The 57671-nt window shown below is 60.9% G+C and carries 46 protein-coding genes (2 of these 46 cut by a window edge); 16 read left to right on the top strand and 30 right to left on the bottom strand.

What is annotated here, in order from left to right; translation table 11 throughout:
- The 4 genes from CPA59_RS18990 to yacL form a co-directional block, all read left to right on the top strand.
- On the top strand, positions 1-1084 hold the final stretch of the coding sequence (locus CPA59_RS18990) for a TonB-dependent siderophore receptor (protein ID WP_159077960.1). It extends 1304 nt beyond the left edge of the window; 1084 of the gene's 2388 nt are visible here — the last part of the coding sequence; the start codon falls outside the window, past its left edge; it ends in the stop codon at positions 1082-1084.
- 69 nt (positions 1085-1153) lie between these two features.
- A complete protein-coding gene (locus CPA59_RS18985) occupies positions 1154-2020 on the top strand; it encodes an alpha/beta hydrolase (RefSeq protein WP_038920205.1) in 867 nt (288 codons plus the stop codon).
- A gap of 359 nt (positions 2021-2379) precedes the next feature.
- Positions 2380-4977 (top strand): bifunctional aconitate hydratase 2/2-methylisocitrate dehydratase, encoded by a 2598-nt coding sequence (gene acnB, locus CPA59_RS18980; RefSeq protein WP_107760433.1) that lies wholly within the window; start codon positions 2380-2382, stop codon positions 4975-4977.
- Positions 4978-5077: 100 nt separating this feature from the next.
- Positions 5078-5440, top strand: coding sequence for a protein YacL (gene yacL / locus CPA59_RS18975; RefSeq protein WP_038920204.1), 363 nt, complete (start codon positions 5078-5080; stop codon positions 5438-5440).
- Positions 5441-5485: 45 nt separating this feature from the next.
- Here the strand turns inward: yacL and CPA59_RS18970 are convergent, their stop codons facing one another.
- The 7 genes from CPA59_RS18970 to CPA59_RS18940 form a co-directional block, all read right to left on the bottom strand.
- Positions 5486-6226 (bottom strand): TerC family protein, encoded by a 741-nt coding sequence (locus CPA59_RS18970; protein WP_049842478.1) that lies wholly within the window; start codon positions 6224-6226, stop codon positions 5486-5488.
- A 142-nt stretch (positions 6227-6368) separates the two neighbouring features.
- Positions 6369-7052, bottom strand: a complete 684-nt coding sequence (locus tag CPA59_RS18965; RefSeq protein WP_107760431.1) for an SDR family NAD(P)-dependent oxidoreductase — start codon at positions 7050-7052, stop codon at positions 6369-6371.
- A 6-nt stretch (positions 7053-7058) separates the two neighbouring features.
- The gene (locus tag CPA59_RS18960; RefSeq protein WP_049855505.1) at positions 7059-7532 is read right to left on the bottom strand and encodes a YhcH/YjgK/YiaL family protein; all 474 of its coding nucleotides are present in this window, start codon (positions 7530-7532) and stop codon (positions 7059-7061) included.
- A 140-nt stretch (positions 7533-7672) separates the two neighbouring features.
- The gene (locus tag CPA59_RS18955; RefSeq protein WP_107760429.1) at positions 7673-8848 is read right to left on the bottom strand and encodes an exo-alpha-sialidase; all 1176 of its coding nucleotides are present in this window, start codon (positions 8846-8848) and stop codon (positions 7673-7675) included.
- Between the two features lie 6 nt (positions 8849-8854).
- The gene (locus tag CPA59_RS18950) at positions 8855-10276 is read right to left on the bottom strand and encodes a sodium:solute symporter family protein (RefSeq protein WP_038920201.1); all 1422 of its coding nucleotides are present in this window, start codon (positions 10274-10276) and stop codon (positions 8855-8857) included.
- Between the two features lie 37 nt (positions 10277-10313).
- A complete protein-coding gene (locus CPA59_RS18945; RefSeq protein WP_107760427.1) occupies positions 10314-11198 on the bottom strand; it encodes a dihydrodipicolinate synthase family protein in 885 nt (294 codons plus the stop codon).
- Positions 11199-11305: 107 nt separating this feature from the next.
- On the bottom strand, positions 11306-12442 hold the full coding sequence (locus CPA59_RS18940) for an iron-containing alcohol dehydrogenase (RefSeq protein ID WP_038920200.1): 1137 nt from the start codon (positions 12440-12442) through the stop codon (positions 11306-11308).
- Between the two features lie 214 nt (positions 12443-12656).
- Between CPA59_RS18940 and CPA59_RS18935 the strand changes: the two genes are divergently transcribed.
- From CPA59_RS18935 to CPA59_RS18920, 4 genes are all read left to right on the top strand, one after another.
- Positions 12657-13943, top strand: coding sequence for a four-carbon acid sugar kinase family protein (locus CPA59_RS18935; RefSeq protein ID WP_107760425.1), 1287 nt, complete (start codon positions 12657-12659; stop codon positions 13941-13943).
- The gene (locus CPA59_RS18930) at positions 13936-14916 is read left to right on the top strand and encodes a D-threonate 4-phosphate dehydrogenase (protein WP_038665817.1); all 981 of its coding nucleotides are present in this window, start codon (positions 13936-13938) and stop codon (positions 14914-14916) included. Before CPA59_RS18935 ends, CPA59_RS18930 begins: the two co-directional genes overlap by 8 nt.
- Positions 14917-15143: 227 nt before the next feature.
- Entirely contained in the window at positions 15144-15971 is an 828-nt protein-coding gene (locus CPA59_RS18925; protein WP_049842472.1) for a DeoR/GlpR family DNA-binding transcription regulator, read from the top strand.
- Between the two features lie 269 nt (positions 15972-16240).
- Positions 16241-16738, top strand: coding sequence for a VOC family protein (locus tag CPA59_RS18920; RefSeq protein WP_038920197.1), 498 nt, complete (start codon positions 16241-16243; stop codon positions 16736-16738).
- Between the two features lie 71 nt (positions 16739-16809).
- Here the strand turns inward: CPA59_RS18920 and CPA59_RS18915 are convergent, their stop codons facing one another.
- The 10 genes from CPA59_RS18915 to CPA59_RS18870 all read right to left on the bottom strand — a co-directional run bounded on the left by CPA59_RS18915 (position 16810) and on the right by CPA59_RS18870 (position 26537).
- Positions 16810-17376 (bottom strand): TIGR00730 family Rossman fold protein, encoded by a 567-nt coding sequence (locus CPA59_RS18915; RefSeq protein WP_038920196.1) that lies wholly within the window; start codon positions 17374-17376, stop codon positions 16810-16812.
- Positions 17377-17749: 373 nt separating this feature from the next.
- Positions 17750-18391 (bottom strand): orotate phosphoribosyltransferase, encoded by a 642-nt coding sequence (gene pyrE, locus CPA59_RS18910; RefSeq protein WP_107760422.1) that lies wholly within the window; start codon positions 18389-18391, stop codon positions 17750-17752.
- Entirely contained in the window at positions 18384-19448 is a 1065-nt protein-coding gene (locus CPA59_RS18905; protein ID WP_049855508.1) for a quinone-dependent dihydroorotate dehydrogenase, read from the bottom strand. Before CPA59_RS18905 ends, pyrE begins: the two co-directional genes overlap by 8 nt.
- The gene (locus CPA59_RS18900) at positions 19441-20493 is read right to left on the bottom strand and encodes a cysteine synthase family protein (protein WP_107760420.1); all 1053 of its coding nucleotides are present in this window, start codon (positions 20491-20493) and stop codon (positions 19441-19443) included. The genes CPA59_RS18905 and CPA59_RS18900 overlap by 8 nt, the downstream gene beginning before the upstream one ends.
- A complete protein-coding gene (locus CPA59_RS18895; protein WP_049842469.1) occupies positions 20490-21707 on the bottom strand; it encodes a Xaa-Pro peptidase family protein in 1218 nt (405 codons plus the stop codon). The genes CPA59_RS18900 and CPA59_RS18895 overlap by 4 nt, the downstream gene beginning before the upstream one ends.
- A gap of 4 nt (positions 21708-21711) precedes the next feature.
- The gene (locus CPA59_RS18890) at positions 21712-22068 is read right to left on the bottom strand and encodes an NUDIX domain-containing protein (protein WP_049842468.1); all 357 of its coding nucleotides are present in this window, start codon (positions 22066-22068) and stop codon (positions 21712-21714) included.
- Positions 22061-23473, bottom strand: coding sequence for a 4-hydroxyphenylacetate 3-hydroxylase N-terminal domain-containing protein (locus tag CPA59_RS18885; protein ID WP_107760416.1), 1413 nt, complete (start codon positions 23471-23473; stop codon positions 22061-22063). Before CPA59_RS18885 ends, CPA59_RS18890 begins: the two co-directional genes overlap by 8 nt.
- A gap of 506 nt (positions 23474-23979) precedes the next feature.
- Complete coding sequence (locus CPA59_RS18880) at positions 23980-24858, bottom strand: metal ABC transporter substrate-binding protein (protein ID WP_038665845.1); 879 nt, start codon at positions 24856-24858, stop codon at positions 23980-23982.
- Positions 24859-24933: 75 nt separating this feature from the next.
- Positions 24934-25788 carry a metal ABC transporter permease gene (locus CPA59_RS18875; RefSeq protein WP_038665848.1) on the bottom strand — a complete coding sequence of 285 codons (855 nt, stop codon included), beginning with the start codon at positions 25786-25788 and terminating at the stop codon, positions 24934-24936.
- Positions 25785-26537: a metal ABC transporter ATP-binding protein gene (locus tag CPA59_RS18870; protein ID WP_107760414.1), complete on the bottom strand. Its 753-nt coding sequence runs from the start codon at positions 26535-26537 to the stop codon at positions 25785-25787. The genes CPA59_RS18875 and CPA59_RS18870 overlap by 4 nt, the downstream gene beginning before the upstream one ends.
- A 384-nt stretch (positions 26538-26921) precedes the next feature.
- Here CPA59_RS18870 and CPA59_RS18865 point away from each other — a divergent pair, with 384 nt between their 5' ends.
- Positions 26922-27857: an extracellular solute-binding protein gene (locus tag CPA59_RS18865; RefSeq protein ID WP_038920188.1), complete on the top strand. Its 936-nt coding sequence runs from the start codon at positions 26922-26924 to the stop codon at positions 27855-27857.
- 8 nt (positions 27858-27865) lie between these two features.
- Positions 27866-28618 (top strand): molybdenum ABC transporter permease, encoded by a 753-nt coding sequence (locus CPA59_RS18860; protein ID WP_038920187.1) that lies wholly within the window; start codon positions 27866-27868, stop codon positions 28616-28618.
- A gap of 19 nt (positions 28619-28637) precedes the next feature.
- On the opposite strand, the gene CPA59_RS18855 is transcribed toward CPA59_RS18860, so the two are convergent.
- Genes CPA59_RS18855 through CPA59_RS18845 form a run of 3 tightly spaced genes read right to left on the bottom strand, consistent with a single transcriptional unit; the run spans position 28638 to position 31411 of the window.
- A complete protein-coding gene (locus CPA59_RS18855) occupies positions 28638-29549 on the bottom strand; it encodes a BadF/BadG/BcrA/BcrD ATPase family protein (protein ID WP_107760412.1) in 912 nt (303 codons plus the stop codon).
- Positions 29546-30094, bottom strand: a complete 549-nt coding sequence (locus CPA59_RS18850) for a glucosamine kinase (RefSeq protein ID WP_039692499.1) — start codon at positions 30092-30094, stop codon at positions 29546-29548. The genes CPA59_RS18855 and CPA59_RS18850 overlap by 4 nt, the downstream gene beginning before the upstream one ends.
- A gap of 9 nt (positions 30095-30103) precedes the next feature.
- The gene (locus tag CPA59_RS18845) at positions 30104-31411 is read right to left on the bottom strand and encodes an ABC transporter substrate-binding protein (protein ID WP_107760889.1); all 1308 of its coding nucleotides are present in this window, start codon (positions 31409-31411) and stop codon (positions 30104-30106) included.
- Positions 31412-32053: 642 nt separating this feature from the next.
- Between CPA59_RS18845 and CPA59_RS18840 the strand changes: the two genes are divergently transcribed.
- The 6 genes from CPA59_RS18840 (at position 32054) to CPA59_RS18815 (ending at position 39969) form a co-directional block, all read left to right on the top strand.
- Positions 32054-34519, top strand: a complete 2466-nt coding sequence (locus CPA59_RS18840) for a hypothetical protein (protein ID WP_107760410.1) — start codon at positions 32054-32056, stop codon at positions 34517-34519.
- A 1-nt stretch (position 34520) separates the two neighbouring features.
- Positions 34521-35642: a glycoside hydrolase family 105 protein gene (locus CPA59_RS18835; protein ID WP_107760408.1), complete on the top strand. Its 1122-nt coding sequence runs from the start codon at positions 34521-34523 to the stop codon at positions 35640-35642.
- A gap of 67 nt (positions 35643-35709) precedes the next feature.
- Entirely contained in the window at positions 35710-36810 is a 1101-nt protein-coding gene (locus CPA59_RS18830) for an ABC transporter ATP-binding protein (RefSeq protein ID WP_107760406.1), read from the top strand.
- 15 nt (positions 36811-36825) lie between these two features.
- On the top strand, positions 36826-37827 hold the full coding sequence (locus CPA59_RS18825; RefSeq protein WP_038920182.1) for a carbohydrate ABC transporter permease: 1002 nt from the start codon (positions 36826-36828) through the stop codon (positions 37825-37827).
- A 12-nt stretch (positions 37828-37839) separates the two neighbouring features.
- Complete coding sequence (locus tag CPA59_RS18820) at positions 37840-38892, top strand: carbohydrate ABC transporter permease (protein ID WP_038920181.1); 1053 nt, start codon at positions 37840-37842, stop codon at positions 38890-38892.
- Entirely contained in the window at positions 38893-39969 is a 1077-nt protein-coding gene (locus tag CPA59_RS18815) for a LacI family DNA-binding transcriptional regulator (RefSeq protein WP_107760404.1), read from the top strand.
- 21 nt (positions 39970-39990) lie between these two features.
- On the opposite strand, the gene CPA59_RS18810 is transcribed toward CPA59_RS18815, so the two are convergent.
- From CPA59_RS18810 to vgrG, 10 genes are all read right to left on the bottom strand, one after another.
- The gene (locus CPA59_RS18810; protein ID WP_100850123.1) at positions 39991-40671 is read right to left on the bottom strand and encodes a DUF4276 family protein; all 681 of its coding nucleotides are present in this window, start codon (positions 40669-40671) and stop codon (positions 39991-39993) included.
- Entirely contained in the window at positions 40664-41773 is a 1110-nt protein-coding gene (locus tag CPA59_RS18805; RefSeq protein ID WP_208622081.1) for an AAA family ATPase, read from the bottom strand. Before CPA59_RS18805 ends, CPA59_RS18810 begins: the two co-directional genes overlap by 8 nt.
- A gap of 133 nt (positions 41774-41906) precedes the next feature.
- Entirely contained in the window at positions 41907-44420 is a 2514-nt protein-coding gene (locus CPA59_RS18800) for a hypothetical protein (protein ID WP_255412245.1), read from the bottom strand.
- A 59-nt stretch (positions 44421-44479) separates the two neighbouring features.
- Complete coding sequence (locus tag CPA59_RS18795) at positions 44480-48244, bottom strand: contractile injection system tape measure protein (RefSeq protein WP_107760402.1); 3765 nt, start codon at positions 48242-48244, stop codon at positions 44480-44482.
- Positions 48241-50778 (bottom strand): hypothetical protein, encoded by a 2538-nt coding sequence (locus tag CPA59_RS18790; protein WP_107760400.1) that lies wholly within the window; start codon positions 50776-50778, stop codon positions 48241-48243. Before CPA59_RS18790 ends, CPA59_RS18795 begins: the two co-directional genes overlap by 4 nt.
- Before the next feature lie 3 nt (positions 50779-50781).
- Positions 50782-51609, bottom strand: a complete 828-nt coding sequence (locus CPA59_RS18785) for a hypothetical protein (protein ID WP_107760398.1) — start codon at positions 51607-51609, stop codon at positions 50782-50784.
- 97 nt (positions 51610-51706) lie between these two features.
- Entirely contained in the window at positions 51707-55792 is a 4086-nt protein-coding gene (locus tag CPA59_RS18780; protein WP_107760396.1) for a baseplate J/gp47 family protein, read from the bottom strand.
- 70 nt (positions 55793-55862) lie between these two features.
- Positions 55863-56282, bottom strand: coding sequence for a GPW/gp25 family protein (locus CPA59_RS18775; protein ID WP_107760394.1), 420 nt, complete (start codon positions 56280-56282; stop codon positions 55863-55865).
- Position 56283: 1 nt separating this feature from the next.
- A complete protein-coding gene (locus tag CPA59_RS18770; RefSeq protein WP_107760392.1) occupies positions 56284-56583 on the bottom strand; it encodes a PAAR domain-containing protein in 300 nt (99 codons plus the stop codon).
- A gap of 370 nt (positions 56584-56953) precedes the next feature.
- Positions 56954-57671 carry the final stretch of a type VI secretion system tip protein VgrG gene (gene vgrG / locus CPA59_RS18760; RefSeq protein ID WP_107760388.1) on the bottom strand. Its footprint extends 1073 nt past the window's final position, so 718 of the gene's 1791 nt are visible here — the last part of the coding sequence; its start codon lies off the right edge, out of view; its stop codon occupies positions 56954-56956.

The raw sequence follows: 57671 nt of genomic DNA, 5'->3' as shown, positions 1-57671 counted from the left end.
GGATCAACGAATGACGGACCCCGGCTCCACCTCGTATGACATGTCGTCCACCGGCACGATTGCGGGTTATGGCAGCAGTAACCGCAGCGGCGATATCAAGGCCCATACTTTCTCGCTGTTCGCCGAAGATAACGTCGAACTGACCCAAAGCACCATGCTGACTCCGGCGCTGCGTTTTGATTACCACTCGCTGGCGGGCAGCAAGGTCAGCCCCGGTCTGAACCTGTCGCAGGGGCTGGGCGATGATTTCACCCTGAAAATGGGCATCGCCCAGGCTTACAAAGCGCCCAACCTGTATCAGGTCAACCCTAACTATCTGCTCTACAGCCGCGGGCAGGGCTGCTATCTGATCAACGGCGCCAGCAATAACTGCTATCTGATTGGTAACGAGGAACTGAAGGCGGAAACCAGCGTCAACAAAGAGATCGGTATCGAGTTCAAACGCGACGGCTATCAGGCCGGGGTGACGTATTTCCGCAACGATTACCGTAATAAGATTGAATCCGGGCTGACGCCGGTGGGGACCACCACCAACGGCAAAACCAATGTTTACCGCTGGGAGAACATTCCCCGCGCGGTGGTCGAGGGGCTGGAAGGCACCCTGAACGTGCCGGTATCGGAAAACATCAAGTGGAATAACAACATCACCTGGATGCTGCGTTCGAAGAACAAGAGCACCGGCGATATTCTGTCGGTGACGCCGGAGTTCACGCTGAACTCCACGCTAAGCTGGCAGGCGACCGACGATCTGTCGTTGCAGTCGACGTTGACCTGGTACGGCCGTCAGAAACCGAAGAAATACAACTATCGCGGCCTTGCCGCCTCGGGTGACGAACTGAACGAACTCAGTCCGTACGCGGTAGTGGGAACCAGCGCGACTTACGCCATCACCAAGAACGTCAGCGTGACCGGCGGGGTGAGCAACCTGTTCGACAAACGCCAGTTCCGCCGCGGTAACGCCTCTGCCGGTTGTACCGTGGCGTCCGACGGCAGTTGCAGCGTGATTAACATCGCCGGCGCCGGGGCGGCGACCTACAATGAGTCTGGCAGAACTTTCTACATGAGCATCAACACCCACTTCTGACAATAAGCGGTGACACGGCCGGCGCGTTGACGCCGGCCGATGCCGTAACTAATCAGTGAGAATGTCGATATGTACCAGTTGTCCAACACCCGGGTCGAGACGTTTGCGTCGGCGGCGTGCGGGCACTACCGCCTGTTGATCGCCTGGCCGGACGGCCCGGCGCCCAAACGGGGCTGGCCGGTGATGTACCTGCTGGACGGCGAGCGCTACTTTGCCACGGCGGTATCGCTGTTGACGGCGATGCGCGAGCCGCGTTGCGGCATGACGCCGGGCGTTATTGTGGCGGTGGATTACGACGGCCCGACCCGACGCGACCGGGACTACCGTCCGGCGGTGGAACGGCTGATTCCGGAACCTGACCCGGCGGGCGGGCTCCGTCCCCCCGGTGAACAAGGGGATGCCGCCGGCTTTCGCCGTTTTTTACTGGAGGAACTCAAACCGTTCATCCATCAACGCTACGACATCGACAGCCAGCGCCAGGCGCTGTTCGGCCACTCCTACGGCGGGTTATTCACGGTGGATACGCTGCTTGAGCAGCCGGACAGTTTTCAGCATTTTTATGCCTCCAGCCCGTCGGTGTGGTGGAACGGCGGCTATCTGTCCCGGCAGGCCGAAGCGTTTGTCGAGCACGTGTTTGTCGAGCACGTAGATGCGCAGCCGTTGAATACGCCGGTGAGCCTGGCGCTGTCGGTGGGGGAACACGAGCAATCGCTGGAAGCGTGGGAGCAGCGGCTGCCTGACGAGCGGCAACGCTGGCTGCGCCAGCACCGCGGCCAGCGGCGTATGGTGGATGGCATTCGGGAACTGGCGACGCAACTGCGCCTGACGACGCCGCTGCTGACGGTTTCGCTGCATGTTTACGCCGAACAGTCCCATATGTCGGCGTCGTTTCCCGCCCTGTTGCACGCTTTGCGCCATCACTTCCAGCCGTCGTAACGACGTCAAACGCCGGACGTGCGCTAACGCGTCCGGCACCAGCGACGCACGCGCGTTTTTCTTTATTCTCCTTGTCGTTTCTGCGGGGTAACCGGTGGTTGATTTTGCCGCTAACTGCTATGCTGGCCTGAAGTCAGGACGTCCGGATTCATGCTTCTGAACGCAGTAATACCTCTGAAAGGGCACCGTATTTATAAAATGTTGCCTTTATGTAAACGAATTAACAATCGATTCAAACTCTGATATGCTCAACGGGCTGGACCGGGCACTCTGACCTTACTTATCCACACGCTGATAATCAGCCTAAACCTGGAACTGAGCGCCGGGCATAATTAGACAATGAGAGCGAGGAGAACGTCGTGCTAGAAGATTATCGCAAGCACGTAGCCGAGCGGGCTGCACAAGGGATCGTACCCAAACCGCTAGAGGCTTCGCAAATGGCGGCACTGGTGGAATTGTTGAAAACTCCCCCCGCCGGAGAAGAAGAGTTTTTAGTCGATCTGTTAGTCAATCGTGTGCCGCCGGGTGTTGATGAAGCGGCCTACGTCAAAGCCGGTTTCCTGGCTGCCATCACCAAAGGCGAGACCGTTTCTCCGCTCATTACCCCGGAAAAAGCCACCGAGCTGCTGGGCACCATGCAAGGCGGCTACAACATTCAGCCGCTGATTGAAGCGCTGGATAATCCCGCCCTGGCCCCGGTCGCCGCCAACGCGCTATCTCACACCCTGCTGATGTTCGACAATTTCTACGATGTGGAAGAAAAAGCCAAAGCCGGCAATACCCACGCGCAGCAGGTGGTCAAATCCTGGGCCGACGCCGAGTGGTTCCTGTCCCGCCCGAAACTGGCGGACAGGATTACCGTCACCGTGTTCAAGGTGACCGGCGAAACCAACACCGATGACCTGTCCCCGGCGCAGGACGCCTGGTCGCGTCCGGACATTCCGCTGCACGCGCTGGCGATGCTGAAAAACGCCCGCGAAGGCATCGAGCCGGATCAGCCCGGCGTGGTCGGTCCGATCAAACAAATCGAGGCGCTGAACCAGAAAGGGTTCCCGCTGGCCTACGTCGGCGACGTGGTCGGCACCGGCTCGTCCCGTAAATCCGCCACCAACTCGGTGCTGTGGTTCATGGGCGACGATATCCCGAACGTGCCGAACAAACGCGCGGGCGGCGTGGTGCTGGGCGGCAAGATCGCGCCGATTTTCTTCAACACCATGGAAGACGCCGGCGCGCTGCCGATCGAGGTGGATGTCGCCGGACTGAACATGGGCGACGTGATTGATATCTACCCGTACCAGGGTGAAGTGCGTCACCACGACAGCAACGCATTGCTGGCCAGCTTCGAACTGAAAACCGACGTGCTGCTGGATGAAGTGCGCGCGGGCGGCCGTATTCCGCTGATTATCGGCCGCGGCCTGACGTCCAAGGCGCGTGAATCGCTGGGCCTGCCGCACAGCGACGTGTTCCGTCACGCCAAAGACGTGGCGCCGAGCAGCCGCGGCTTCTCGCTGGCGCAGAAGATGGTCGGCCGCGCCTGCGGCGTCGCCGGCATTCGCCCCGGCGCTTATTGCGAACCGCGGATGACCTCGGTCGGCTCGCAGGACACCACCGGCCCGATGACCCGCGACGAGCTGAAAGACCTGGCCTGTCTGGGCTTCTCCGCCGATCTGGTGATGCAGTCCTTCTGCCATACCGCCGCCTATCCGAAGCCGGTGGACGTCAACACCCACCACACCCTGCCGGATTTCATCATGAACCGCGGCGGCGTGTCGCTGCGTCCGGGCGACGGCGTGATCCACTCCTGGCTGAACCGCATGCTGCTGCCGGATACGGTGGGCACCGGCGGCGACTCCCACACCCGTTTCCCGATCGGGATTTCCTTCCCGGCCGGCTCCGGTCTGGTGGCGTTTGCCGCCGCCACCGGCGTGATGCCGCTGGACATGCCGGAATCGGTGCTGGTGCGTTTCAAAGGCCAGATGCAGCCGGGCATCACGCTGCGCGATCTGGTGCACGCGATCCCGTACTACGCGATCAAGCAGGGCCTGCTGACCGTGGAGAAGAAGGGCAAGAAAAACATCTTCTCCGGCCGCATTCTGGAAATCGAAGGGTTGCCGGACCTGAAGGTGGAGCAGGCGTTCGAACTGACCGACGCCTCGGCGGAGCGCTCGGCAGCGGGCTGTACCATCAAGCTCAACCAGGCGCCGATCGTCGAGTACCTGAACTCCAACATCATTCTGCTCAAGTGGATGATTGCCGAAGGCTACGGCGATCGCCGTACGCTGGAGCGTCGTGTGCAGGGCATGGAAAAATGGCTGGCGGACCCGCAGCTGCTGGAAGCCGACGCCGATGCGGAATATGCCGCGGTGATCGACATCGATCTGGCGGATATCAAGGAGCCGATCCTGTGTGCGCCGAACGATCCGGACGACGCGCGCCTGTTGTCCGATGTGCAGGGCGACAAGATTGATGAAGTGTTCATCGGCTCGTGCATGACCAACATCGGTCACTTCCGTGCCGCCGGCAAACTGCTGGATCAGCACAAAGGGCAGTTGCCGACGCGGCTGTGGGTGGCGCCGCCGACCCGTATGGACGCGGCGCAACTGACCGAAGAAGGCTACTACAGCGTATTCGGCAAGAGCGGCGCGCGGGTCGAAATCCCCGGCTGTTCGCTGTGCATGGGCAACCAGGCGCGGGTGGCGGATGGCGCGACGGTGGTGTCGACGTCGACCCGTAACTTCCCGAACCGTCTGGGAGCGGGCGCCAATGTGTATCTGGCGTCAGCCGAACTGGCGGCGGTCGCGTCGCTGCTGGGACGTCTGCCGACGCCGGACGAATACCAGCAGTATATGGTGCAGGTGGACAAGACCGCGGACGACACTTACCGCTATCTGAACTTTGACCAGTTGCAGCAGTACACGAACAAAGCGGACAAGGTGATCTTCCAGACCGCCGTGTAAACCGCTATAGTTCGCAGCAATTAACAGGAAGGGAGGCCGAGAGGTCTCCCTTTTTTACTGTGGTGGCGCGCGGTGGCGAATCAGGCAGAGGAGAACGATCATGGACTATGAGTTTTTGCGTGATGTGACCGGGCAGGTAGTGGTCCGGATGTCGATGGGCCATGAAGTGGTAGGGCACTGGCTGAATGAAGAAGTTAAAGGCCAGCAGGCGGTGCTGGATGAAGTGGAAGCCGCGGTTCGTGAGCTGGCCGGCAGCGAACGTCAGTGGGAGCGCCCCGGCCATGAATACACGCTGTTGCTGGACAGCGAGGAAGTGATGGTGCGTGCCAATCAGCTGGCGTTTGAAACCGACGAGCTGGAAGAAGGCATGAGTTATTACGATGAAGAAAGCCTGTCGTTGTGCGGGCTGGAAGACTTTCTTGAGCTGCTGGAGAAATACCGGGCGTTTGTGGATAAGTCCTGACCTGGATGCAACCGGGTCAGATAAACGAAACCGCAGGAATACGGATTACTGTTCGCTGAGGCGTGTTTCCATCGCCGGGTGATGCTTGTGCTGGCGCGCCAGATTGAGTATCTCCACGCCGATGGTAAAGAACATGGCGAAGTAGACATAGCCTTTTGGCACATGGATTTGCAGGCTGTCCAGCATCAGGGTGCCGCCTACCAGAATCAGAAACGCCAGCGCCAGCATTTTGACTGACGGGTGCGCATCGATGAATTCGCCGATGGTTCGCGCCGCCAGCATCATGATCACTACGCCCAGCACCACCGCCAGCATCATGATCAGCAGGTGCTGCGACAGCCCGACCGCGGTGATCACCGAATCCAGACTAAAGATGATATCCAGCAGCATGATCTGCACGATCGCGCCCCAGAACGCGGTGGTGCGGCTGCGGCGCTGTGCCTCTTCTTCCCCCGCCAGCGTGGCGCGAATCTCGCCGCCGGATTTAACGATCAGGAACAAACCGCCAGCCAGCAGGATCAGGTCGCGGGCGGAAAATGCGCGATCGGCGATGCTAAACAGTGGGTCGGTGAGGTGCATCAGCCAGGCTATCGAGGCCAGCAGCGACAGGCGCATCAGCATTGCGCCAGCCAGTCCGGTAAAACGGGCGCGGGATTGCTGAGCGTGCGGCAGTCGGGCGACGACCAGGGACAGAAAAATAATGTTGTCGATACCAAGGATGATTTCCAGCAGCGTCAGGGTGAACAAGGTCAACCAGGCGTTGGGATCGGCCAGCCACATCAACATGGGGTACTCCTTTTTCCGGGCGGCGCGGTGGCGGCGTCGAGGTCCGGTTGATTATACCCCTGTCTAACGTATGGGTTAACTGTGGCTGACCGTGACTATCATGGTGTGGCTATTTCGCGGCGTCGCTATTAGTGCGGCATGGTTATAACGAGGCGCCGCCGCAAATCACCAACTGCTGCCCGGTGATGGCCGCCGCTGAAGGCGACAGCAGGTACGCCACCAGATCCGCCACCTCCTGCGGTTGGATAAACCGGCCGATTGGCGGCAGCTTTGGCGGCGAGCTTTGCCGTCCCGGCTGATTCAGCATCGGCGTTTCGGTGGCGCCCGGCGCGACGATATTGACGGTGATGCCGCGCGGCGCCAGTTCCGCCGCCCAGCTTCTCACCATGCCGATCATCGCCGACTTGGTGGCGACATACTGGCTGCGCCCGGCGGCGCCGCTGGATGTACGGCTGCCCAGCAGTACGATACGGCCGCCCTGCGGCAGTTTGTCCACCAGCCGGTCGGCCAGCACTTCAGCCACCTGAATATGCAGCTTCCACAGTTGCTCGCTGTCGGCATACGACAGGGTGCCCAGCGTGGCGGCTTTCATCACCCCGGCGGCGTGGATCACCGCATCGACGGCGGGCAGGCTGTCCAGCAACGCGATAAGCGCCGGCGTATCGGTGATATCCAGCGGGTGATGCGTGAAGTTCGGGTGCTGATGCGCGCCCGGCTGACGCGATAGCCCGACAACCTTCCAGCCCGCCGCCAGCAGGGTCACGGTAATGGCGGCGCCGATACCGGAACTGCTGCCGGTGATCACCACCTGTTTTGGTCCTGACATACGGCGTTACCCCTGTGCGTTCAGTAATTCGACCGGCACCTTGAACACCGCTTTTTTCACCGGAGCCGGCTGATCGTCAATGGCGCACAGCGCCTGATGTGGTTCACCCGGATAGAAGGTGACGAAATCCCCGGCGGCCAGCCGGATGGCGTGCGGCACCTGCGGCTGTTCCAGAATGAACAAGTCCGGTTTACGTTCGGTCGCGGCGCGATCGCCGGCGTCATTCAGGTCGTAGCCGATGATCTCTTCGCCGGCGAGAATCAGCTGAATATCGAGAAAACGGCGGTGGAATTCGGTATGGCGTTCGGCTTTCGGGGCGGTGGAGACGGTACCGATGGAGTAGAACCAGTCGACATTGTCCGGCTGGTACTTGCCTTCCGGCAGGGCGTTCAACTGGTCGAGCGTGAAACCGGAAAGGATGCGCCACAGCGGCTCGGGTAACGTCGCCAGCGGCAGATGATTCAGATTGCCTGCGATCATGGATGGCTCCTTAACTGAAGGAGGCGGAGATAGCCTCCCTGAAGGCAATGGATATGACGGCCCACCGGGCGGCGCCGTGCGTCGGCGAGTGGGAAACCGGTGTTGTCCCTCCCCCTGGGCGGGGGAGGGCGAGCGAGGTATTAACCCTTGACCCACTCTTCGCTAACGCAGACGTACTTGATGGCCTGCCGGAAGTAGGTAAAGGCGATGTGCAGCTTGCCGTCCGGCCCTTGCTTGATGCTGGGATAGGAGAACTCGCGGTTAAGTTTCTCGGTCGAGTTGTTGGTCATGCAGTAACCGTCGCCCACTTCCAGATTACGCTGCCACGGCCAGGTTTTGCCGCCGTCTTCGGAGATAGCCAGCGTCATCGGCGCGCGCGGCGCACCCCAGAAGGCGCTGCGTCCGGATGAGATCTCCGGCATTTTGGCGTCGTTTTCTTCTTCGTCCTCGATTTCGTCATACAGCGACAGGCGACGCTCGGTGGCGCCTTCGGCGCTCATGGCGTTGAACACCAGCGCCAGATGGCCGTTGTCCAGCGTGGTCACCTGAATGGACGAGTTGTTGTTGGGCAGAACGGTCGGCACCGGTTCGGACCAGGTGGCGCCGCCGTCGGTGGAGTGGCTACGGTAGATGAAATCGGCCCAGCGGCTGCGGAACAGCGCCAGCAGAGAACCATCCTTGAGCGGCGTAATGTTCATGTGCACGCAGCCGGTGCTGTTCGGCACCACCGATTCACGCCAGGTTTTACCCTGATCGCTGGAGATTTTCACCGCGCTGATGTCGTCGTTGCCGACCCATTTTTCACCCGGCTGGGTGCGGCAGTAGAACACCGGCAGCAGCCAGTCGCCGTTGGGCAGCACGGTAATCGGCTGGCGGATGAAGGTACCGGGCTGTTCCAGCAGTGTGCCGATTTCGCCCCAGGTGTAGCCCTGATCCAGCGACTGACGGTAACGCACGATGGCGGTGTCCTGATTACCGGATTTCTGCGCGGTATACAGCAACCACAGCACGCCGTCCGGCGCCAGGAACAGCACCGGGTTTTGTTCGGAACGGGTCGGGTCGTCGGACAGCTTGACCGCGGGCGTCCATTCCCCGCTGTCTTTTACCAGCCTTGACTGGTAAATCGAAATGTCGGACACCCCTTCCTGGGTGCCGCCGAACCAGACGCACAGCACATCGCCGTTAGGCAGGTGCAGCAGGTTGGCGGCGTGATTCTGCGGGCGTTCCGACGGGATATAGGCGTCGATGCGCTGGCTGTCGCCGTCTGCCGGATGAACCAGGCCGCTGCGTTCGATGGTAATGGTTTCGGTCGTCATGACTATTTATGCTCCAGAATGAGGTACGGAGGGTTCGCTTTGCTGTTTGGCCTTGGCCGCCTTGTTGGGGATCAGACGGTCGATCGCCATCACCACCGCCGGGGTCAACAGTGCAATGTACATATTGTCGATGCCGAACGGGTTACCCATGATGTACCAGATGGAGGTAACCACGCAGGACAGGATCAGGCCGGTGTTGACGCCGCGGGAGCTGCTAAAGAACGGCAGGTAGAACGCGACCATCGCCACCACGGAAATCGACAGACGAATGGCGCGGGTGAAGAACGACAGCTTCAGCACTTCCGGCACCAGCAGCACGAACACCAGCGGCAGGAAACCGATGATCAGCGAGAACACGCGGGTCATCTTGAACTCTTTTTCCGGCGTCGGTTTGCAGTAAGGCACGTAGAAATCTTTCACGATCAGCGAGGCGATCGCCAGTGCGACGGTACTCACGCTGATGAAGATCGACGCCACCAGTGAGGTGGTCACCACGCCGGCCAGCCACGGGTTCATATCCTGCAGGAAGATCGGCAGGGCGTACAGGCTCTTGATTTCCGGGTGCACGAACTTGGCGGCGACGCCGATAATGGCAATCGCCAGCGCGATCGGCATACAGAACAGGAACGCAATCCAGGTCGCGCGCTTGGCGGATTTCTCATCCTTGGTGGAGGCGATAGCCTGAATCACGAACTGGGTACAGAAAATGGAGCCGATGGTGCCGATGAGCCACGCGCCGATGGTGCTGGCGCCGATGTTGCCGTCCCAGGTCCAGTAGAATTCCGGCATCTTCTCGACCATCGGCGTGATGCCGCCGGTCATTTTCAGCGCCACGTACAGGATGATCATCACCCCGACGTACTTCAGGCCGCTGTGGATCAGCGTCACGTACGCCACGCCTTTGATGCCGCCGAAGTAGAAGTAGAAGGTACTGACGATGGCGGTGATCAGCGCCGCTACCGGCAGGCTCACTTTCAGCACGGTGGAGATGGCGGCGGCGCCGCTGACGTAGTTACCCACGTTTACCAGCAACAGCGCGTAGATCATGATGATGGAGATGATGTTCTTGGTGGTATTGCCGTAACGTTCGGCGATAGCGCCAGAAATAGTGATTTTCCCGGTGTTATAGATCTTTTTCACCAGAATCATCCCGAACAGCAGGAAGCCGATGGCGGCGCCGATCACCGACCACGAAGCGGCGATGCCGCTTTCAAAGGCGGCCTGCGAGGTACCGACCGTGGACTTGGCGCCGATAAACTCGGTCATCAGCAGCACGCCGACGATAAACGCCGGCAGCGCGCGTGAGCCTTCCATGAACTCCGAGTTGGAGTTACTGCGCAGCCGCAGCGTCAGCAAGGATGTAAGGGCGATGTAGACGACAATTATCCCGACGATGATAAGTGTGTCTGTCAGATCAAAATGGTTCATGGTTTTCGATCCTGTAGGAGTAAGGGTAAGTTCTCATTCAGTGCGAGAACGGTTTGATAATGGTGCGAATAACGTCTTCGTCTTGTGCTGAGAACTGAATCGGGTAGCGACTGACGCCCACATCCTGTCCCATCAACGTCAGCGCTTTTTTCACCACGGCCGGTGAGAACGCCACGGCGTACAGCGTCTTACGCAGTTCGCTCACCTGCTCCTGCGCCTGGCGGGAACCTTCGATGTCGCCAGCGTGGAAGCGATGCCAGATCTGGCTGATGGCTTCCGGCGCCACGTTGGCGAGGCCGGAAATACAGGCGGAACAGCCGTCGACAAAGCCCTGATGGATCAGCGAGTCCGGCCCGTTGAGCACGTCGCAGTTCGGCATGTCTTTCACCGCCTGCAGGAAGCCGCTCAGGCTTTCGTAGCTGCCGGCGCTGTCCTTGATGCCGATGATGTTGGGATGTTCGGCCAGAACACGCACCGTTTCCGGTTGTAGGGTGTTGCCGGTGCGAGCCGGAATGTTGTACAGGAATACCGGCACAGGCAGCGCGTCCGCCACTTCACGGTAGTGAGCGATCAGCTCGCTTTGTTTAAGCGGTACGAAGTAAGGGGTGATCACCGACACCGCGTCCACGCCCAGCGCGGCGATGCGTTTGCCGAGCTTGATGGTTTCGCGGGTGGAGATTTCCCCGATGTGCGCCACCACCGGCACCTTGCCGGCGACTTCATCGACGCAGGTTTCGGTGACGGCCACTTTCTCGTCGGTGTGCAACACAAAGAACTCACCGTTGGTGCCGTTACAGAAAATGCCGTTGCCGTAGCGCATCTGGCGTTGAACCTGCTGGCGCATGGCGGCGGGGCTGAATTCCCCCTGATGGTCAAAAGGCGTGACGATCGCCGTCAGTACGCCTGTAATCGGTCTAGTCATCGTTATTGTTCCTCGTTATCTTCATCATCCAGAGCGACGTTGTTAAAACGCTCATTTAAAACAATTAGTTAAAACGATTAGTTAAAACAAATCGTTAAAACTCGCGGTTAAAACAACGTTGAATAAATGGCGTGGACGTCTTGCGCCGTAACGGCGGTCGGGACGTTTTTCATCAGCCGCTGCACCTGCAGTGCGGATTCCACCAGATACGGCAGGTGATCCGGGCTGATCCCCAGTTGTTGCAGCGAAGACGGCAGGTTCAGCCGTTTCACCAGCGCGGTGAAGTAATCCACCAGCGCCTGGGCTTTTTGTTCGGTGGTCAGCGACAGGTCGGCATCCGGCAGCAGGTCGTAGGCCTGTGCGAATTTTTCCGCCGCCGCGTGCTGAACAAAGCGCATGCAAGGCGCCAGCAGGATGGCGTTCGCCACGCCGTGCGGGATGTGGTACTTGCCGCCCAGTGGGTAAGACATGGCGTGCACCAGATGGGTGCCGGAATGCGCGATGGAGGCGCCGCCATAGTAGGAGGCCCACAGCATATTCAGACGGGCTTCCAGATTGTCCGGTTCGTTCACCGCGGTTTCGATATTGGCGAACAGTTTCTTCATGCCGATCAGCGCGTAGTTGTCCGCTACCGGGTTGGCGATGGTGGCGGTGAAGCATTCGATCAGGTGGCACAGCGCATCGATGCCGGTAGACGCGGCGATATGCGCCGGCATGCTGGTAGTCAGTTCCGGCACCAGCGCCACGTAATCCGGCAGCATGACCGGGGTGATGATGCCGACTTTGGTTTCTTTCTCCGGGATCGCCAGAATGGCGTTCGGCGTGGCTTCAGAGCCGGTGCCGGCGGTGGTCGGGATCAACAGGGAAGTGGTGCGGCGGGTCGGCTTGCGGCCTTCCAGCAGGCTGTCGAGCGTGATGCCCTCTTCGCCGGCGCACAGCAGCGACAGCAGTTTCGCCACGTCCAGCACGCTGCCGCCGCCCACGCCGACCACCAGGTCCGGCTGGGTGGCCGGCAACTGTTGCAGCACGGCCGCCACATCATGCTGGCTGGGTTCGGCCGGCACATTATCAATCAGGGAAAGCTGCGGCACGCCCGCTTTCAGCTGCGCGATCAGGGCCTGTACCCCGGCCAGCCCCACGATATTCTTGTCCGTCACCAGCAGTACGTGCTGTCTGCCGCGCAGGAGGTAGCCCAGATCCTGAAGTGCCTGATAACCGCTGATGAGGGTGCTGTTGATATTCATACTGGTACCTTGTCTTTTCGCTGTGACTTCAGCTGGATAAGTCTGATTTTTTTCAATCACATTTCCGTTATATGACAGAAAAAAATCGTTTTGCTCGCATTGTGTGGATAATTTATAGGTTAAATTGGTTTTGAATAATTTGATGTTGCTCACATATAATCAAACGTGATTCAATATAATCATTTTCAGGTAATCGAACTGACGGAGAGCGGTTATGTCGGACGGGCGTGAACTCACCCGGATATTGGTGGTGGCGGATGACTTCACCGGCGCCAACGATGCGGGCGTCGGACTGGCGCTGCAGGGCGCACGGGTGAATGTGATGTTTGACGCCGCGGCGATCCGTGCCGGGCAGCCGGATGACGCGCTGGTGGTCAACACCGACAGCCGTGCGGTCGCGGCTTCGCTGGCGGCGGAACGCACCGCGCAGGCGGTGGGGATGTGGCGTAAAAGCGGCGCGCGCGGCTGGATTGTCAAAAAGGTGGACTCCACGTTGCGCGGCAACCCAGGCGCGGAAATTGAAGCCGCGCTGAACGCCGCCGATCTGTCGCTGGCGTTGATAGCGCCTGCGGCGCCGGCGCTGGGCCGCATCACCCGTGACGGGCAGGTATGGGTGCACGGTAAGTTGCTGACCGACACCGAGTTCGCCAGCGACCCGAAAACGCCGGTGCGTTCGGCGTCCATCGGCGAGCGGCTGGCGGAACAAACCGGCCTGGCGCAGGCGGCGCTGTCTCTGAACGAGATTCGCGGCGGCGATCTGGCGGCGCGCCTGCAACAGTTGCAACACAGCGGGATACGGCTGGTAGTGCTGGATGCCGAACGTCAGCAGGACCTCGACAGTATTGTTGACGCGGCGGCGCAACTGGCGGAAAAACCGCTGCTGGTCGGCTCCGCCGGACTGAGCGAGGCGCTGGCGCAACATCTGGCGTTTCCGGCGCCCTGTCGCGCGTTGCTGGCGGTGATTGGTTCGATGAGTGAAATCGCTCAATTACAGATTAAGGCGGTCAGTCAGCGGCCGGACGTCACGCTGATTGACCTGGATATCGCCGGATTGCTGGCGACCGGCGACGACACGCTGGCGCAAACGTGCCGGCAGGCGGCGGCGGTGTTGGCGGCGGGCCGCCACTGCGTGATTCGTACCTGTCACGACGATAACCAGCGATTTGAAGTGGACCGTCTGTGCCAGCGCTACGGTATGAGCCGTCAGCAACTGGGAGACACGATCAGTCGCCGGCTGGGCGAGCTGACGCGGCAAATTGTGCAGCGTCAGCGGCCGGGCGGGCTCTATTTATCCGGCGGGGATATCGCCATTGCCGCGGCGACCGCATTGCAGGCCAGCGGATTCCGCATCAATGGACAGATTGCATCCTGCGTACCCTGGGGGCGTCTGCTGGACAGTCTGGTAGGCGATATTCCCGTGATGACGAAAGCGGGCGGGTTTGGCGATGAGGCCACCCTGCTAAATGTTTTGCGATTTATTGAGGAGAGCGCGTGTGAGTAAAATTATTGCGGTAACTATGGGCGACCCGGCGGGCATCGGCCCGGAAATCATCATCAAATCGTTGGCCGAAGGTGAACTGTCCGGCGCGCCGGCGGTGGTGGTGGGCTGTGTACAGACGCTGCGCCGCATTCTGGCGTTAGGCGTCGTGCCGCAGGTGGAACTGAACGAGATTACGCGTCCTGCCGAAGCGCGTTTTGCGCCTGGCGTTATCAACGTGATCAACGAACCGCTGGCCGATCCGCAGGGCCTGAAAAAAGGGGTGGTGCAGGCGCAGGCCGGCGATCTGGCGTATCGTTGCGTGAAACGCGCCACCGAACTGGCGATGGCGGGCGAGGTACATGCCATTGCTACCGCGCCGCTGAACAAAGAAGCGCTGCACTCCGCCGGGCATCTCTATCCGGGGCACACCGAACTGCTGGCGAAGCTGACCAACAGCCGCGACTACGCGATGGTGCTGTACACCGACAAACTGAAGGTAATCCACGTTACTACCCATATTGCGCTGCGCAAATTCCTGGATACGCTGAATCGTGAGCGGGTGGAAACCGTGATTGCGATGGCGGACACCTTCCTGAAACGCGTCGGCTACCAGGCGCCGCGCATCGCCGTGGCCGGGGTGAACCCGCACGCGGGCGAAAACGGCCTGTTCGGCGACGAAGAGATCACCATCGTCGGCCCGTCCATCGAGGCGATGAAAGCCAAAGGCATCGACGCCTACGGCCCGTGCCCGCCGGATACCGTCTACCTGCAGGCGTACGAGGGGCAATACGACATGGTGGTGGCGATGTACCACGATCAGGGGCACATTCCGCTCAAGCTGCTGGGCTTTTATGACGGCGTGAATATCACCGCCGGGCTGCCGTTTATCCGCACCTCCGCGGACCACGGCACCGCGTTTGATATCGCCTGGACAGGTAAAGCGAAGTCTGAGAGCATGGCGATCTCTATCAAATTAGCGATGCAACTGGCCTGATAGAATCGCAGAGTATATACCCTAAATAATTCGAGTTGCAGAAAGGCGGCAACCGAGTGAGTCCCCAGGAGCTTACATGAGTAAGTGACTGGGGTGAGTGACAAATCGGCGTAAGCCGATTTGAACGCTGCTAGCAGCGGCCCCGAAGGGGCGAGGCCCATGAAATGGGGCGATTAACGCAGCCAACGCATCTGCAACTTGAAGTATGACGGGTATGATTTTTTTGAATACGTCGTGGGGCACACACATTGACTGATACGTTGCGTGTAAATGGAGAACGAGTGAAAGGACAAAGCCGTCTCGATCAGATTCTGGACTATCTGAAAAGCCATAATCTGGTGACGGTGGATGAACTTGTGACGGTCATTGATGCGTCCCCGGCGACGATTCGCCGCGATTTGATCAAGCTGGACGAGCAGGGCGTCATCAGCCGTAGCCACGGCGGGGTGACGCTCAACCGCTTTATCCCTTCCCAGCCGACCACCAATGAAAAGCTGCAGCGCAATCTGTCGGAAAAACAGGCCATTGCGCGGCAGGCGGCGTCGCTGGTGCAGCCCGGCAACGCGGTAGTGCTGGATGCCGGCACCACCATGCTGGAGCTGGCGCGCAATTTAACGCATCTGCCGCTGCGGGTGATCACCGCCGATTTGCAGATCGCGCTGTTTCTCTCCGAGTTCAAGCAGATCGAAGTGACGATCATCGGCGGGCGCATCGACGACAGCAGTCAGTCCTGCATCGGTGAGCACGGTCGCCGTTTACTGCGCAGCGTCTATCCAGACATCGCCTTTATCAGTTGCAACTCCTGGAGTCTGGAGAAAGGCATCACCACGCCCACCGAGGAAAAAGCCGGCATCAAGCAGGATCTGGGCACGAACGCCAGCCGCCGGGTGTTGCTGGCGGACAGCAGCAAATACGGCGCTTACTCGCTGTTCTGTGTGTCGCCGTTGTCTGAACTGACCGATATCATCACCGACAGCGATTTGCCGCCGGAGGTGGAGCGCCAGCTGCGGGCGCAGCCGTTCAATCTGCAACTGGTGAACGTGGCGGGCCGCTGACCGGCGGCTTTGCCTTTATTCTCTATTTCCCTTTATTCCCCATTTTCCCTTTACTCTCTATTTCTCTTTATTCCCCATTTTCCCTTTACTCTCTATTTCTCTTTACTCTTGCGTTGCTCTTCACTCTCTTTTCCCTTCGTTGTCTTGCCCGTTTTGATTTCCTCCGGCTCATGCGTACGGCGACTTTGGTTGCCGGAAATCGGCATATGTTCCACCGCGATAGTGTGTCAGGATGACTGCTTATACCATCAGGCTACAAGGAGATAAGCATGGGGATTACCCGCCTGAATCACGCGGTGCTGTATGTGTCCGACGTGGAGAAAAGCACCGCATTCTACCGCGATACATTAGGTTTTCGCCCCAAGCCGGGCGGCAGTCAGGCCGTGTTTACCCAGGCGGCGGAATCGGATAACGATCATGATCTGGCGCTGTTCGCCAAGAATCTCGGTCAGCAGCGGGCCGGCGTGTTTCGCGCCCGCGGCGAGCAGCCCGGCGAACATGAGCCGCCGGCGGGGTTGTACCATCTGGCGTGGGAAGTGGATACGCTGCATGAACTGAAGCGGATTCGTGACCGGCTGGCGCAAGACGGGCGGCTGGGGCTGGAGGAAGACCACGGCGTACACAAGAGCGTGTACGGCCACGACCCGGACGGCCTGCTGTTTGAGGTCACCTGGTTTATTCCCGCCGACCAACTGACGGACGCGGACCGCGATCACCAGGGCATTCAGCCGCTGGACTTCGAGCGCGAACTGGCGCGTTTCGGTTGATTGATGACGTTTCGGTTGATTAATGAATAGTTAAAAAGCTGAGGCACGGCTGCCTCAGCGTAGCGCTGCGGTTATTTATCCCACTTGGCTTTGGGCGGAACATAGGACAGTGCGCTATCCAGCACCGCTTCCGGGCGGTCGGAAACAATCAGCATGTCGAGGTACTCTTTTTTCATGAAGCCTTCGGTGACGATCTTGTTCACGAAGGTGATGTATTCGTCGTAATAGCCATTCACGTTGAACAGGATGCAGGGCTTGTGATGAATGCCCAGCTGCGCCCAGGTCCACTGTTCGATGATCTCTTCGAGCGTACCGGCGCCGCCCGGCAGCGCGATGAATACATCCGACAGTTCGGCCATTTTCGCTTTGCGTTCATGCATATCCGCGGTGATGACCAGCTCCGTCAGTTTCGGGTGGGCAATCTCTTTTTCCACCAGATGTACGGGCATGACTCCGGTCACGGAGCCGCCGTGCTGCAACGCGGTATCCGCCACCAGCCCCATCAGGCCCACTTTGCCGCCGCCGTAGACAATACCGGCCTCTTTCCCGACCAGATATTGAATAAGTTTTTCGGTTTCCTGCTGATAAATATTGTTATTGCCAGGCGCGGAACCACAGAATACGCAGAAATTTAACATATATTCCCTTTTAGTCAGGCGGTGCCAGCAATGAAATAAATCCAGAGTCTGGCGCTGCGGGCAAATATACCGGAGAGCAATGAGGGTACTGGAAGTGTCAGGGGCAATCAAGCGATGTTATTCAGCGAGAAATAGCCGGTAATATATTCTTCATGCTTCAGGTTGTCGGTGTGATAAATGATAAGCGAAATAATAATCTACTGGTTTTAAAATAAACTCTAACTGGTTTCGTTAATTATTATTTGGATGGTTTATGAGAGCGATTCACCGCCTGACAGCGGTATCGCGCAAGCATATATCCGTCATCCTGTGCGTTGGTTCCCCAGCCACCTGCTGATGCTGGTGACTGGGGATTCGCTGCGTCGCCGCGGTGTTACTGGCAGTAGCGCGATAGATAGGCTTCCATCCGGCGAACCTGTTCGGCGTGCTGAGGTCGCTGGCGCATCACCTGCAGGATATCCGCGATGGTGGTCAGCGCGGACACGCGGAATGTGTTTTCCTGTCGAACGCTTTCCAGCGCATATCGCCCGCTGTCGTCCGCTTCCTGCCGGTCGATAGCCACAATATAGTCGGTGATGACGCCTTGTTGCTCCGTTACCCGTTCGCGTGTTTCCGCTACGGTTTTGCCGGAGGTCATGACGTCATCCAGCACGATCAGCGGCTGGTTGGCGATATCGGCGCCGATGGTAATGCCGCCGTCGCCGTACTGCTTCGCTTCCTTGCGATTGAAGACGTAGCTGATACCCGGTTTACGTCCGGATAACGCCAGCGCGGTGGCGATCGCCAATGGAATGCCTTTATAGGCCGGGCCATAAATAATATTCGCGGAGATATTTTCCCGCAGAATATATTCAGCGTAGAAGTTTGCCAGCGTATTGAGCTTTTCTGCTGAGGAGAACCGGCTGAAATTGAAAAAATAAGGGCTTTGTCGTTTGGATTTTAGCGTGAAGTCGCCAAAAATAATGATCTCGGCGTCAACAATAAATTTGGCGATGCGCGCTGATAAATCACTCATAGTAACTTCCTTTTATTGAAGATAAATGACGAATGCCTTGCTGGTCCATAATTTCCCGCAGTTGCCGCAGCATGGTGTAAATAATGCCGGGGCCGTGATAGACAAACGACGTTAATATTTGCACCAGATCGGCGCCGCGAATAATGCGGTCGTAAATATCCTGCCCGGTGAACAGGCCGCCGGAGGCGATAATCGCCAGTCTGTTTTTAGCCAGCGGATAGACGCGTTCCAGCATCTGTTCCGACAGCTTTTTCAGCGCCAGGCCGGACAAGCCGCCGCCAAGCGAGCGGGCTTGCGGGTGGTCGATGCTCTCTCTTTGCGTGGTGGTGTTGCTGACGATAATCCCATCCACCTGATGCTCGATGAGCAGTTCAATCAGGTCATGAACGGCGCTGTGTTCCATGTCGGGCGAGAGCTTGAACAAGATTCTGGCCGGTGCCGACGACGCCTGCCGGAGGGACTGGACCGTCGCCAGTACCGGACGCAGGTGCTTTTCGTCGACCAGACTGCGCAGGCCCGGCGTATTGGGCGACGAGAAATTGAGAGTGATGAAATCTACCTGTTCCATCAGCCTCGATGCGCAGGTCGCATAATCTTGCAGCGGATCGTCGCTGTGTTTGTTTTTGCCGATGTTGATCCCCACCGGCGTGTCGCGTCGAACCTGAGCCAGATTGGCGGCAACGTAATCCAGCCCGCGGGAGTTGAAGCCATACTGGTTGATCAGGCTCTGCTGTTTGGGAAACCGGAACAGCCTCGGCTTGGGGTTGCCCGGCTGCGGCAAAGGCGTCACCGCGCCCGCCTCGACGAAGGAAAACCCCAGCGCCGCCAGCGCATTCACGGCTTGTGCATCTTTGTCAAAACCGGCCGCCAGCCCAATCGGGTGCGAAAAATGCCTACCCAGCAACGGTTGCGACATACCGGCCGTCAGCTCGGCCGACAGCGTTCCTGCGCGGATGCGCGGCGCATAGCGCAGTCCGTTGATGGCGCAACGGTGTGCGAATTCCGGCGGCAGACGGCGCAGCACGTGGGTAATCAGGCGATGAAGGTGCTCAGTCATAATCGTACGGATTGAAATGGGTGATGTGATGCTGCAGCGCCGGTCTGTCGAGCAGCGCGACCCCTTTGCGCTGTAGCCAGTCGCGATCGTAAAGGCTATCCAGATAGTTGACGCCGGTGTCCGGCGCGACCACGACCACGCTGTTGATATCGCTGCGTTGCAGCGCAACCAGACCGGCGAAGAGCACCAGACCTGCCGACCCGCCCAACAACAGCCCGCGGCTGGCGGCAATCTCGTGACACATCGAAATCGCCAGTTGGTCCGGCACTTTCATGATGTCGTCGAATTGCTCCAGCGCCGTATTGTCTGACCGCCAGGCCAGCCCGATGCCGTTGAGCAGATAAGGCCGAAACTGGCCGCCCAGCACGGCGGAGCCGACGACATCGCAGGCCAGTACTTTCTTGCCGGGGTGGCGCGCCTTGATGCCTTTGGCGATGCCGGAAAGATGACCGCCGGTGCTGACGCAGCCCACCAGCATGTCGAACGCCAGATCGTCAAATTCACCGGCGGTATTGGCTTCGTGATAGGCGGGATTGTCAGGGTTGTCGTACTGATTCGGCCAATAGGCGTTCGGGAGCCGGTTCAGCAGTTCTTTGACTTTTTCGATGCGCCGGGATTGGTAACCGCCGCTGGCGTCCGGCTCGGTAACGCAAATCACCTCGGCGCCGTAGGCTTTGAACCAGTTGAGCGTGGTTTGCGAAATTTTCGGGTCAACGACCACCATGACCTTGATGCCCAGCGAGGCGCCGATCATCGCCAGCGACTTGCCCAGATTACCCGAGGTGGATTCGACGATGACGCCGTCCCGTTTCAGCCGCCCGTCCGCCAGCGCCTGACTGATAAGTCCCCAGGCGGTGCGATCCTTGATGCTCAGATTAGGATTGAACTGCTCCAGTTTGATGTAGCAGGATTTTCCTGCCGGCACGAAATCATGCTGCAACCGATAGACCGGGGTGTGACCGATCAGTTCGTGAGTATGGTTGACGATCTGAGTGTGGTTGACGGTCTGGGTAGGGTTAACGGTCTGGGTATGGTGTTCGCTCATAGTGACATTCCTTTAATGACAGTCCATTCAGGCGCCCATTCGCGGGTCAGGCAGATATTGTGCTGGCGGGCAACCAGCAGCGGAGATTCAATGTGCAGCGCCCCGGTGCCAAACTGGTAGTAGGGCGTTTCGACGGACAGGACCATGCCTTCTTCAATCGGCGTCGTGTCGTTGGGGCCCAGCAGCGGCAGTTCATACGGCTCCAGCCCGATGCCGTGTCCGACGTGATGGCGGCGGTAGTGAAACAGGCCTCTGCTGTTAATCTTGTCCATCACCATATGAAAGACGTCCCGCCCCGTCATACCGGGTTCAATCTGTTGCAGCGCGAGGTCCATGCCTTGCTTCAGCGCGCCGTACTTTTCCCGGTACTCCTCGTTGTCGTGATCGAAAATCACGGTGCGGGCGATATCGGACCAGAACCCCTGATAACTGGCGTCGGCGTCGAACCAGAGTACGTCGCCGCGTTGCAGACGGTTCTCCACGCGAGGCAGGCGTTGCCCGCCGACGGCATGCCGACCGATTTTCAACATCGTAAGATCGGGAATGCTGCCGTCGCCCGCCAGCGAGGCATTGAATAGCCGGACGATTTCGGTTTCCGGCATGCCGGCGTGTACGTGCTCGCAGACATGGCGCACGGCTTTTTCGTTGTTGATGGCGGAGGCGGACAACTGTTCGATTTCAAACGTAGTTTTGACCTGCCGGGTGCGGCGCAGCATGGCGGAAAACGGCACAAAGCGGATCGCCGGGAATGTGCGTTGCAACGTGAGCAGCGTCATGGCGTGCAGGCCGTCTTCGTCGATGCCGATTCGGCGCATTTCGGGGGAAATCAGCGCGGCGACAGCCTGTATTAACGCGGTTTCCGCATCGGCGAACGCCGTGTTCTGGCAGGAATACAACTGCAGGCGTCGTTCCTCATCGTTGAGCATGACTTCATCGTTCGGCTCACGGAAAAACGTGCCGTAGGTATGCACCAGCCCGATGTCGCTCGGACTATCCAGCACCTGATCGATTTCGCCGATCGCATGCACCAGGTGGATCTGCCCGACGTTGCTGGCGGTAATCATGACGTAGCATTCGCCCTGATAAGGCCGCAGCGTTTTCACTACGGGCATAAAGCCGGAAAAATATTTGATGTTCTGCGCCGTTGCGGCGATAACCATCTCAACATCATGCTCTTGCATGATGCTTTTTAGACGATTTGAATGATAAATCATATTGTCACCTGATAAATGCGGTCACCAGAGGCGCTACCTCAACATCGCCGGAAGTAATATATTTCACCTGTTCAATTTCATTATCCGGCCGAATATTCAGTGACGCCGACGTCGTAAAACAATGCAGCAGCGTGTCGTCGGAATAATCATGTGATGGACCGATAACGCTGCGCAGATACGTCATGTCTTCTTCGCGTAACTGGATATTCAATTCTTCCTGCAATTCCCGAATTAATGCGGTGCGAATATTCTCTCCGTCATTAATTTTGCCGCCCGGCAGATACCAGACATTCTTATTTCGGGGTTTTACGACCAGCAATTGATTATTCAGATAATGAACCAGGCAGGCGCATCTAATCATGGTTTCTCTCCTGGCAGGATGAATGCAGCAGTTGATCGAGCGCCGCGAGGAGATCCCGTTTGTCATATTCCTGATGATGTTTGGCGGCAATACGCAGCGGATCGCCGGCGTGGTAGATTTCATACACCATTTGTCGCTGGCCGAAGCCGTCGCCGGTCAGGTCCCAGCCCAGATTCAGCAGCGCGGTCCGGTATGGATCGAACAGTTCGTCCTGCTGCTGCGGCGGCAGAACGCCCAGCGTGACGGCATCGGGAATCGATAGCATCGAACCCGCGCACAGCGACTGGATGGTTTGCTGCATGTCTTTGTACCATAAAGGGAAATGGTAGCGGATCGCCTGAATGGCGCTGATGTCGGGGTTGCAGACGCCGTGGTCGTCGATGGTCGCCGCGTTTTCGGCAAGCTGGATAGCGCCTTTGAGCAAATCAAGGCTGGTGGTCATACGCCCCAACTTCTCCTGCACGTGCAGGAACCGGTCCAGCCCCAGCGTTTGCGCAATGCGGGTGGCGACGCCGGTCAGCAATTCGGCTTTGGCTTGCCCCCGGATGATGCCCTGATGGCCGGTATGGTTGCGGGCCTTGGTTCTGTCGTAGAACGCGTTGGATTTCTCCACGTCGCGGAAAATCAGCACCCGTTCCCAGGGCACCTGAACGTTATCCAGCAGCAGCAGGCAGTCGATTTCATCAAACAGATTGGCGATGGGATGGTCGAGCGGCGAGTGTTCCGGATAGGTCAGGGTTTTGCGGCACAGCATCCTGAGATTGGGGTCGGTGACATCAAGGGTAAAGGCGATGGCGAAGTCTTTGTCGTTCTCGGTCAGGCCGGGCATGTTAAAGATCAGCACTTCGTCGGAAACCGGCGTCAGCGTGGCGATCATCTTGGCGCCGCTGACGGTAATGCCGTTGCTGTCGTAGTGGGTTACCCTGACGCCGGCGGATGGGCTGCGCAGTTCGGACAGCGCGCGGCTGCGGTCCACCTGCGGATTGATGGCCGCATGCGAGACATACAGGTTATTCTCCCGGCAGTAGTCGTAATAACGGCGGGCGTTATGCGCGTAATCGCAATACTGGTCGCGTCCCAGCGCTTCCGCATGACTGGCGATGGCCGCAATCGCGCTGTTGATGAAGTCCGGCGTTCTGCCCAGCATGCCGTAGGAGGTGTCCGCCACCGCTTTGTAGGAGCGGCCTTTTTGTCTCAGGTCTTCAATGGAGCGGGGGATCAGCAGGCTGGCGGCGTACTCGTGATTAACCAGATGTACGGCCGGGTCCTGCTGCTGTAATTCATAATAGCGATTGATAAACCGAATAGCGCCGCAGAACATGGGATGTCGGGAGAGATGACTGACCGGTTCGCCATTAACATAAACATTCCGGGGTTTTTGCATCCTCTGTAGATAATCAGACATAAATCCTCTGTTAAATTCCGTTTCGGTAAAACCGTGAATAGGGACGAGAATTGTCCCTGCCTTCAACAATGAATAATTGTCTCTTTCATCAATCGATATACCCGTCATGCTTCAGGTTGCTGGTGCGTTGTTCAACACGCAGGCGTGTTGCCCCGCAACGTGAATTAGTCAGGTATAAAACGCCAATAATCCATCATGTCTGGAAATATCCGACATGGCGGCGTGTTTCAGGGTGCTGGTTAAATATATGGGTGATGCAATGTTGCCTTATTGTAACGAAAGGCATACTACGCTTTTTTATTCGGAATGCAAACGGTTGCTTTTTTCGGGTAATAGAGGGATTTGAATAAATTAATATTTAAATTAATTTCTAATAAATGCTTTTATTATATTTTTATCGCGTGGGGTTTTTTATTTGGTTGATATAATTTGAAGGGTTTTTATTGCGTCGCCCGACGCTGCCGCCGGGCGAAATAAGAAAATAGCCGTGGCCGGTTTTATCCCGCTTACTTCATGCCTGCCGCAATGGTGTCGACGTTGTGTTTAAACGCGGCGGTGTAGGTAGCGGCCGGGCCGTTGCTGTCGGTCAGCGCTTCCGGATAGAGTTCGCCGCCCGGCTGCGCGCCGCTGGCGTCGGCGATCTGTTTCACCAGTCGCGGATCGGTCTGATTCTCGATGAAGTACAGTTTCACGTGCTCTTTCTTGATCTGATTGATCAGTTTAGCGACGGTTTTGCTGCTGGCTTCGGACTCGGTGGAGTAGCCGATCGGCGACAGGAAACGTACGCCGTAGGCGGCGGCGAAATAGCCGAAGGCGTCATGACTGGTCAGCACCTTGCGCTTTTCCTTCGGAATAGCGGAAAACGTTTGGGTGGCGTAGTCATCCAGTTGTTGTAGCTGCTGAATGTAGCTGTCGCCCTGTTTGCGGTAATCATCGGCGTGTTCCGGGTCGGCTTTGACCAGCGCATCGACGATATTGTGGGCGTAGGTGATGCCGTTTTTCATGCTGTTCCAGGCGTGCGGGTCGGTGACGGTTTTACCGTCTTCTTCCATTTTCAGGGTTTTGATGCCTTTGGAGGCGGTGATGACGTCGCCTTTGTAGCCGGAGGCTTTGATCAGACGGTCCAGCCAGCCTTCCAACCCGAGGCCGCTGACGAACACCACGTCGGCCTGCGACAGGGTTTTGCTGTCTTTCGGCGACGGTTCGAACTCATGCGGGTCGCCGTTCGGCTGCACCAGGTCGGTCACGTGCACGTGCTGGCCGCCAATCTGGCTGACCATGTCGCCCAGTACCGAAAAACTCGCCACCACATTCAGATCTTTCGCCATCGCCAGCGGGCTCAACAACAGGCTGGACAGCGCCATAACCAAAACAGAACGTTTCATCTTTTCCCTCTCAGTGTATTTGTGACGGACAATGTATTTATGACAGACAGCGTGTCATGCAAAAACCATCAAATATCAGCGGCGCGTACGCAACATGCCGCCATTCGAGCCGAACAGTACCGAAAAACAGAACAACAGCGTGGTAGTGAGGATCACCGCCGGGCCGGCCGGCAGGTCGGCGTAATAAGACCAGGTTAGCCCCACCAGACTGGCGCAGGCGCCGATGCCCACCGCCACCATCAGCATGACCGGCAGGCGCTGGCTCCAGAAGCGGGCGCAGGCGGCGGGCAGCATCATCATGCCGACCGCCATCAGCGTGCCGAGCAACTGGAAGCCCGCCACCAGATTCAGCACCACCAGCGACAGAAACAGACCGTGGATCAAGGCGCGCGAGCGGCGCGACAGGATCTTCAGGAAGGTGACGTCAAACGATTCGATCACCAGCGCCCGGTAGATCAACGCCAGCACCAGCACCGAGCAGGAACTGATGACGCCAATGGTGATCAGCGCGTCGGCGTCGATGGCCAGAATCGATCCGAACAGCACATGCAGCAGGTCGACGCTGGAACCGCGCAGCGACACCAGCGTCACCCCCAGCGCCAGTGAGCCGAGATAAAACCCGGCGAAACTGGCGTCTTCCTTCAGTTCGGTGTGACGGCTGACCACGCCGGACAGCATCGCCACCGCCAGCCCGGCGATAAACCCGCCCACGCCCATCGCCACCAGCGACATGCCGGAAATCAGGTAGCCGATCGCCACGCCGGGCAGCACCGCGTGAGACAGCGCATCGCCGATCAGACTCATGCGGCGCAGCAACAGAAAACAGCCGAGCGGCGCCGCGCTCAGGGTCAGCGCCAGACAGCCCACCAGCGCCCGGCGCATGAAACCAAAATCGCCGAACGGTTCGGTCAATAAATGAATCAGCATCATGGCACCAGCCTCAGTTGCGGCGGCATAGCTGTTTGCAAAGATGTTGTTGCTTGCAAAGGCGTGGTTACGCCGGTTGTGGACGACAGCACCTCGCCGCAGTCGCCCCAGCGGTGGCCTTCCGGGTGGAGCATCAGCACGCGGGGGAAGTGGGCTTCCACCTGTTCCAGGTCGTGCAGCACCGCCAGAATGGTGCGGCCTTCCTGATGCAATTGCCGGATCACCGTCAGCAGTGCGCGGGTGGTCTGGGCATCAATGCCGGTGAAGGGCTCATCCAGCAGGATCACAGGCGACTGCATCACCAGCAGCCGGGCAAACAGGACGCGCTGCAACTGGCCGCCGGAAAGCGTGCCGATGTGCGCCTGCGCGAATTCCGCCATGCCGACGGTATCCAGCGCATTGAGCGCGTTTTTGCGCCATGCGCCGGAAATGCGCCCGAACATGCCGCAGTGCGGTACGCACCCCATCAGCACCAGATCGTTGACGCTGAGCGGAAACTGGCGGTCGAACTCGGTCAGTTGCGGCAGGTAGCCCAGTTGGCGGCGCGCCTGCGGAGCCATGCAGAAATGACCGCCAAGCGGCGGCAACAAACCGGCCAGAGTTTTAAGCAGGGTGGATTTACCGGTGCCGTTGGCGCCGACGATCGCGGTCAGCGAACCGCTGTCAAAACAACCGTCCAGCGTGCCCAGCGGGGGCTGGCCGGTATAGCCGAACATCAGTGTATGTAGTGTTATCGAGTGTGGTGCAATCATGCCAGCGTCACCGCCCAGGAAATCAGACCCCATAACAGCGCCAGCACAACACCGGCGATACCCAGCCGGGCAAAAGCGGAAAAAGCGTAAAGACTGGTCACAGTATCCTCCATCATTATCGTTATAATATAACATAACGATTTTGCGCCAGCCGACGAGAGGTAAAAAAATGTGTCTGAATCGTAAGGCGGCAAGCCGACGAAGAAAACGTCGTGGCGAAAGGCGTTATCGAGGAATTTCAATGTATTGACGTCGCTGCCCGGCCCTGTAACGCCTTACGGCACGATCGAGATCACATATTTTGTCGCATTTTATTTTTTGAATTTGCCCGCATTCAGGAGGAACCTCGTTGTTTCTTTTTGTATATAACGGATGGAGTCGAGAGTGAACATTCGGGTTAGGTATCAACTGGCTGCCGTATTGGCGGCCGCGCTATTTGGGGGCAGCGTCGCGCAGGCGCAGGATAAAATTCAGTTAACCTATGCCGGGTCGATGGGCGTGGTGATGGACAAGGCGTTGGGGCCGACGTTCGCCAAAAAAGAGAACCTGACCTATCAGGGACAGGGGCAAGGCGCGTACGGTATGGCGCGCCTGCTGGCCAGCAAGAAGGTGGTGGCGGACGTATTCGTGTCGATCACGCCGGGGCCGATGCAGATTCTGAAAGACGCCGGACTGATCGACGACGCCATCCCGGTCGCCAGTACCCGTATGGTCATCGCCTACAACCCGAAAAGCCCGTTTGCCGCCAGACTGGCGGCGTCCGATAAGGCGAAAAACAGTGATTGGCTGAGCGTGTTGCAAGACAAATCGCTGAAATTCGGCCGCACCGATCCGTATAACGACCCACAGGGACAGAATATCGTCTTCACCATGCTGCTGGCCGAGAAGTACTACCATCAGCCGGATGCCGCCAAAAAGGCGCTGGGCGAGGTGCAGAACCCGGCGCAGGTGTTCATGGAAGGCGGGCTGCTGACCCGGCTGGAATCCGGCCAGATCGACGCCACCTCCGGTTACGAAAGCGCGGTACGCTCCGCCAAACTGCCGTATGTGTCGCTGCCGGATGAGATCAACCTCAGCAACCCGGCGATGTCGAAACAGTGGTATGACACCGTTAGCTTCACCATCAAAGACAGCGCGGGCAAAGATCAGGTGCTGCACACCCAGCCGCTGGTGTTCTACGCCGCGGTGCTGAAAAACGCGCCCGATGCGGCGCAGGCCCGTAAATTCGTCGACTTTATGTTAAGCGCGGAAGGGCAGGCGCTGTTCCGCCAGAACGGCTACGACGTTCCGAAAGGAACCGCGCTCTACGCCGCGAAGTAACCGCCGCGATGGCGTTTTGGCTGGCGATACCGGCACTGCTGCTGTTGGCGGTGCCGTTTGTCACGCTGCTGGGCATTACGCCGTGGCATCATTTCCAACTGGCGTGGGGCGACGGCGACGCTATCGCCGTTTCCGTCTGCCTCGGCCTGCTGTCGATCGCGCTGGTGATACTGCTGGGGTTGCCGGTGGCGCTCTGGCTGGCGCGCGCGAATAGCTCTCGCCGCCGCTGGCTGGTGGAACTGCTGGTGATGATCCCGCTGCTGACGCCGCCGCTGGCGATGGGCATCCTGCTGGTGTCGGTGTACGGACCGTACAGTCCGATCGGCGGTCTGTTATCCCGCGTCGGGCTGGCGCTGGTGAATAACCCGGCGGCGTTCGTGACGGCGCAGGTGTACGGGGCTTTGCCTTATTTCATCACCGCGGCGCGCTCCGCTTTCGCCGGTATTCCGGCGGCGGTGGACGAGGCCGGACGCATTCTGGGGGCCACCGCCTGGCAACGCCTGCTCTACCTGACCTTGCCGCAGGCCGCTTCCGGGCTGGCGGCGGCTGTCGCCATCGCCTGGGTGCGGGCGATGGGCGAATTCGGCATCGTGATGATTTTCGCCTATTTTCCACAAGGCATCCCGGTGAAGCTGTATATCAACCTGCAAAATGACGGCGTGGACGCGGTGTACGCACTGGTGTGGCTGCTGCTGGCGATGACGTTGCCGCTGCCGTTGCTCTGTCTGCGCTGGGCGACGCAGCGACAGGCGCGTGCGTGAGGTATCAGCGGTGTGAACGTCAGGCGTAGAGCGCGTAACGGTTGACGGCGATCAGCCGCGCGCCGTCCAGCGCGTCGCCGGCGGGCGGCGACAGCCGCTGTTGCCATGCTTCGGCCAGCCAGGGACGGATATGCAAACCGATGCTGCCCATCAGCGACAGGCGGGGCGGTTCATGTTTCGCCACCGCAGTGAGCAGCCCTTCAATTTCACGGGCGGTCTGTTGCAGCAGGCTGGTCGCCAGCGCATCGCCCTGACGGGCGCAGTCAAATACCGGTCGGGCGAAACGGGCGTAATCGCCCGGCTTGGCCTGATTCAGCCAGTCCGTCGCTTGCGCGTCGCCGTCAAACGGCAACGCCTGCTGGCGGCTTAATGCCGACGGCGCCGCCCAACCCTGTTTGACCCCCCAGAGATATTGCAGCGCCGCCAGCCCGAGACGCGCGCCGCTGCCCTGATCGGAAATCGGAAATTCGTGGCCGCCGTAAGCGGTGATGGCGCGTTGATGCCACGCCAGCCCGCACGAGCCGGTGCCGGCGATCACCACCCCGGCGTCTGCTCCCTGATTTACCGCCAGACAGGCGCCCAGCGCATCGGTATTCAACACCTGCGCGGCGTAGGAATGCGGCAAAGCCAGAAACGCCTGATAAGCGCTGCGGTGCTCGGCGCCGGCCAGCGCCAGCCCGACGTGCAGACGCGGGCTGTCCTGCTCGCCCAATCCGCTGTGTTTCAGCGCCTGCATCAGCGCGTCGTCCACCGCCTGACGCACCGTTTCCACGCCCAGCAGCAGATTGGCGCGACCGCCGCCGCCCTGACCGAGCGGCGTGCCGTCGGCCCGGTAAATCCGTGCCCGACAGCCGGTGCCGCCGCCGTCAACGCCGGCATAAAGCGTTTCACCAGCATAGGGTATGTCACTGGCATAAGGCGCGGCGGTCATGAGCGAGCCTCCTGCGTGAAATAAGGGAGACAGGCCGCCGCCAGCGCGCCGCTAAAGCAGACCTGCTCCGGCTGGCGTGCCTCAGACATGCGCAGCAGCGCCGCCAGTTCACGGGCGCTGCGTTTTAGCCGCGGCACCGCCAGCGGGTCGTCCGGCTGCGCGAGAATATCGGCCGCCAGCTCGGCGTAATCACCGGCCTGCGCCTGCTTCGACCAATCCACCACCTGTTCGATGTGGTTGTCGAAACGAGCAAACAGCGTGCCGGCCAGCGGCGTGAGCGGCGTCATACCTTCCACCGCCTGCAGCATCGCCTGCACGCCCCACAGCCCGAGCCGCGCCTGACTGGCCGGGTCGCCCACCGGAAACAGGCTGCCGCCGTAGCGTTGCAGCCGACCTTGCCGCCAGCACAGCAGCCGGGTGAAGGTGCCGGTCACCACCAAAAAACGGTCTTCATCCGGCCACCGTTGCTGGCAGAGGTCGTTTTCCGTCTGCCAGTCGAACGGCGTGTCGCCATCGATGGGCAGGTGAATCAGCTGGCGTTTCATATCCCTCCGTTACTGGGCTTTCTGCTGCTGACGGTTGGCGGCGATGGTCTGATTGAGCCGTTTCACGTCGTTTTCCGTCAGGCGCAGATACTCGTCGTAGGACACCTGATTGTTCAGGTACTGGGTAAAACGGGTCAGGATAATCGGGTACAGCTCGTTGCCGCCCAGACTTTCCATTTTCTCCCAGTCGAACACGTAGGCCGGGATGTTGGCGATCTCGGCGCGGGCGGTGTTCAGCCCGTCGATCACGTGCTGATCCTTGGTCTGGTAATGCAGATCCGGAATGTCGGCGCCGACGATGATATTAAAGTGCTCGGCAATGTCTCGCTGGTTGGCGTCGCTGCCCAGCCATTCCATGAATTCCGCCACTTCTTTCGGATGCTTGGTGGTCTTGAACGGCATGATGAAGGTGGCGCCGCCCATCGAGATACATTTTTCCTTACAGGGAGCGGGCAGCATTTTCCAGTCGAAGCCGTTGCCGATCTGCTTGCTGAACTGGTTCAACTGCCAGTTGCCGGAGAAGTAGGTGACGATGTTGCCGTTCACAAAGTCGTCCGCCATGCTCTTGTACTGACCGCCGCCGGCGGCGCCCCACATTTCACGCGGGAAGATGCCTTCGTCCGACCAGCGCTTCAGATCCTTGATCCACACCTGCGCAGCGGCGTCCGGGAAGTTGATCAGGCCGTCTTTGTCGTAGCGCGTACCGTAGGAGTAGGCCGGGCCGGAGAAGCGAAAACCACTGCGGTCAATGGTGAAGGGAATGGCGACGCCGGTTTTTTCCGCCACCTGTTTCGACGCCTGCATCAGCTGCTCCAGGGTGTAACCTGGTTGCGGCAGCGGCACGCCGGCCTGCTGGAACAGGGTCACGTTGACGAACGGCAGGTCGGCGGTCCAGGAGGCGACGAAGCCGGGCAGGGCGTTATCCTTGTGTACCCCTTTGATGCGCATGATTTTTTCAATACTGGCGCCGTAGCGTTTTTCAAAACCGGCCGGGTCGGCCAGATAAGGGCGCAGGTCGAGCGTGTAGGAGAGCAGGCCCATCTGGGTGGTTTTGGCGATATCCGGCCCCAGACCGGCGGCCAGTTGCATCGGCAACTGGGTTTGCAGCGCGTTGTAGCCGGTGCTGACGAAATTCACGTCGATGTGATCGTTGCTTTGTGAAAACGTCTTGACCTTCTGTTCCATGAAATGGACCAGCTCCGGGTCGTCGTCGCTGTATAAAAAGGTGATTTGCGTTTTGGCGGCAATAGCATTGCTGCTGGCAAAAGCGCCCAGCGTCATACAGGAAAATAACAGCGCGTGCTGATAGCGATTCATCATACTCTCCCACCCATATGGATATATATATACCCGTCATACTTCAAGTTGCCGGTGCGTTGGCTTCCCTCGCTCACCCCAGTCACTTACTTATGTAAGCTCCTGGGGATTCACTCGGTTGCCGCCTTCCCGCAACTCGAATTATTTTGGGTAGCCCCGTCATACTTCAAGTTGCTGGAAGTTGCAGGCGCGTTGGCTTTATTACTCCGGGTATATTCGACAGCCCTGATGCGTTATGCAAATTTGCATGAATAGCCTATTCAGCGACTAATCATGAACAAAAATAGCGTTCTTTTTTGTGAAGCATATTAAATATATTTCGACTCATGGCTGAGTCAACGTCTTTTTGTGATAAGAATCGCATATTGTTCACGCGATAATTTACTCTATAATGCAAAAATACGATGTTAAGTGCAAATTACCAATGTATGCAAATTTTGCATTAATTGCCGTTGATTTCCGGGTTGGGCACTGGAAAGTTGCATTGCGCCAAATAAAGGCGGCGAGCGCACAATAACGGTGCAAATAAATACAACGGTGCAAATAAATGCCATAAGGTATTTCTTATTCATTAGCATTTTTTATTTGGTAATGCGTTTTCGATATTTCATTTATTCGCTCGCGCGGTAACAAGGATTCGCCATGAATATCGGTTGGGTGTTAAAGAAAAATAGCGTGATTAACCGGTTTATGATTACCGAACTGGAGGAAAAATATTATCCTGCCGAAGCGGACACCCTGCCGGATAATGTTAATTACCGCTTTATTAATGGCTTTGTGGATGTCGGCGTATTGCCTTGTCGGGTGCGGTTCCTGAAAGAAACCGCGCCGCGCGCCGTCAGCCTGCCGGAGCATCTCCGTTTTCATACGCTGTGGAGCGGCGGCGATGACAGCCAGTCGGTCAATTTCAGCGATTTCTGGCCTTGCCCCACCCATGTGCAGCGTTTTGCCCGCTGCTACCTGCACAGCGATAGCCTGCAACCGGCGCGTTTCCGGCTGTCTACCTGCGGCGGCGTGACCGTCTGGCTTAACGGCCGTCAGATCTGCCGGTTTACCCCGTTTAGCCGCAACACCGAACAACACTGTGAACTGACGCTACCGCTGCAACTGGGGCTGAATACGCTGGTGGTGCACGCCGAGGAGCTGTGCGAGCGTGATACCGACTACCTGTTCAGCCTGCGCTATCTTGATGAGCCGCCGCTGCGCTGGCAGGCCACGCCGGACGCCGCCTGCAGCGAACGTATACAGGCGCTGGACCGCTGGCTCAACAACCTGTCGCTGGTCGATAACCTGACCGACCGCGATACCCTGACGCTGCGGGCCGCCGCGCCGTTGCCGGAAGCGGCCAGCGTCAGTCATCGGCTGCTATGCAACGTCAACGAATCGGCGCCGGCCTGGCGGCAACAGCAATCGCTGGCGGCGGGCAACGCCGGCTGGCAGGTGACGCTGCCGACAGGGCTGGTGGGCTATTACGATCTGGTATGCAGCGCGGTGTGCGACGGCATCACGCTGAATCGCAGTATCAGCTTCGGCCGCCTGCCGACGCAGACCATGCCGTCGCTGCCGACGCTGGCCGCCCGGCGCGACTACCTGCTGCGCCACACCGCGCTGCACGGCTTCGAACGGATTGGCCGGGTGTTGGCTGCCTTCGCCACCGGCGAAGGGACGGCGAATATCATGCCTGCCCTCAATCAGGCGCTGCACAAGATCAGCCGCCGGGAAGACTGCGCCGACTTTCAACTGGTGCCGCTCATCTGGCTGTGGCAGCGCTATCAGGGCCAGCGGCTGACGGCGCATGACTGGCGGCGCGTGCGCAGCGTAATCCTCGGTTTTCGTTACTGGATCGACGAGCCGGGCAACGACACCATGTGGTTCTGGAGCGAGAACCATTGCCTCTGTTTCCACGTCGCGCAGTATCTGGCCGGGCAAAATTTTCCCGATGCGGTATTTGTGTGCAGCGGCCGTCGGGGCCGCGAGCAGCAGGCCATCGCCCGTCAGCGGCTGGATCGCTGGTTTGACGCCATTCTGGAACATGGGCTGGTGGAGTGGAACTCCGCCGCTTACTACCCTATCGATCTGATCGGGCTGGTGGCGCTAGCCGAGCTGGCCAGCGATGCAAGCCTGCGTGAACGCGCCCGCACCGTTATCGACCGTATCCTGCTGATGACCGCCTGGGTGCATCAGAACGGCGTGGCGGTCGGCACTATGGGCCGCGCCTACGATAAGGAACTGCGCTCCGGCATGTTGACCGAACTGTCCGGCCTGTGCGCGCTGGTGTGGGGCGAAGGCTGGTTGATTCCGCATTGCGCGGCGCTGCCGCTCCTGTGCCTGAGCCAGTATCAACCGCCTGACGAGACGCTCGCCATCGCCCACTGGCCGTCGCCGCAGGGCGCGCAGGCGCGCTGGGTGCAGGGGCTGAACCGCAGCGCCCGCGTGATTGCCTGGAAGCAGCAGGACGTGGCGTTTTCCTCGGTATTCGATCATCACCCCGGCCAGCCGGGGCACCAGCAGCATGTGCTGGATATCCGTCTTGGCCGGCATTACGCCGCCCGGCTGTGGGTCAACCATCCCGGCGAAGATCGCCCGGACGGCGTGCATCGCCCATCTTATTGGGCAGGCAACGGCCGCCTGCCGCACGTGATGCAGCATCGCAACCGCGCCTGGATGATTTTCGATTTGCAGCACGACCTGCGCCGCTGGACCCATCTTTACCTGCCGCGCGCCGCGCTGGACGAGGTGGTGGTGGACGCGTGCTGGTGTTTTGTGCGCGGCGGCAACGGTTATGCCGCGCTGCACAACCCGGCGGGGCTGCAACTGCATACGCCGGACGGCGGGCAGCCGGACAGCGAATTGCGCGCCTTCGGCGAGCATAACGTCTGGTACATCGCGGTGGACAGCGGGCAGGGCGCGGCGGGTTTCCCGGCGTTTATCGCACGCTTCCGCCACCGCCAGGCGCAACGGTCGGACGACGGCGCGGCGCAGTTTGACGACCCGGACTACGGCCTAATGGCCTGGCAGCCGGCGAGCGGTTTTTCTGTCAATCATCATCCCTTTGCGTTTCCCGACACGGTGTCGGTGATGCCTGAGCGTACCGAGGAGGATCGGTAACATGACGACTCAATCCATGAATGCGCCTTTATCCGCGATCGGGCCATCCGACCGCGAGCAGATTGATGCGCTGCTGGACAAGGTGGCGCTGGCGTTCTGCCGCCTGAAGGCCATCAACAGCGTGACCGATGACGCGCAGGCCAGCGACACGCTGACCATCCAGTTCGAAGAGTGGGACTGGGAAGTGGGCGTCGGCCTGTACGGCTTCTGGAAACTGGCGCGACAGCGGCAGGATCACGCCATGCTGGCGGCGCTGGAACAGTGGTACGAACAGAAATTGCAGGCCGGGCTGCCGCCGCGGCAAATCAACTCCACCGCGCCGATGCTGGTGCTGGCGCTGCTGTGCCGCGACAACCCGCGCCCGCACTGGCTGGCGGCGGTGGCGGAGTGGGCGGACTGGCTGTTGCACTCGCTGCCGAAAACCGAAGACGGCGGCTTCCAGCATACAGTCAAGGAGCGCCCCAACACCGGGCAACTGTGGGACGACACGTTGTTTATGGCCGGGCTGTTTCTGGTGGTCAGCGCCGGAGTGCTCAAACGCCGCGAACTGCTGGACGAAGCCGAATACCAGTTGCTGATCCACGCGCGCTATCTGGCGGACGCCGTCACCGGGCTGTGGTATCACGGCTGGACTTTCCTGGGCCGCCACCATTACGCCGGGGCGTTCTGGGGGCGCGGCAACGCCTGGGTGACGCTGGTGCTGCCGGAAATCTGTTGTCTGGCGGACGCGCCGCTCTCGGTGCCGGTGCGCCGCACGCTGGAGGCGATTCTCACTCAGCAGACCCGCGCGCTGGCGGCCTGTCAGCATGATTCCGGGTTGTGGCACACCCTGCTCAACGACCCGGATTCGCCGCTGGAAACCTCCGCCAGCGCCGGTTTCATCGCCGGCATTCTCACCGCCCGCCAGCTCGGCATGCTGGCGGATTTCCCGCAGGCGGTGCTGGATAAAGGGCTGGCGGCGGTGATGGCGCAGATTGATGAACAGGGCGTGGTGCAAGGGGTGTCGGACGGCACCGCGATGGGGCACGACCTGCAGTTTTATCACGATATCCCCAATGTCGCCGTGCCGTACGGGCAGGCGCTGGTCATGCTGATGCTGCTGGCGCAGCGGCATTCTGTTTGAAAAACAGAAACGGGTTTGAAAAACAGAACCAGGTTTGAAAAACAGAAACAGGTTTGAGGAAACGGTGATGGCGAGTCTGGAACTGAAAAACGTCCATAAAAGCTATGGGTCGATACAGATTATCAAAGGCGTGGATCTGACGATCCGCGACGGGGAGTTCATGGTGTTCGTCGGGCCGTCGGGCTGCGGTAAATCCACGCTGCTGCGGATGATCGCCGGCCTGGAGCCGATCACCGACGGCGAGCTGTGGATCGGCGATCGCAAGGTCAACGATCTTGGCCCGGCGGAGCGCAAAATCGCCATGGTGTTCCAGTCTTATGCGCTGTATCCGCATCTGTCGGTGCGCAAGAACCTGGCGTTCGGGCTGGAAAACCTGCATTTCCCCAAAGACGAAATTGAACGGCGCATCGCGGAAGCCGCGCGCATGCTGGGGCTGGAGCCGTATCTGGATCGCAAACCGCGGGCGTTGTCCGGCGGGCAGCAGCAGCGCGTCGCCATCGGCCGCGCCATCGTGCGCGACCCGGATCTGTTCCTGTTTGACGAGCCGCTGTCCAACCTTGACGCCAAACTGCGGGTGCAGACCCGCGGCGAGCTGACCCGGCTGCACCAGAAACTGCGCACCACCATGATTTACGTCACCCACGATCAGGTGGAGGCGATGACCATGGCCCAGCGCATCGTGGTGCTCAACGGCGGGCGCATCGAACAGGTGGGGACGCCGCTGGAGCTGTTCAACCGGCCGAAAAACAAGTTTGTGGCCGGCTTTATCGGTTCGCCGCGCATGAACATGTTCCACGCCACCATCAGCAGCGCGTCGGATGACGGGGTGGAAGTGCGCTGTCCGTCCGGCAACCTGCTGCGTCTGCCGTTTCGCGGCGAAGAGGGTAAAACGGTGGAGCTGGGTATTCGTCCGTCGCACTGTCAACTGGTGGGCGAGCACGACGACGGCGTGTCGTTGTGCATCGACCGCTGCGAAATGATGGGGCATGAAACCTTTATCTATGGCCGCTGCGGCGGTATCGACGACGAGCTGATCGTGCACCTGCCGGGGCATCATGAATTTCGCGCCGGCGAGCTGGTGTTTGTCCGCTTCCCGCAAGACTATTGCCACCTGTTTGACGCCGACAGCGGCCAGACGTTGCCGCGTCTGACGGAACAGCACGCCTGATTGCAGGAGACAAGCATGAACCGAAAATCGTTGATTCAGCCCGGCGCGTCGCTGGTGGATACGCTGGTGACGCCGGTGGAGAAATCGGTCAACCTGCTGCAAAAATTCGGCGGCCGCCGGGTGATGCCGTGGTTTTTCATCGCGCCGAACATGCTGCTGTTCGCCGTGTTCGTGTTTATTCCGATCCTGCTGGCGGTGTGCTACGCCTTCACCGGCGGCACCAACATCCTGCTGTGGGACCGGCCATACGTTGGGTTGCAGAATTTCGCCACCCTGCTGAGTTGCGAACAGTACACCGTGCCGGCCACCTGCGAGCAGGACCTGTTCTGGACCGGCGTCTACAACACCGTCTCGTTCACCTTTTTTAATGTGACGTGCACGCTCGGCGTGGCGCTGGTTACCGCGCTGATCCTCAACCGCAAGATCATCGCCCGCGGCTTTTTCCGCGCCATCTTCTTCTACCCGGTGCTGCTGTCGCCGGTGGTGGTCGGGCTGGTGTGGCAGTGGTTCCTCAATCGTAACGGGCTGCTGAATCTGGTGCTGTCGTCGCTGGGCGGCCAGCCGATTACGTTTTTGCTGGAGCCGTCGCTGGCGCGCTTCTGGGTGGTGTTCGTGTCGGTGTGGTTTCACGTCGGTTTTTATACCCTGATTCTGCTGGCCGGGTTGCAGGCGATCCCGCGTGATATCTACGAGGCGGCGGCGGTGGACGGCACCTCGCGCTGGCGCGGTTTCTATCGCCTGACGCTGCCGTTGCTGGCGCCCAACATTCTGGTGGTGGTGATCCTGTTGACCATCAACAGCGTGCAGATTTTCGATGAAGCCTGGGTGCTGACCAACGGCGGCGGGCCGGGCACCGCCAACAACTTTATTGTGCAGTACATCTATCAGACCGCGTTTTCCTCCAACGCGTCGCTGTACGGGCTGGCCTCGGCGGCGTCGGTGCTGATGGGGGTGGTGCTGATGATCCTGACGGCGTTGCAGTTCCTGCTGACCCGCCGTCTGGAAGGCAAAAAATAACCGGGAGCCGGCATGATGAAGATAATCGCGTTTCTTACCCGCACCCGTTATCCGGGGCGGATTCACGTCACCGACATCCTGAGCTGGGTCTGGCTGGTGGTGGGCACGCTGCTGGTGTTGATCCCGGTGATGTGGGCGGCGATGTCGTCGCTGAAAACCCCGGCGGAGATCAACCGCTTTCCGCCCAGTTTTCTGCCGGAGGCCGCCAGCACCGTCACGCTGCCCGACTACCCGAAACCGCTGGAGCTGTGGCAGGCGAAGCAGGACGACGGCAGCAGCAAGACGCTGGCGATGGTGCGGCGCATCGGTCTGCTGGCGCAGATGGTAGACCCGCAAGCGCCGCAGGAGGTAGTGCGGGTGCCGGTGCAGAACCTGACGCCGCAGAAAACCCTGCATCTGGAAACCGACAACTACACCACGCCGATGTCGAAATTCCATTTCGCCACCTACCTGAAAAACACCGTGTTCGTGACGGTGATGGCGACGTTGCTGACGCTGTTGCTGAGTTCAATGGCGGCGTTCGCGCTGGCGAAATACGAGTTTCGTGGCCGCGGCACGGTGCTGACGCTATTTCTGTCCACCATGATGATCCCGCTGTCGGTGGTGATGGTGCCGACCTTTCTGGTGGTGATCGGCCTGCGCATGGGCGACAACCTGTGGGGGGTGATTATCCCCACCATCGCCACGCCTACCGGGGTGTTCCTGCTGCGCCAGTACATGCTGACCATCCCGGATGAGCTGATCGAAGCCGCGCGTATCGACGCCGCCAGCGAGTTTCGCATCTACTGGAAAATCATCCTGCCGCTTACCGCGCCGGCGCTGGCGGTGCTGGCGATCTTCTCGGTTATCTGGCGCTGGAACGACTTCCTGTGGCCGCTGATCGTGCTGTCCAGTCAGGACAACTTCACGTTGCAGATCGGCCTGAATGCGTTTCAGGGGCAGTTCTCGGTGCAGTGGCACTACATTCTGGCGATGACCATGCTGTCGTTGCTGCCGGTGACGGCGGTGTTTGTGTTCCTGCAAAAATACATCACCACCGGCATTGCCAACACGGGAATGAAATAAATGGCGACGCTCAAGGATATTGCCGACCGCGCGGGGGTGTCGATCAGCACGGTATCCCGGGTGCTGAACGGCACCGCGCCCATCAGCGCCAAAGTGCGCCAGCAGATTATGGCGATCGCCACCGAGCAGGGGTATCCGCTGCATAAGGCGAGCAAAACGGCGGACAACCCGGAGCCGCTGCGCCACATCATGCTGGCGACGCCGCGCAACCTGATGCTGGAAAGCGACCTCAATCTGGTGTCGCTGACGCTGATCAACCGGCTGAAAACCCTGTGTCAGCAGCGCAACATCCAGCTCAGTCCGTTTGTCGGCGAGCCGGACAGCATCAACGAACAGCAACTGTTGCAGGCGCTGCGCGGCGGGCGGGAAAGCGGCATTCTGATCGTCAACGACGACCACCCCACGTTGCTCAACGCGGTGGCGGAAAGCGGCGTGCCGGCGGTGCTGATCAACGGCGAAGACCCGACCATGCGGCTTAACACCGTGATGCCCGCCAACCACTACTCGGCCGCCGCCGCGGTGCGTTACCTGATTGCGCAAGGGCATCGGCGCATTCTGCATCTGACCTGGCATTCCCGCCTGACCATTCGCGAGCGTGAGCGTGGCTACCGCGACGCGCTGGCTGAAGCCGGTATCCCGCTGGACGAACGGTTGATTCTGTCGCTGCCGGATTTCCAGCCGCTGACCGCCCGCGACGCGCTGCTCGACTGGCTGGCGCGCCACCCGGACCGGCTCGGCGTCACCGCCATCTTCTGCGCCGCCGACAATCAGGCCATTGGCGTAGCGGAGGCGCTCAACCAGCACGGCCTGCGGGTGCCGGACGACCTGTCGGTGATGGGGATGGACGATATTCTGCCGCTGGATATGCTGCCGCTGGCGCTCACCACCGTGCATCTGCCGTTTGAAGAGATGGCGCGCGCCGCGCTGCAACTGCTTACCCAGCAACTGCTGCCCGCGCAGGCGCTCGGCGTCGCCCAACGCATCGAACTGGCCGGACAGTTGCGGATAAGGGATTCGGTGCGGGGGATTACGCCGCCGGTTGTTTCAAAAGCGGTCGGGAACGATTCAATCCTGTAGTGGGAACGTGTGGGATGGGCGCTAAGCGCCCACTAACGCTTCCATCTGACTGAGCCAGCGATCAAATAATGGGCACTGTTGCCGGATCCGGGGAATGCCGATGCGGCCGGCAAGGGTTATGCCCACGGTGGTTTTGGCGAATTTGCCGTGCGCCGACCAGCCGTCCAGCCGTTTCGACGGCGCGGTATGCGGGCTGTTATTAATGCCTTCCGGCCCACCGCTGTGTGCAATTACCCGATCGATATCAGCCTGCCGGATGCCTAACTCACCGGCCAGTATTTCGCTGTTGCTGAATAACAGCGCTTCGAATTCATGCACCACCATGAAGGGAATAAATCGCCTTTCCGCCTGTTGCGACGCGAATTTTTCCACGACGCTGTCGTACGCGGCGCGGTTAAGCGCATCCGCAATCTGGGCGGGGGTTGCGGTGGGGGAGAGTTGTTCCCGCCCCGGCCATGATGTGAGGCCGTAATAGTCTACCATGGTGGTGATATACGTATCCGGGCGCTGCTTCAGGTGCAGGCCGATATCCGCAAGGGTACGATCAAAGCGGACATCACCACCTTTCTGTCCGGGCTTGCTGACCTGCGTTGCATTCAGGTAAACGTTGCGTTCGGCAAGGTAAGGGGCGAGGACCGAAGCAATAAACACCTGTTCGGTTTTGCCTTCAACGATGGCAATCACTTCTATGTAGTTACTCATATACCGGTCCCCCGGTAATGACGTTCTTGGTCCAGAGTTCGCCCACCGAGTAATTTTCCAGCCACACGGCAAAGTCAGCTTCGTCGAGTCGCTCGAACGACGAGGCGCCGTCTTTACGGTTCACCACGATGATATCGTTGATGCTGAACTGGTCGATCAGCGCGGGCGATTGGGTAGCGATGAGCACCTGGGTGCGCTGGGCGGCCTGTTGTATCAGTTCGGCCAAAATAACGATAGCGGCCGGGTGCAACCCGAGCTCCGGTTCGTCAATGATGATGGTAGACGGCAACACCGGTTGCAGCAGGGCCGTCGCCAGACAAATAAAGCGGATAGAGCCGTCAGACAGATGGTAAGGCTGCATCGGATAGTCTGAGCCTTTCTGCGTCCAGCTAATGTTGACTTCTTCACGATCGCCGCTCTGGCGCGGTTCCAGCAGAAAATCGTCAAAAAACGGCGTCACCAGTCGGATAGCGTTCACAATCGCGCGGTATTCAGCCGGGTGGAACTGTTTCAGCTTCAGTAAAAAGGGACCGATATTGGCGGCATCGGTACGCAATACCCGGTTATCTTGTACGATTTCATAGTTACGCATACCGGCGGTGGAACCGGTATCGTGAAAGTGGTAAATCTGCCAGGACGCGATGGCGTCGTACACCGGCTGGGAAAAGCGGGCATCGAGTTTTTGATCTTTGACCTCGGCGACCATCAGCGAGGTGCCGTCGTGGCTGTCGCCCAGCAGCCACCAGCCCGTTTTGCCGCCCTCATAGTAACGCGCCTCGTCTTCAATTGCGCAACTGTTGGCCGGGGTGGGAACCAGCTTGAAGCGAAAACCGCGCGACCCAAAGTGGGTTTCGAACTCCATTTTCTGCGTGATTTTCCTGCCGTTGAACAGCAAATCTCCCGCACCGCCGCTGTCACGAACGTAACGATTTAGATTGCCGTCGATCAACGCCCGCAGCATTTTGAAAAACGCGATCAGGTTGCTTTTGCCCGCGCCATTGCCGCCCACGATGACATTGAGGTGACCCAGTTCGAAATCGACCAGTGATCGGATTGATTTAAACCCTTTGATCGTCAGTTTATCCACAGTCGTTGTCATCATTCCCCCTGAGCCAGCCTCGTCATGGCCTGCCTACGTATATCAAATACCCGCTACTTCGGCAGGTAATGTAACAAGTAACCCGACGGCAGCCAAAGCGTATTCGTCGGCGGCGCTGAAGCGCTGCCGCCAGTGCTCACGGATTCCGCTCCCGCCGGTTTTTCCTGATGCGTTGCAGCACGGCGATGGCGACCACCACGGCGGCGAACAGCAGCAGGATTAACGTCTGATATTGCTGCCAGTACGGGTCCGCCACCAGCGCCAGCATCAATGCCGCGGCGAACAGCACCACAAAACCGGCGAACCACAGCGAATCGGTGACCTTGCGCACCGGGAACAGCCACAGGCTGGCGACGCCGGTGACGACAATCCCCCAGAAGGTGATAAACAGCATCAGCCGTAGCACCCAGCGGTTGGGGCAGATCACGTCGATAACCGCATTGACGGCCGAGGCGATGCGCGCCAGCGGCGCGGGTAGGTCGGCGGCGGGGTAGTAGGTCTGGCTGATGAGCTGCTGGCTGGCTTCGTCGAGCGGCAGCGGCCAGTAGGCGGCGCCGAGAAAACTCCAACTGCTGTAACGCACCAGTTCCGCCAGCTCGGTCGTTTGATGGCGGTTGGCGTCGGTAATCAGGACAGGCACCAGCTTGCGATACAGCTCGGGAATCGCGGCCTGCGGCTGCTGGCTTAAAAAATGGCGCAGGTCGCTCAACTGATCGAGCGTCCGGCGCGGTTTGACCACTCCGTCAGGGGGCTCCGGCTGCAAAATAAACCGATCCACATACGGCAGCAGTTCCCGCAGGTTATCCAGCGTGTAGAACCCTTGTCCTTTGAGCAGCGACTCCACCGGCACCATCAGGTTGACGGCGTAGCGGGGCGGTGAATCGGGCGCGTGTCCAGCGGGGGTGAGGGTTTTGCGCAGCGCCTGCACAAAGCGAATAAACGTCTGCTGACCGGCGCGGGTGGTGAGCCGGGTCAGGTCGAAGTCCAGCGTCACGCCGTCGGCCAGGGTATCCGACGGACTCAAACCGAAGGTCAGCCAGGGTTTGGCCCGATTGATCCAGTCATCGTCAAGCGGGGTCTGAATGTTGGCGCCGAGACGGGCGACCAGCGACGAGGTGAACAGGCTGACCAGCACCGGCGACGGCAGTTTTCTCGGCGTGGACACCACCAGATCGACATGGGTGCGGTAGCGGTGCGCCAGCCGGATGAAATCGGCGTAGGGGCGGGTTTTCCGCCAGTTGGGCGGCAGCACCAGTTGCGGGTCGCGCGCGCCCGGCAAGACCGCGGCGGAGAAATAGCCGATACGGTCCAGTTGACGAAAGTTGAGGGTCTGCCCGTCGGCCAGCGGCTGCCAGTAAGGGTAAAAACCGTAGAAGGTGGCGTCGGCGCCGTTAACGTTCGGGGTGCTGTCTTCACAGCCGCAGTCGGCGGGCGCGCGCCAGACCATCGGCGGGGTGGTTGACGGGGGCGCGCCGTCTTTGTGGGCGATGTCCAGAATGCGTTGCCGGCTCTGGTGGCTGAGGCGGTCAAGTCCGGCCATTTTCATCGCCACCGCCAGCTGGTAGCGGTCGGCGAACGGGGTATCTTTCAGCGTTGCCAGCCGCGCCAGCGCGTCTTTGTCTACGGATACCAGATTGAGATCCAGATAAGCCAGCTCCAGCGCATTCTGATTAAGCGAATAGACGGTGATCGGCGTGGCGGTGCTGGCGTCGCTGTTCTGTCGGGTGTCGGCGATTTCAGTGCGTAGCTGATTGTCGGGTTGCGCATTATCGTTCTGCGAAGAACTGTCGCTCTGCGGGGAACTACCGCTCAGCGTAGAACTGTCGCCCGGCGTGGAAAGCGTGGTAGTGGTCTGGCTGTGCGTCGTGGTCTGGGTGCGGCTGGGGTTGCCGTTGCTGACCGGTACGGCGTCCACAATCTGTTGCAGGATCTGCTCCTCATTGCCGCGCAACTGGCGGATCAACGGGCGCACCGCGTTGTTCAGCTCCACCGGACTGGCGAACTGGTGGCCTATCATGCCGTCCAGTTGGCTTTGGATGGCGTTGCGTTCCGCCAGCTTGCGCAGGTCATCCTCCGTCAGGGCGTAGTACTGCGGCGACGTCACTTCCGGCGGCGGCGGGACGGCGGCGGCGTCCGCCTGCGCGGTGAGAAATTCGATGGTTTTCTGCGCCGGCCACTGCAACAGCTCCGGCGCGCCCATGCGGCTGCGCCAGTAAGGGAAGAGCTGATCGAGCTCCGATACTTTGGCCAGCGACACCAGCAGCGCTTCGGCGAAGGTATTGCGGTTGGGCGGCGGCGTGATGCCGAATTCGCCGCAAAACGTCGCCAGCCATTTGCGCGTCTTGGGGCCGAACAGCCCGTCGGCGAGGTAGTCGCCCGGCTGGCGGTAATCCGCCTGATACGCCGGGTCGTCGTGATAGATAATCGCCAGTTTATCCTGCGTGATGCGGGTAAAGCGTCGGCTGTCCATCCGTTCCAACGCCTGGAGACATTGGGCGTAAGTCGGGGCGTCGGGTGCGGCGGATGGCATGAGCGCGGGTTCCGGCAGTGCGGTATAGGCCGCCGGTGGGAGCAGTAATGCCAATGGCAGCAACAAGGCCAGCAGCCGCGCCAGCGTTGCGTTGCGCCCGGTGAAACGGTGAATCCTCATGGCGATGGCTCTCTCCCTTACGGTTGTCAGTGATGCGCAGGCTGTCCGGCAATCGGCGTTCAGCGCCAGACCACGTGCAGCGGCCGGTCCATCCAGGGGTATTTGATGGTCGAATATCCCCACGGCAGCCGGTCGAGCAGCATGTCGAACGGGCCGGGAACCACCTCCAGTTTCCAGCTGTCCGCCTGTCGCCACAGCGTGCCTTCGCGTTGCAGGAAGGTTTGGCGCAATCCGTCAACCGAGGTGTGGCCCAGCGCATTCCAGTGCTGAAGGAGGGCGTCCAGCAGCGCGTCCAGCGTGTCGCGGGCGGCGGCGTCAGGCGGTAGCGTTAACGGAAGCGGGGCGTTGAGCGGCAGGCCGCACAGCAGCTTGTTCAGCGCCAGCTGGTATTCGGCGCAGTTTTGTCCCCGATCGACCAGATATTGCAGGCAGTGGATGGCCTGATGGCGGGCGTCCGGCTGCGGGAAGGCGCCGTCCTGCACCAGCGCCAGCTTTGTCAGCAGGCGAGGGAGCCAGGGCGCGGCCAGCACCAGCCCGGCATTGGCGACCGGCAGCGGCTCATCGGTGCTCAGCGTCTCGTCGCCCCGCCAGTCGACAACCGCCGGAGCCGCCATATCCGGCACGGCCGCAGGCTGAGGTGCATCGGTATCGGCTATGGCATCAGCGAGGTCCGGCTGTTCAGGGGGCGACGCGGCGGCGATGTCGCGTTCAGGCGGTTGCCCGGCATCCGTGACGGCGACGACTGGCGGCGTGTCCTGATGCAGCCCGGCGGCGGTGATCAGCCGTTGCAGGCGTTCGGCCAGCGTGCGGGTCGAGGGGAAGCGCTCGGCCTGCGCCTGTTCCAGCAGAAAACGGTAGAACGCAGACGGCGACGGCTGATGGCTGCGCTGTTGCCAGTCGGCGGCCTGTCTGCCCAGATAATGGCTGATAAAGGCGGCGATATCCGCTGGCGAACCGGCGGCGAACAGACGGTGATACAGCGCGCGCCACAGCAGATTTTCCAGCTGCTGCGCCGCGCCGCGGTACGCCGGGTGACGATGACAGAGGTTGGCGATAAAGCGGCCGTAAGGGTATAGCGCCAGAAAGTCGGTGCGGCGCAACAGCAGCAGTAAGGCGGTGTGCAGCCTGTCGGATAGCGTGTCCGCCAACCGTTCGATCAGAGCGGGCGAACGCAGCGCGGGCAGCAGCAACCGGCGTACCGCTTCCGGCTGCGAGGGCAGCAGGCGCGCCAGCGCGGCGGATAGCGCGGCGATGTCATCGGCGGCGAGCGTCGCTGCAGCGTGCCCGGCGATCCGGTTCAGCAGCGCCAGCGCGGCGTCGTCATCCATCGCCGATAGCATTGGGGCATCAGGCGTCGTGGCGCCGACAGGCTGGCGCGGGGCATCCACTGACGAGGGGGCGGACTGGCTGACCGCATCGCGCAGAGCCAGCCAGTCCGGCGTGCGGTTGGCGGCCAGCGCGTCGATCATCTGCCCGTAAAACGCCTGCCGCTGTGCAACGGTCAGGCGGCGGGTGACGTTGTCGAGCGTGGCCGACAGGCTGCGTAGGTTGGCCGATGGCTGACGCAGCGCGATTAGCTGGGCAAGCAACTGGGCGGCCTGCGATGGGCGCAGAGCGGCGCACAGCCGCAGCCAACTGGCGGGGTGGTGTGTGGAGACCGCCAGCCAGCGCTGGAGCAGCAACGGGTTATGGGTCAGCAACCGTTGCAGGCAGCGCTGCAGGTCATTACCGGCATACGAGGACGCGGCGCGCCAAACGGTGCGCGCCTGATCCGGCGGCGTAAAGCGGCGCGTCGGGTCGGCGTGGACTAACACGTCGTATAGATAGTGGTAACAGGCGGCGTCAAGCAACGGCTGCTCCGGCGGCGGAAGGTCAGCGTCGATGTGACACGGCGCCGCGGCTTGCGGTTGAGGTTGAGACTGAGGTTGCGGCTCAGGCTGCGGTGACGGCGGCGGCGCGGGAGGCGAGCTTTCGCGCAGCCGGGTAAGCAGCGTCAGCAGCGCCCGGCGCACCGCGGTATCGGCCGGGGCGTGGCGCAGGCGTTGCAGTAAGGCGTCGATCAGCGCCTGACGCGACAGGTTATGGTGCGCCGCCAGTTGCCGCAGCAGCGCGTCCAGATAGCTTTGCCGGTTGAATTCGCTGCCGCGCTCCGCCAGCAGGTAGCTGAACGTGAGGCTCCACAGACTGTGCGTCAGCAGCGGCTCGCCGGGGGCGTGGGCGGAATGGTCGGCGATAGCCGGCTGGCTGGCGCGCACTTCTTCCATCAGCTCGCGGATAAACGGCGCGTCCGCCGGTTCCAGCAGGGTCAGCAGGCGATATTGCGTCGCCGCGGAAAAGCGCACCACCCAACGCTGGCGTACCTGACTCTGCTGGCCGCAGGCGATCAGCGCCGGGCGTAACGTCAGCAGCATCGCCGGCGTGCACTGGCGCCACACCCGATTCAGCGCTGCTTCATCCGCCTGTTGCAGTGCGTCAACCCACTGTTGCCGTAGCGTGTTGACGGCGGGCTCTGCCGCGGCCGCTTCCCGATGTCTTATTGATTCGCCGCTAACCGGCCCGCGTCGCACCGGTTGAGCGCTTGACCTCATGACCGGCAGCGCGCGGGCGAGCGGCGCCATTTCTCCCCATAATGTGGTCAGCAGCGACAGCAACGGTTGTTTCAGCGCGTGCTCGCCCGGCCACGCCGCCAGCCGCAGGTACAGCGTTTGCAGCAGGTCGGTCCGTTCCATATTGTGGTGCGCCGCCATGCGGCCAATCAGCCCGGCCATGTAGCGCTGTTTGTTGAACTGGCTGCCGCGCTGCACCAGCAGATAATGCAGGGTGAATTCACGCAGCAGCTGATCCAGCGGGGCGCTCGGGTCTGTGGGCGCCGCGTCGTCGGGATGATGGAACCACGCCGGATGCCTGAGCACCTGTTGGATGAACGGTTGCGCCTGCGGCGCCAGCAACCCCAGCAGATCGTCGAAGGCGTGGTCATCCACCGCCTGCGCCATGCCGCGCACCACCTCGGGCTGTTGCCCGCAGGCGTAAAGCGCCAGCAGAAACCGGGCACGCTGGTCGCCGAGCAGCGTAGCCCAGACCGGCAGCAACTCCTGTCGCAGACGGCGCTGGCGCAGCGCCTGATGGATGCGCTGATGCCAGTGGCGGTGCAACCGCGCCTTTAGCGCGGCTGGCAGCGCATCCGCTTCCGGCTGGGCCGCCAGACAACGCAGCGCGATATCCTGATGCGCGGGCGTCAGCTGTTCCAGCCAGCCGTTTAGCGCGGTAGCCGGCAACTGAGAAACCAGCCGGGCGATCAGGCTGGCTGGGCGAGCGCTGGCGTTCAGTAACCGGTTCAGTCCGGCGCGGTGTTGGCGCACGGCGTCGGCCAGCCAGTGGCGGTGGCGGTCTACCTGCCGCCAGCCTTGCCGACCGGGGTAATGCCAGGGCATCACGCCGTGTTGCAGGAAAAACTGCAACTGACGCCACTGCGCCGCCGGACCATCCAGCACCTGTATTTCCGCGGCATCGGCGTCGTGGCGTTGATGTGGCTGGGCCGGGTCGGACGGTTGCTGGGCGCGCAGCGCCTCCGTCAGTTGCTGCTTTAGCGCCGCCAGCAGCGCCGACTCCAAATCCGACGCCGGCAGCGCGCCCAGATCGAGCCGCAGGTGGTCGATCACCCACAGTTGATGGGGCGGCGAAAACTGGTCGAACAGCGCGTCGATCAACGGCAACAGCTGTTGCTGCACCCAGCGCGGGGCGTCGCGCTCGAACCGCTCCGCCTCGGACGAATGGCGAAAGTCGAGCGTCAGGCTGGCGGTGTGAATCCGGTGTGGCTGCGTCATGCGTCCTGTCCTGATGGTTGAGAAGTGGGGGATTGGGCGTGCAACGATTGCAACAATGCCGTCAGCCGGGCGGCCGCGTCGTCGCACGATGGCTGGCCGGGAGCTTCCCGTCTGGCGTCGAGCCATGCCAGCCAGGCGGTTTCAAACTCGACCGTGGCGTGAATATCGAGCCAGTGACAGCGCGGCAGCAGATGCGCCGGGCACTGTCGGGCGATCAGGGCCTCGGCCTGCGCCCGGAACACCGGGTTGCCGCCGCGGGCGGTGTAACCGGGCAGAATCAGACTGATCTGGCCGGGAAACGGGTCGCTGTCGGCGCGGGCGTCATCACCGCCGTGCGCCGGGCGCAGCAACAGGTGCTCCACCACGTACACCCCTTCGCACCGCTGATTAAGGCGGATGAGTTCGCGGCGCAGCTGGTTGATAACGCGCACCAGGTGCGCCGGTTGGCTGCTGGCGCCCAGGTGTAGCCATAAGCCGTTTTGCGAGCCGGGCGCCGCCGACAGCCGGAACAGCGCCTGATAAAAGCCGCCGGCGTCGGGCGGCAGAATGCGGTAATGCGCCAGCATCACGCCGCGTTGCAGCAGGTCGACCGGCAATGGCCGCAGGCGCAGCGCCAGCACATCGCGCGCCGCCGCCGCATCGGTGCTGCCCGGCGCCGCGTCGCTCAGCGGCACATCCAGCAAACTGTCGAGGGCCGACTGATCCAGCCATTGCAGATGCGACTGACCCGCCGCGCTGTGCAGGAAGGCGTCATCGGCCATCAACTGCCACCCCTGCCGGGCCAGCGTCTGGCTATAGGGCCACGCGTCGGCGTCGTCCATCCCGAGCAGCAGCGCCACCCGGTCGGCGAACCCGCCCCGGTTTTCCCGTTCGGTCATCGGCCGGCGCGTGTTGAAACCGGCGCCGCGATCGCGGGTCAGGCGGTCGATGGCCTGAATAAACCGGCGCTGGTACTCAAGCTGCTGACGGCTCTGCACGCGCTGATCCGACGCCTCGCCCGGCTGACGCCACAGTCGGGCGTCCAGCGTTTCGCCGTATAACGCCAGCAGATAGTCGAGCAGCCGTCCTTTGCGGTCCGGGTAGTGGTCGACCTCGGCCAGCAGGTGATGAAAACGCGCCGCCGCATCGTCGGGATACAGGAGATCCACCCCGCGGAACTGCTCATCATCCAGCAGGTTGAAGGCGTAACTGCGCCCGGCGTCGGTGGCGGGGGAAAACAGGTCGCGCAGGTTAGCCAGGTTGGCGCAAAAGTTGGCCATCAGCTGTTCAAACAGCAGCAGATAGCCGCGAAATTGTTGGATCTGCGCCTGTTCCTGCCGGTTCAGCGCCGTCGGGACGCGCGGCGCGTCCAGCCGGTAGACGCCGGGGAACAGCGACTGGATCGACCGGTAATCCGCCAGCTCGCGCCAGATGCCGTGCGGCGGTGGGATGAGGGCGGCGGTCTGGCGGCGGATTTGCTCGTGCAGCGTGCCGTTTTGCGCCTTACGCCGCACCAGCCGGATGCTCATGGCGCTGAAATCAATCGACAGCGGGTGGCCCTGATGGGTCAGGTTGAGGTCGATGTCGTCGTGCTTTTTCGGCAGCAGGATCCAGTCGCCGGGGCTGAAGTGGTCCTGCGCATTGTCGGGATGGCCGTCCCGACAGGGTTGCGGGATCAGCTGCAACTGTCGGATGTGGCCGACGCCGTCGATGTTGATCAACCGGGTATAGAGCGCCGATAGCGGCCTGACGGCGGCAACACGCTCGTTGCCCGGCGCGCCGTGGTGGTCGGTGTAGTTATAGGCATAGCTATCGGCATAGTTATCAGGGTAGCTGTCAGCATAGTTATCAGCATGGCTAGCGGTGTGGCTGTCGGCCTCGTCGCCCCGGAGCCACTGTTCGGCCTGAAAGTAGATTTCAGCCGCCAGGTTGTCGGCGTTATCGTGCAGATTGTTGGTGTTATCGTAGTTGGTGTTATCGTAATAGTGCAGCTCGATATCGGCGTGCAGCCGCAGCCCGCGGCTGTCGATGATGCGGACGCCGGCGAGGTCTTCGCCCAGATTGCGGGCGCGGTGGTAGAGATGCGCCGCGGCATCGACAATGTCGTCGCGCAGCGCCGGATGGTGGTCGCAACGCTGACGCGCCGCCTCGGTCAGCAGCAGATCGATGTGGTAGCGACCCTGACCGTCCGGCGTGACCCACGCCTGTTCCACCTCGTCCATCGCGTCCAGCACCGCCTGCTGATAATCCAGCCGGGTACAGGGGCGGGGCGGGAAAATCTGTTCCGGCAGCATCAGCCCCTGCGCAGCGAAGTCGAGGTGCCCGTCCGGCTGCGTCAGGTAATCCGCTACCTCAAAGTCGGTGCGGTAAATCAGGTCGGTGAGGGCGAAACACAACAGTTCCAGCAGCGTGACGCCGGGGTCGTGGAGGTTGTAGTCGGTCCAGCGGTTGCCGCTGAGCCGTTGGACCTGCTCCAGCCCTGCGCGCAGCAGGCTGGCGACGCTGTCAGGGTCGTCATGGGGCGCCTGTCTGGGAATAAATGACGGTTGCGCCATGCCTTACTCCTCGTCCGCCGGCAGCAGGCTGTTGTGCATGTAGGCGTCATGCCACAGCCGGGTGAGGTGGTAACGAATAACGATGCCGTCGCCATAGCTGGTGTGGGTGCGGATCTGCAACCGGTAGGGGCGGATGCCGTCGTGGCCGCCGGCGGGCGTGTCGTCGCGCAACCAGCGCAGCGTCAGCTTGTCGGCGCGCGAATGGTAATAGGCGTGGCGGGCGTTGATGCGGTTTTTGCGATTGAAAAAATTGAAGAAAAAACCGCTCGGCGCGCAGGTGTTCAGCGCGATGGCGTGGATTAACGCGTAACGGCCGGAGTGACGGATACCGACGCCCGCCACCACCTCGAAGGCCTGGCACCCTTCCAGTTTCGGCGTGAGGTCGTGCCATTCGCCGTCGGCGGGCAGGCGGTCCGCCCATTGCGCGCCGGCGCGCCCTTGTGCGCCGATCACCCCGTTGACATCCAGCGCGTGGCGCGGCGTGGTGGTGTTGATGCCGGCCCGACCGTCGGGGGTGAACGTCAGCAAGGGGTCGGCGTCGGCGATGGCGTCCTGCCCGTCGCCGGCGTGGCGGTTGACCCGCAGCAGGTCGCTGTCCGGTTGCAGGCTGACCGACCACAACGCCCGGGTGGGGTCGCTGTCGCGGTAAAACGTCATCAGTCTGGCGTGGGTATCGAGTGCGGCGATCTTCAACCCCTGTTCCGGCGTTTTATCGAACCCTTCCTCGATTTTGTTGACTGACGAATCGATCAGGTCGGAAAAATGTTCGGCGGACGGCATGGCGCCCTGACGGAAATAGTTTTTCAAGGTGCCGCGATTTCGTTTTGCCACTCACATACTCCCCATGTCGCCGTTATTCTCCATCTCACCGTCATTCTCATCTCGCCGTTATGCCCATGTCGCCGAGTCGGCGTGTTTCCGCGATGGGCTAACGGACGGTGATGAAGCTGTCGCCGATAATCAGGTCGCCGATACCGATTTTTTCCGGCGCTCGCAGCCTGAGGTCCGGACTGAGCCCCAGGTCATGCTGCTCAACCGGCAGGATAATATTCCAGGGATAGCGTGGAGTTAGCCCGGTCAGACTCGGGTTGTTTCCGGCGGGATCGCCGGTTTGGTCGTGCGGCGCGGCGCTGTCGGTCAGTCGCCAGCGCTGTGTTTGCCCATCGCTCTGGCCGAGGCCGGTCTGACGGAGGGTGATCAGCGAAAAGCCGGTCACAAAACGCACGTAATCCAGATGCGCGATAAAGGCTTCGATTTGCCGCAGCGCCATTCCGGCGCCAAACCCCTGATTGGGGCTTTCTTCACGCCACGGACAGAGGTAGGCGGAGATATCCCGGTTCAACCGGCGCAGCGCCTGCCCCGGGTGATGCCCCGGCTGAAAGGCGACGCTACAGCGCACCTGAACCCTTTCGTACACCGGCGAGCGAACCGTAACGACGGCGCCCGGCGGCGCGATCGTCTGCAGCCAGGTTTGTATCCGGTGCAGCAGCGCGGCGCTGGCGTGCAAAGGTTCGCACGGCTGGTGCCGGCAGGCGGGGTGGCGCTGGCGCACCAGCAGCAGTACCTGTCCCGGATGGTGGCCCGGCACGCCGAAACGGGTATGCGGAAAACAGCGTGTCTGTTCGATCTCGGGAAAGTGTTGCAACACCAGCCGCTCGTAGTCCCAGCCGGTTAACGCCCGCCCTTTGTGGCGCAGTTGTTCGCTTAACCGTTGCCGGAATTGTCGCGGGGATTCCCGCGGCGCGCCGCCGGTCGACGGCATCATCAGGCTGATGGCGCCCAGCCCGGCCGGCGGGTTGAGCGCTCGCCAGCCTGACGCCGCGGCAGGCGGCGTCGGCTCGTCGTCCGGTTCCTGCCCGTCGGGCCACTGGCGCACGGCCTGCACCACGTGGGCGGCGACGTGCAGGCAACTGGCGTACTCGCCGATGCCCTGCCGAGTGCTGACCCGCAGCCAGTAGAGCCGGTCCGGCATCACGGTGTGCCGGTCGTTGATCGCCGGCGGGATATCCAGCGTGACGATGCCGGAGGTGATAAAGCCGTGGGTGGTGTCGGCGATCACCTGATGCGGCGGCAGCACGCGCCAGTCGTTGTCGACCAGATAACGCCACTGGAATGCTTGCCGGTGGCGGATGGCCGTGTGGGCTGCCCGATCGTCGAGCTGGAAAAACAGGTTCAGCGCGCCGCCGAGCGACGACGCCTGTAACCCGATGAACAGGTTGCCGTCGTCGTCATAGCGCGGGAAAAAGGCGACGGGGCGGGTATCTCCGCCGCTTTCGGCCGCCGGGTACAGCATTTCATGACCGAACGGGTGCAGATGCAGGAGGTGGCTGTCCGGCGCCGGTTCGTGGCCGGAGTGGCCCGGATGAATTCGGGCGCAGGCCCGATAGCCGAGCGTCAGCCGGTTGATCGCCGGGGTATAGGGCGGATTGGGCAGCGGCAGCGGTTTTCGGCGTCGGGCGTTGTGCATCAGCGTCTGACTGAGCAGCGTGCCGTACTGATGATGGCCGAAGCCCTGTTCCGGCTCGCACAGCGACAGGCGGATCAACCCGTTGCGGCTGGCGTGATCGACGCGGAACGCGTCAGCGTCGGCCGCGGGGCGGACGGGCTGAAAATCCTGCTTCAGGTCGCCCTGAATCTGTATGTCGGAGCGCAGCCGATCGCTGCCCGGTTCGCTGGCGAACAGCGCAAGCGGGCCGCCGACCGCCTTCCACTCGCCTTCGCGCAACACGGCCAACTGCGCCTGAAAACGGCGGTTAGCGTAGTCGCCGGGGTAACCCTGATAATGCTGGCGAAAACCGTCGCTGCCGCCCGGCAGGCTCGCCCAATCGATCGTCAGCGTAATGTCCTGCACCGACTTTTGGGCGAGTTCGTAACTGGCGAGGGTCATAGACGGCTGCCCGGTTGGCTGCGCGCCGAACGGATAAAAGGTTTTGCTGATGTCGACCTGCCCGTCGCAGGTGTCTATCTGGAATGTCTGCACGCCGGATACCCGCGTGGCGAGGAGCAGCGGACCAAGCACGAAATCGCGGAACACCGAGTAGGGAAAAAACGGCGTTTCCGGCTTCATTTCCAGTTGCAGCGCCGGCGCGCGGTAATGCCAGAGGTCGCCATGAATGGCCGGATCGCAGGGAATTAACGCCCCGAAGCCGGGCGACAGGGTAAAGGTGAGCCGGAAGCCGTACGGGCCGTCGTCGTCCGCGCTCAACGGGTGGATACGGTAAGAGGCGATGGTTTGCCAGCCGCTTTCGGTGCTGAGACGCAGCGTAAACAGCTCGCTGTAGAGGCGGTAAAAATTAACCTGCCGGTTGCCGTTCAGCAGTTCCGCCAGCGGCGGCTGGCTGTCGTCGGGCAGCAACTGGCGGCTTTTTTCCAGCACCAACCGCTGTTCATCGTCATTCAGCCAGTCGGCGCGGCTCAGGGTCTGGCGGCTGAACAGGTGCCCCAGCACACGACAGCCGCACGCCGGATCGCGGGTCTGACGCAGTACGCCAAGCAGGAAATACTTGTACAGCAGGCCGATGGCCTCATCGTCACGGCTGCGCTGCAACGCCTGTAGCTGGCGGGGCGTCAGCGCGTCGACCAGCGCGCCGATGACGGCGGGGGCGTCGTCGTCGGGCAGCAGCGGCGTCAGCGTCTTCGCCAGCGTCAGCAGCAGGGTGGTCAGCCGGTTGCGCAATACCGCCGGGTAAGGGGCATCCCTGAGCAGGTACAGTTGCTGCGCCAGATGCGGCCGCTCCGCCTCGTGCAGATTGACGGTCAGGCTGACCCGCCGTCGCCCTTCCGGCAGGTAGAGCACCGGGTCGATGATAGCGATACCCGGCGCCGACGGCGAAGGATGGCGCTGCAAGGCCGGGGTTTCGCCAAACAGCGTCAGCAGCGTGCGTGAGCGGGGCTGGTCGCTGCGCCACGGCCACAGGCTGTCGCTGTGAATGGCGGTGACGAAATCCAGCTCCCGTTCCGGCGACATCAATGGGTCGCGCTTGAGCAGCAGCGAATGCACCTGTTTGACCTCGGCGTCGCTGACCTGCAATGGTTGTTCGCTGCGATAGAGGATGTCGCGCAAGCGGGCGTCCTGCCCGGCGCTGAAGACCACGCCGCGCTCGAGCGACAGCGGCGTGGTCAGCCCGTTTTCCGGCGTCAGTTTCAGGAAGACCGCATCAGCCGTGAGCGGCTGCGGTTGCTGCCGGAGTACCTGGCGGTAGTAAAAGTCGAGGTGCCGCTCGGTAAAACGGTTAAGTCGGGCCTGCGCTCGGGCGAATAACTGCAGGAAGGTCAGGTACAGCGCGACTTCCGGGGCGTGATCGGCGTGGGACAGCGCCTGTTGCATCCGGCGACGGCCGTCGGTCTGTAGCTGGCTGACGGCGTTGACGGCGGCGGAAAAACAGAGCTGTAACTGCTCTTCCAGCACCTGAATGCCCGGCAACTGTTGTTGCAGCAACTGTTGCTGTTCGCTGGCGATAAATCGGCCGTTGTCGTAGCGAATTCCCCATAGCGGATCGAGGGTTTTCAACGCTGGGTCCGCCAGCAGCGACGGGCGGTAGCCGTCCAGCGCCTGCGCCAGAATCACCACGTACTGGAACGGCCGCACCAACTGCGCTTTCAGTACCGTCTGGATGGTCAGTTTGATGTGGTCGGCACTGGTGGTCTGGACGGGAATAAAGGCACGGTACCACCGATCCAGATTCGCGTAGAGGGCGATCAGGTACGTCAGCGTCTGATCCATGCCGCGCGACTGCGCCTGCCGAAAACGGTTTTGTTCCAGCGCGGCGTCGAACGACAGGATGATCGCCATACCGGTGACTTCGCTTTTGGCGAACAGCGCCTGCCAGTTGCCCGGCTGTGTGGTGTCGCCGCGGTCAAATGACAACTGCGCGGCGATGTCGCTAGCCAGCACCAGCAGCGTTTCAAACGACATCTCATCCGCCAGGAACGCGCCGTCTTCCAGTGCCGGCGGCAGGCGCTGTTGCTGCGAAGTGGCCGGCGGCGGCAGCGGGGGATTCCAGGTCATGGTCATGGGGCGGCAGGCCTCGGTTAATGGTTGTCAGTGATGGATGAAAACCGGTGGTTTGGCGTGGCGGCGCGCGTCACGGCGTCGTCACCAGCGTGCCTTCGCGCAGATAGAACGGGTACACCATGTTGCTGCGGGTATTGGTGGCGATCAGGGTATAGTCGAGATGAATCAACAGTTTGCCGTCGATGGCCTGCTGGTTGTCGATGACGATCGCCTGTAGCCGGATGCGTGGCTCGAAGAACAGGATGGCTTGTTCGATGCGGGCTTTCATGTCGGTGAGGGTGGAGAGGGTGAGGTCTTCAAACACCATGCCCTGAATATCGCAACCGTACTCCGGCGCCATGATGCGTTCGCCGGGGCGGGTGGAGAGCAGCAGTGCCAGACTTTGCCGGACGTCTTCGTCGCCGCTTACCATGCCGATGCTTTGCGCGGCGGCGTCAAACTGCGGCGGGAACCCCCAGCCGGTGCCGAGAAACGCATTATCGTTATCCACGTTATCCTCCTATCAATACGGTGAATTCGCCGAGCGCGATGTTGCCGCCGTGTGCGGTGGCATCGCCGATACGGGCGGCCGGTTTACCGCCGATCAGCACGGTGGCGGAGCCTTTAACGATGACGTCCGGCGGCCCGACGCACATACAGTTGTCGCCCATCACCGCCGCCGGCAGTTTGCCGATCAATACGGTCGGCACGCCGGGACCGATGACCGGACCGCCGACATGGGGGATCGGCGGCAGCCCCGGCGTCACCATCGGGCAGGCGTGTAAATCGGTCAGGCGGGCAGCTGGCGGCATCAATACTTCCCTTTATTTTTTGTAGATAACTAACAACGTTGTCTCGTTGCGTGTCGTGCCTGTTTGGCGTTAAAAACTGTGCTGAGGTGGTTGCTCCCGCCGGGTGAGCCGCATGGATGCGGCGAAAGCCCTTGCCGCGCCGGGAGCGCGTCAAGGGCGGCCCGAACAGCGGGGGCGAACGCCGAAGGCACCGCGCAGCGGCACAGTTTAGCCACCAGCCAGTGGTCAAGGAGAGGCGGCGTTTGAGCCTCTCCTTGTCGTGCGTGCGATGACGTTGCAAAGAAAAAATGAGGTTTATCCCGCACGAAATGTTGCTCAATTCCGCCAGACATTCGATAACTGCCTCTCTATTGATCTCTGTTAATCAGCGTTAATTGATCATCACGATGCCGCCCTTCACCACCGTCTGGCCGGAGGCCGACAGTTCGGCGGTGGCGTTGCCTTTGGCGGTCAGGCCGGTTTTGGCTGACAGGCTGACGTTCATTCCCTCGGCGGTGACGTTGGCTTTGGCGCTGATATTGATGGCGCTGGCGGCGGTCAGTTCGATTTTTCCTTTGGCGTTGAGGGTGATGTTCTTCGGGCTGTCCAGCGTGATGCCGGAGGAATCCAGCGTTACGCTGTTGCCGTTCTGGTCCAGCAGCGTCACCGTTTTGTCCTTGTCGCTCAGCACCGCCTGATTGCCGCCGGGGGTGGTAATGGTGATCACCTTGTCCTCTTCGTTGAACTGCAGCGTTAACTGGCTGCGGGTCACCAGCGTTTTGATGGTGTTTTTGGCGTCCGGCGTGACCGGCGGCGGGTTTTTGCTGCTGTACAGACTGCCGAGGATCACCGGGTCCGACGGGTTATTGTTGAAGTAGCCCAACACCACCTCGTCACCCACCTCCGGCATGAATTGCGCCCCAATGCCGGTTGAGGCGTAGTAACTGGCCAGCCGCGCCCAGATACCGTCGTTTTCCGCCTGTATCACCGGCACCGATACCTGAACGCGATGCTGCTGTTCCGGGTCGCCATCCAGTTTTTTGACGATGCCTATCTGTAATCCGTCCACGCCGGGCAGCAGACCGGCGGCGGGCGGCGGCGTCAGATCG

The sequence above is a fragment of the Dickeya sp. Secpp 1600 genome (assembly GCF_003049805.1).
GTDB classification, from domain to species: domain Bacteria; phylum Pseudomonadota; class Gammaproteobacteria; order Enterobacterales; family Enterobacteriaceae; genus Dickeya; species Dickeya fangzhongdai.
Note: the sequence above shows the minus strand (reverse complement) of the source record. Positions and strands in the feature narration are given on the sequence as shown.

Bases quoted from the DNA above. Each gene is read 5' to 3' on its own strand.
- CPA59_RS18985 (WP_038920205.1), top strand. From the start codon at position 1,154: ATGTACCAGTTGTCCAACACCCGGGTCGAGACGTTTGCGTCGGCGGCG.
- yacL (WP_038920204.1), top strand. From the start codon at position 5,078: ATGGACTATGAGTTTTTGCGTGATGTGACCGGGCAGGTAGTGGTCCGG.
- CPA59_RS18970 (WP_049842478.1), bottom strand. From the start codon at position 6,226: ATGTTGATGTGGCTGGCCGATCCCAACGCCTGGTTGACCTTGTTCACC.
- CPA59_RS18965 (WP_107760431.1), bottom strand. From the start codon at position 7,052: ATGTCAGGACCAAAACAGGTGGTGATCACCGGCAGCAGTTCCGGTATC.
- CPA59_RS18960 (WP_049855505.1), bottom strand. From the start codon at position 7,532: ATGATCGCAGGCAATCTGAATCATCTGCCGCTGGCGACGTTACCCGAG.
- CPA59_RS18955 (WP_107760429.1), bottom strand. From the start codon at position 8,848: ATGACGACCGAAACCATTACCATCGAACGCAGCGGCCTGGTTCATCCG.
- CPA59_RS18950 (WP_038920201.1), bottom strand. From the start codon at position 10,276: ATGAACCATTTTGATCTGACAGACACACTTATCATCGTCGGGATAATT.
- CPA59_RS18945 (WP_107760427.1), bottom strand. From the start codon at position 11,198: ATGACTAGACCGATTACAGGCGTACTGACGGCGATCGTCACGCCTTTT.
- CPA59_RS18940 (WP_038920200.1), bottom strand. From the start codon at position 12,442: ATGAATATCAACAGCACCCTCATCAGCGGTTATCAGGCACTTCAGGAT.
- CPA59_RS18935 (WP_107760425.1), top strand. From the start codon at position 12,657: ATGTCGGACGGGCGTGAACTCACCCGGATATTGGTGGTGGCGGATGAC.
- CPA59_RS18920 (WP_038920197.1), top strand. From the start codon at position 16,241: ATGGGGATTACCCGCCTGAATCACGCGGTGCTGTATGTGTCCGACGTG.
- CPA59_RS18915 (WP_038920196.1), bottom strand. From the start codon at position 17,376: ATGTTAAATTTCTGCGTATTCTGTGGTTCCGCGCCTGGCAATAACAAT.
- pyrE (WP_107760422.1), bottom strand. From the start codon at position 18,391: ATGAGTGATTTATCAGCGCGCATCGCCAAATTTATTGTTGACGCCGAG.
- CPA59_RS18905 (WP_049855508.1), bottom strand. From the start codon at position 19,448: ATGACTGAGCACCTTCATCGCCTGATTACCCACGTGCTGCGCCGTCTG.
- CPA59_RS18900 (WP_107760420.1), bottom strand. From the start codon at position 20,493: ATGAGCGAACACCATACCCAGACCGTTAACCCTACCCAGACCGTCAAC.
- CPA59_RS18895 (WP_049842469.1), bottom strand. From the start codon at position 21,707: ATGATTTATCATTCAAATCGTCTAAAAAGCATCATGCAAGAGCATGAT.
- CPA59_RS18890 (WP_049842468.1), bottom strand. From the start codon at position 22,068: ATGATTAGATGCGCCTGCCTGGTTCATTATCTGAATAATCAATTGCTG.
- CPA59_RS18885 (WP_107760416.1), bottom strand. From the start codon at position 23,473: ATGTCTGATTATCTACAGAGGATGCAAAAACCCCGGAATGTTTATGTT.
- CPA59_RS18880 (WP_038665845.1), bottom strand. From the start codon at position 24,858: ATGAAACGTTCTGTTTTGGTTATGGCGCTGTCCAGCCTGTTGTTGAGC.
- CPA59_RS18875 (WP_038665848.1), bottom strand. From the start codon at position 25,788: ATGATGCTGATTCATTTATTGACCGAACCGTTCGGCGATTTTGGTTTC.
- CPA59_RS18870 (WP_107760414.1), bottom strand. From the start codon at position 26,537: ATGATTGCACCACACTCGATAACACTACATACACTGATGTTCGGCTAT.
- CPA59_RS18860 (WP_038920187.1), top strand. From the start codon at position 27,866: ATGGCGTTTTGGCTGGCGATACCGGCACTGCTGCTGTTGGCGGTGCCG.
- CPA59_RS18855 (WP_107760412.1), bottom strand. From the start codon at position 29,549: ATGACCGCCGCGCCTTATGCCAGTGACATACCCTATGCTGGTGAAACG.
- CPA59_RS18850 (WP_039692499.1), bottom strand. From the start codon at position 30,094: ATGAAACGCCAGCTGATTCACCTGCCCATCGATGGCGACACGCCGTTC.
- CPA59_RS18845 (WP_107760889.1), bottom strand. From the start codon at position 31,411: ATGAATCGCTATCAGCACGCGCTGTTATTTTCCTGTATGACGCTGGGC.
- CPA59_RS18840 (WP_107760410.1), top strand. From the start codon at position 32,054: ATGAATATCGGTTGGGTGTTAAAGAAAAATAGCGTGATTAACCGGTTT.
- CPA59_RS18835 (WP_107760408.1), top strand. From the start codon at position 34,521: ATGACGACTCAATCCATGAATGCGCCTTTATCCGCGATCGGGCCATCC.
- CPA59_RS18830 (WP_107760406.1), top strand. From the start codon at position 35,710: ATGGCGAGTCTGGAACTGAAAAACGTCCATAAAAGCTATGGGTCGATA.
- CPA59_RS18825 (WP_038920182.1), top strand. From the start codon at position 36,826: ATGAACCGAAAATCGTTGATTCAGCCCGGCGCGTCGCTGGTGGATACG.
- CPA59_RS18820 (WP_038920181.1), top strand. From the start codon at position 37,840: ATGATGAAGATAATCGCGTTTCTTACCCGCACCCGTTATCCGGGGCGG.
- CPA59_RS18815 (WP_107760404.1), top strand. From the start codon at position 38,893: ATGGCGACGCTCAAGGATATTGCCGACCGCGCGGGGGTGTCGATCAGC.
- CPA59_RS18810 (WP_100850123.1), bottom strand. From the start codon at position 40,671: ATGAGTAACTACATAGAAGTGATTGCCATCGTTGAAGGCAAAACCGAA.
- CPA59_RS18805 (WP_208622081.1), bottom strand. From the start codon at position 41,773: ATGATGACAACGACTGTGGATAAACTGACGATCAAAGGGTTTAAATCA.
- CPA59_RS18800 (WP_255412245.1), bottom strand. From the start codon at position 44,420: ATGAGGATTCACCGTTTCACCGGGCGCAACGCAACGCTGGCGCGGCTG.
- CPA59_RS18795 (WP_107760402.1), bottom strand. From the start codon at position 48,244: ATGACGCAGCCACACCGGATTCACACCGCCAGCCTGACGCTCGACTTT.
- CPA59_RS18790 (WP_107760400.1), bottom strand. From the start codon at position 50,778: ATGGCGCAACCGTCATTTATTCCCAGACAGGCGCCCCATGACGACCCT.
- CPA59_RS18780 (WP_107760396.1), bottom strand. From the start codon at position 55,792: ATGACCATGACCTGGAATCCCCCGCTGCCGCCGCCGGCCACTTCGCAG.
- CPA59_RS18770 (WP_107760392.1), bottom strand. From the start codon at position 56,583: ATGCCGCCAGCTGCCCGCCTGACCGATTTACACGCCTGCCCGATGGTG.